Origin of the sequence: Pseudomonas sp. P39-UII1, from assembly GCF_039672635.1 — a bacterium.
GTDB lineage: Bacteria > Pseudomonadota > Gammaproteobacteria > Pseudomonadales > Pseudomonadaceae > Aquipseudomonas.
Window position 1 is genome coordinate 1 of the sequence record NZ_JBDFPP010000035.1, and the last position, 40,461, is coordinate 40,461.

Annotated in this window: 35 protein-coding genes and 2 pseudogenes; 10 read left to right on the forward strand and 27 right to left on the reverse strand. The window is 64.1% G+C overall.

Translation table 11 applies throughout. The features are described 5' to 3' along the window. The first annotated feature begins 377 nt into the window (after positions 1-377). On the forward strand, positions 378-1,100 hold the full coding sequence (locus tag ABEH27_RS24575; RefSeq protein WP_346616056.1) for a tellurite resistance TerB family protein: 723 nt from the start codon (positions 378-380) through the stop codon (positions 1,098-1,100). 27 nt (positions 1,101-1,127) lie between these two features. On the opposite strand, the gene ABEH27_RS24580 is transcribed toward ABEH27_RS24575, so the two are convergent. Next, positions 1,128-1,436, reverse strand: a complete 309-nt coding sequence (locus ABEH27_RS24580) for a chorismate mutase (RefSeq protein WP_346616057.1) — start codon at positions 1,434-1,436, stop codon at positions 1,128-1,130. 126 nt (positions 1,437-1,562) lie between these two features. After that, positions 1,563-2,111, reverse strand: coding sequence for a YdeI/OmpD-associated family protein (locus ABEH27_RS24585; protein WP_346616058.1), 549 nt, complete (start codon positions 2,109-2,111; stop codon positions 1,563-1,565). 435 nt (positions 2,112-2,546) lie between these two features. Here ABEH27_RS24585 and ABEH27_RS24590 point away from each other — a divergent pair, with 435 nt between their 5' ends. Then, complete coding sequence (locus ABEH27_RS24590; protein ID WP_346616059.1) at positions 2,547-3,467, forward strand: NAD-dependent epimerase/dehydratase family protein; 921 nt, start codon at positions 2,547-2,549, stop codon at positions 3,465-3,467. Between the two features lie 65 nt (positions 3,468-3,532). Here the strand turns inward: ABEH27_RS24590 and ABEH27_RS24595 are convergent, their stop codons facing one another. After that, the gene (locus ABEH27_RS24595; protein ID WP_346616060.1) at positions 3,533-3,781 is read right to left on the reverse strand and encodes a CsbD family protein; all 249 of its coding nucleotides are present in this window, start codon (positions 3,779-3,781) and stop codon (positions 3,533-3,535) included. 185 nt (positions 3,782-3,966) lie between these two features. Here ABEH27_RS24595 and ABEH27_RS24600 point away from each other — a divergent pair, with 185 nt between their 5' ends. Beyond that, a complete protein-coding gene (locus ABEH27_RS24600; protein WP_346616061.1) occupies positions 3,967-4,662 on the forward strand; it encodes a GntR family transcriptional regulator in 696 nt (231 codons plus the stop codon). Between the two features lie 59 nt (positions 4,663-4,721). Here ABEH27_RS24600 and ABEH27_RS24605 read toward each other — a convergent pair whose 3' ends face one another. From ABEH27_RS24605 to ABEH27_RS24675, 15 genes are all read right to left on the reverse strand, one after another. Beyond that, positions 4,722-4,940: a YceK/YidQ family lipoprotein gene (locus tag ABEH27_RS24605; protein ID WP_346616062.1), complete on the reverse strand. Its 219-nt coding sequence runs from the start codon at positions 4,938-4,940 to the stop codon at positions 4,722-4,724. 108 nt (positions 4,941-5,048) lie between these two features. Further along, a complete protein-coding gene (locus ABEH27_RS24610) occupies positions 5,049-7,520 on the reverse strand; it encodes an alpha/beta fold hydrolase (RefSeq protein WP_346616063.1) in 2,472 nt (823 codons plus the stop codon). 9 nt (positions 7,521-7,529) lie between these two features. Next, positions 7,530-8,972 (reverse strand): TIGR01777 family oxidoreductase, encoded by a 1,443-nt coding sequence (locus tag ABEH27_RS24615; protein ID WP_346616064.1) that lies wholly within the window; start codon positions 8,970-8,972, stop codon positions 7,530-7,532. Next, positions 8,965-9,450: a cell division protein gene (locus ABEH27_RS24620; protein WP_346616065.1), complete on the reverse strand. Its 486-nt coding sequence runs from the start codon at positions 9,448-9,450 to the stop codon at positions 8,965-8,967. The genes ABEH27_RS24615 and ABEH27_RS24620 overlap by 8 nt, the downstream gene beginning before the upstream one ends. A 51-nt stretch (positions 9,451-9,501) precedes the next feature. Further along, the gene (gene gspD / locus ABEH27_RS24625) at positions 9,502-11,736 is read right to left on the reverse strand and encodes a type II secretion system secretin GspD (protein WP_346616066.1); all 2,235 of its coding nucleotides are present in this window, start codon (positions 11,734-11,736) and stop codon (positions 9,502-9,504) included. Then, the gene (locus ABEH27_RS24630; protein WP_346616067.1) at positions 11,733-12,245 is read right to left on the reverse strand and encodes a hypothetical protein; all 513 of its coding nucleotides are present in this window, start codon (positions 12,243-12,245) and stop codon (positions 11,733-11,735) included. Before ABEH27_RS24630 ends, gspD begins: the two co-directional genes overlap by 4 nt. After that, the gene (gspM, locus tag ABEH27_RS24635) at positions 12,242-12,853 is read right to left on the reverse strand and encodes a type II secretion system protein GspM (protein WP_346616068.1); all 612 of its coding nucleotides are present in this window, start codon (positions 12,851-12,853) and stop codon (positions 12,242-12,244) included. The genes ABEH27_RS24630 and gspM overlap by 4 nt, the downstream gene beginning before the upstream one ends. Beyond that, on the reverse strand, positions 12,837-13,874 hold the full coding sequence (locus ABEH27_RS24640; protein WP_346616069.1) for a type II secretion system protein GspL: 1,038 nt from the start codon (positions 13,872-13,874) through the stop codon (positions 12,837-12,839). The genes gspM and ABEH27_RS24640 overlap by 17 nt, the downstream gene beginning before the upstream one ends. After that, positions 13,871-14,584: a type II secretion system minor pseudopilin GspK gene (locus tag ABEH27_RS24645; protein ID WP_346616070.1), complete on the reverse strand. Its 714-nt coding sequence runs from the start codon at positions 14,582-14,584 to the stop codon at positions 13,871-13,873. The genes ABEH27_RS24640 and ABEH27_RS24645 overlap by 4 nt, the downstream gene beginning before the upstream one ends. Further along, complete coding sequence (locus tag ABEH27_RS24650) at positions 14,581-15,186, reverse strand: prepilin-type N-terminal cleavage/methylation domain-containing protein (RefSeq protein WP_346616071.1); 606 nt, start codon at positions 15,184-15,186, stop codon at positions 14,581-14,583. Before ABEH27_RS24650 ends, ABEH27_RS24645 begins: the two co-directional genes overlap by 4 nt. Continuing rightward, positions 15,183-15,545 carry a type II secretion system protein gene (locus tag ABEH27_RS24655; RefSeq protein ID WP_346616072.1) on the reverse strand — a complete coding sequence of 121 codons (363 nt, stop codon included), beginning with the start codon at positions 15,543-15,545 and terminating at the stop codon, positions 15,183-15,185. Before ABEH27_RS24655 ends, ABEH27_RS24650 begins: the two co-directional genes overlap by 4 nt. Beyond that, positions 15,542-15,982, reverse strand: coding sequence for a GspH/FimT family pseudopilin (locus tag ABEH27_RS24660; protein ID WP_346616073.1), 441 nt, complete (start codon positions 15,980-15,982; stop codon positions 15,542-15,544). The genes ABEH27_RS24655 and ABEH27_RS24660 overlap by 4 nt, the downstream gene beginning before the upstream one ends. Before the next feature lie 2 nt (positions 15,983-15,984). Beyond that, on the reverse strand, positions 15,985-16,407 hold the full coding sequence (gene gspG / locus ABEH27_RS24665) for a type II secretion system major pseudopilin GspG (protein ID WP_346616074.1): 423 nt from the start codon (positions 16,405-16,407) through the stop codon (positions 15,985-15,987). Between the two features lie 10 nt (positions 16,408-16,417). Further along, on the reverse strand, positions 16,418-17,617 hold the full coding sequence (locus ABEH27_RS24670; RefSeq protein WP_346616075.1) for a type II secretion system F family protein: 1,200 nt from the start codon (positions 17,615-17,617) through the stop codon (positions 16,418-16,420). Position 17,618: 1 nt separating this feature from the next. Beyond that, positions 17,619-19,307, reverse strand: coding sequence for an ATPase, T2SS/T4P/T4SS family (locus tag ABEH27_RS24675; protein ID WP_346616076.1), 1,689 nt, complete (start codon positions 19,305-19,307; stop codon positions 17,619-17,621). Between the two features lie 481 nt (positions 19,308-19,788). Here ABEH27_RS24675 and ABEH27_RS24680 point away from each other — a divergent pair, with 481 nt between their 5' ends. Then, positions 19,789-20,031, forward strand: a complete 243-nt coding sequence (locus ABEH27_RS24680; RefSeq protein ID WP_346616077.1) for a hypothetical protein — start codon at positions 19,789-19,791, stop codon at positions 20,029-20,031. A 75-nt stretch (positions 20,032-20,106) separates the two neighbouring features. Next, complete coding sequence (locus ABEH27_RS24685) at positions 20,107-22,761, forward strand: glycoside hydrolase family 3 C-terminal domain-containing protein (RefSeq protein ID WP_346616089.1); 2,655 nt, start codon at positions 20,107-20,109, stop codon at positions 22,759-22,761. An 8-nt stretch (positions 22,762-22,769) separates the two neighbouring features. Here the strand turns inward: ABEH27_RS24685 and ABEH27_RS24690 are convergent, their stop codons facing one another. Together ABEH27_RS24690 and ABEH27_RS24695 are read right to left on the reverse strand one after the other, a co-directional pair. After that, a complete protein-coding gene (locus ABEH27_RS24690; RefSeq protein ID WP_346616078.1) occupies positions 22,770-23,414 on the reverse strand; it encodes a TetR/AcrR family transcriptional regulator in 645 nt (214 codons plus the stop codon). A 60-nt stretch (positions 23,415-23,474) separates the two neighbouring features. After that, on the reverse strand, positions 23,475-24,821 hold the full coding sequence (locus ABEH27_RS24695) for an MATE family efflux transporter (RefSeq protein WP_346616079.1): 1,347 nt from the start codon (positions 24,819-24,821) through the stop codon (positions 23,475-23,477). Between the two features lie 371 nt (positions 24,822-25,192). On the opposite strand from ABEH27_RS24695, the pseudogene ABEH27_RS24700 reads away from it, so the two are divergent. Beyond that, positions 25,193-25,321: pseudogene (locus ABEH27_RS24700) on the forward strand (DUF6021 family protein); the annotation flags it as partial. Positions 25,322-25,603: 282 nt separating this feature from the next. Here the strand turns inward: ABEH27_RS24700 and ABEH27_RS24705 are convergent. From ABEH27_RS24705 to ABEH27_RS24715, 3 genes are all read right to left on the reverse strand, one after another. Further along, on the reverse strand, positions 25,604-27,457 hold the full coding sequence (locus ABEH27_RS24705) for an ABC transporter ATP-binding protein (RefSeq protein WP_346616080.1): 1,854 nt from the start codon (positions 27,455-27,457) through the stop codon (positions 25,604-25,606). A 139-nt stretch (positions 27,458-27,596) separates the two neighbouring features. Next, positions 27,597-28,772 (reverse strand): M20 aminoacylase family protein, encoded by a 1,176-nt coding sequence (locus ABEH27_RS24710; RefSeq protein WP_346616081.1) that lies wholly within the window; start codon positions 28,770-28,772, stop codon positions 27,597-27,599. A 3-nt stretch (positions 28,773-28,775) separates the two neighbouring features. Beyond that, positions 28,776-30,095 carry an MFS transporter gene (locus ABEH27_RS24715; RefSeq protein ID WP_346616082.1) on the reverse strand — a complete coding sequence of 440 codons (1,320 nt, stop codon included), beginning with the start codon at positions 30,093-30,095 and terminating at the stop codon, positions 28,776-28,778. Positions 30,096-30,514: 419 nt separating this feature from the next. Between ABEH27_RS24715 and ABEH27_RS24720 the strand changes: the two genes are divergently transcribed. After that, entirely contained in the window at positions 30,515-31,609 is a 1,095-nt protein-coding gene (locus tag ABEH27_RS24720; RefSeq protein ID WP_346616090.1) for a porin, read from the forward strand. On the opposite strand, the gene ABEH27_RS24725 is transcribed toward ABEH27_RS24720, so the two are convergent. Together ABEH27_RS24725 and ABEH27_RS24730 are read right to left on the reverse strand one after the other, a co-directional pair. Beyond that, the gene (locus tag ABEH27_RS24725; RefSeq protein WP_346616083.1) at positions 31,606-32,505 is read right to left on the reverse strand and encodes a LysR family transcriptional regulator; all 900 of its coding nucleotides are present in this window, start codon (positions 32,503-32,505) and stop codon (positions 31,606-31,608) included. The two genes, ABEH27_RS24720 and ABEH27_RS24725, sit on opposite strands and share 4 nt — an antisense overlap. Before the next feature lie 75 nt (positions 32,506-32,580). Continuing rightward, positions 32,581-33,072: a DUF1543 domain-containing protein gene (locus ABEH27_RS24730; RefSeq protein WP_346616084.1), complete on the reverse strand. Its 492-nt coding sequence runs from the start codon at positions 33,070-33,072 to the stop codon at positions 32,581-32,583. A gap of 532 nt (positions 33,073-33,604) precedes the next feature. On the opposite strand from ABEH27_RS24730, the gene ABEH27_RS24735 reads away from it, so the two are divergent. Beyond that, a complete protein-coding gene (locus ABEH27_RS24735) occupies positions 33,605-35,020 on the forward strand; it encodes an FAD-binding oxidoreductase (protein ID WP_346616085.1) in 1,416 nt (471 codons plus the stop codon). Between the two features lie 79 nt (positions 35,021-35,099). Then, a complete protein-coding gene (locus ABEH27_RS24740; protein ID WP_346616086.1) occupies positions 35,100-35,597 on the forward strand; it encodes a RidA family protein in 498 nt (165 codons plus the stop codon). Between the two features lie 36 nt (positions 35,598-35,633). On the opposite strand, the gene ABEH27_RS24745 is transcribed toward ABEH27_RS24740, so the two are convergent. Continuing rightward, a complete protein-coding gene (locus ABEH27_RS24745; RefSeq protein WP_346616087.1) occupies positions 35,634-37,295 on the reverse strand; it encodes an NAD(P)H dependent flavin oxidoreductase family protein in 1,662 nt (553 codons plus the stop codon). A gap of 89 nt (positions 37,296-37,384) precedes the next feature. Between ABEH27_RS24745 and ABEH27_RS24750 the strand changes: the two are divergent. Continuing rightward, a pseudogene (locus ABEH27_RS24750) lies at positions 37,385-38,857 on the forward strand (PLP-dependent aminotransferase family protein); the annotation flags it as partial. 9 nt (positions 38,858-38,866) lie between these two features. Here ABEH27_RS24750 and ABEH27_RS24755 read toward each other — a convergent pair. After that, the gene (locus ABEH27_RS24755) at positions 38,867-40,093 is read right to left on the reverse strand and encodes an MFS transporter (RefSeq protein ID WP_346616088.1); all 1,227 of its coding nucleotides are present in this window, start codon (positions 40,091-40,093) and stop codon (positions 38,867-38,869) included. Positions 40,094-40,461 lie beyond the last annotated feature (368 nt).

Here is a 40,461-nt window from a genome sequence, read left to right on the forward strand (position 1 = left end):
CTAGGAGCGGCTCCGCTTCAAGACCTTCCCTCGATGATCAGTCGAGAACTTTCGCCTCTTGGGAGGCGAAAGTCGAGATACAAGGAGCGGCTTCAGCCGCGAACACCGGCGAAGCCGGTGCCATCCAACGCGGCGCCTGCTACAGGGTATTCGTCGCGCTCGCGGGCTTGACATAACTCGCAGCCCAGCTTACCGACCGCTCAAGTTAGCGTTTGTTCTGTGAGAGCCGCGCCTGCCGGCGATGGGCTGCGAAGCGGCCAGGGCCTGCAGAAGTCCGCCCACCTACCGGCTTACGTCGGCCAAACGGTCATGGCGGATTACCTTGACGGGACTATCGTTGCTTGTCGGGGCAAACACTACCGACCGAGGGCGGTGCCATGAACACTAGCGATCTGCTTGAACAGTTGCTTCGAGCCGGGCAGGGCGCGCAAGCGCAGCAACGGAGCGGTGGCCCATCATCGCAAGGCGGGTTGGGCGGCGGGTTGGGCGGCTTGCTGGGCGGTTTGCTTGGCGGCGGTGGTGCAACGGGTGGCGGTGGTGGCCTTGGTGGTTTACTGGGCGGCATTCTGGGGGGCGGCCGCAGCGCTGACGGCTATGCCCAGGGGCGCACTGCGGGGGGCGTCAATTACGCGGCTTTGGCATCGTTGGGCATGATGGCGTTCCAGGCCTATCAAAACTGGCAGCGCAGCCAGGCGGCAGCGCCGCAACCGGCCATGCGTACCGTCGACCAGCTGTCCGGCGCCGAGGCCGAGGGCCACAGCCATGCCATCTTGCGCGCGCTGATTGCGGCCGCCAAGGCTGACGGTCGCATCGACGCCCAGGAAGAGCAATTGATCTACAGCGAAATCAAACGCCACACCGACGACCCGCAACTGCAGCAATGGCTGGATGACGAGGTCAGCAAACCACTCGATGCTGCCGAAGTGGCACAGTCGGCCCGGGACCCGGCAATGGCGGCAGAAATGTACCTGGCCAGCGTGATGCTGGTGGATGACCAGCAGGCCGCAGAGCGGGCTTACCTTGACGAGCTGGCCAGCGCCCTGCAAATCGACCCGACCTTGCAGGTGCACCTGGAACAGCAGGCCAAGGGTGCAGCCTGAGCGGGCCCGATGAGCCGCGCTTTGTCATCAGGATGCAGAGTGCTCGCTGGCTAGCTGCGCATGGGTGCTCAGCTCTTCAGCGATGAAGGCCGAGATCATCGCCCGGTAGACTTGCTCCACCACCTGGGCCGAGGCACCGGTTTCATCCGCCATTTGACGAACCTTGCTGATGACTTGCTCGACCCGCGCAGGTGCACGCACATCATCGGTGGTTTTCTTGAAGCCCGCCGCTTGCGTCACGAGCCTTCCGCGTTTGGCGAGAAGAGAAACGATGCTGCGGTCGATCTCATCGATGCGTTGGCGGACTTCGTCCAGGGAGTTGCAACGTACATCCATTATCTGACTTCCTTTTCATGTGCTTTTGAGGGCGGATCAGGCCTGGATTGTAGCCCTCAGTGAATGCCGCTCTCGTTGAGCAATTTGCACGCCTTCCCAGGCATATCCAACGAAAACCATCACTCGCTATTGCACCTCTGGCGCACGGAAGGCCTTGCTGTAGTAGCCAGACGGATCGAAACAGCACACATGCTTCTTGCCGGATGCAAGCATGTCGCATGCATTGGCAATGCGTTTTGCGCGCGTCGCGGGCTGTTTGGCTGAGGTCATCCAGTGTATCCAGTCCACTCGCGCGAGGGTTGTCGTACTGTTCCAGACCTCCCGCGCTTCAGGGGCGTTTGCCAATGCGTTCTCCAAATCCGCTGGAACCTCGGGTTCGGGCTCCTTCTTCACAGGGGCCAACTCCAGCGCAACGGTGTCGCCAATGGCCGCGTTGGCGGCTTGGAGTAACGCAGGACTGATCTGCAGCCAATGGCTCAACTGACCATCCGGCTCAAGGGTTGCCTTGAAAGGCTGCCCATTGATTGTCCCATCAACGGTTGTTCTTCCGCGTCTTGGAAGTTGTGCACTCACGGCCTTTGGCAACACCACGAATGCCCATGCCGCATCAGTTTCAGGTTTTGCCGGACGAAGCAGCTTTGCTTCGAATCGGGATTTCACATTGGTTGTTGTCATTTCGAGGCCTCCAGTCCCGGCGCCAGGTTCAGCCGCCAGATGAGGATGCTGGCGGAGCCGCGCACGCTGTATTAAAGGTCGAAACCTGCGCTTGCCAATCGGGCCTCATCGCCGGCAAGCCGGCTCCCACAGGTACCCCGCAGTGCCGTGGGTTATCTTGTACCTGTGGGCGCTGGCTTGCCAGCGAAGAGGCCCGGTCAAGCGACGGAGATTCCCGCGATACAATGACCCACAGACAACAAAACAACCGTCGGCAGAACCACTGCCAGGATGCCCATGAGCACCCCTTGCGGCATTCACCACGCTTATAAACCGAGATTTGCGCCTGAAGAAGCCCTGGCAATGCTTGACCTTGAACCTTACTTCAACCCTAAGGTATGAACACTGGCGCCGCCTGAGGCAATCCGGCCCGCCGTCCAGTTTCGAGGAAATCGCATGCAAACCATCTTGGGCGCCACCGGGCAAATTGCCGTGGAACTGGCGCGTGAACTGAACCGTTCTTTCACCCAGGAGCTGCGGCTGGTCAGCCGCCGTCCACGCAAGGTCAACGACGCCGACAGCCTCATGCCCGCCGACCTGCTCGATGCGGCGCAGGCCGCCAAGGCCGTGGAGGGCAGCAGCATCGTCTACTTCACGGCGGGCCTGCCGCCAGACACCCAGCTGTGGGAAACGCAGTTCCCGGTGATGCTGAAGAACGCCCTGGACGCAACGCGTGCGGCAGGGGCCAAATTCGTCTACTTCGACAATACCTACATGTACCCGCAGGACGACCGCCTGCTGACCGAAGCGACCGAGTTCGCGCCAGTCGGCCGCAAGGGCAGGGTACGTGCAGCCATGGCGACCATGGTGCTGGAGGAAATGGCCCGGGGCGAGATCCCTGTGCTCATCGGACGTGCCCCTGAGTTTTACGGCCCGGACAAAACCCAAAGCATCACCAATAGCCTGGTCATCGACAAGCTCAAAGCTGGCAAGACACCGCGGGTACCGGTGCGCGATGACACGCTGCGCACGCTCATCTGGACGCCCGATGCCAGCCGTGCGCTGGCGGCGCTGGGCAACGCGCCGGATGCGTTCGGGCAAACGTGGCATTTGCCCTGCGACGACGACCGCCTCACTTACCGGCAATTCGTGGCCCTGGCCGCCGAGGTGGGCGGTCGCAAGGCGGATTATCGGGTGCTCGGCAAGTGGCTACTGACGGCTGCCAGCCTGGTATCGCCACAGGTCCGTGAGCTGCGGGAGCTTCTGCCGCGCTACGCGCAGGACAACCTGTTCGATTCTTCCAAGTTCAAGCAGCGCTTCGCGGCCTTTGAAGTGACGCGTTATCGCCAGGGGCTTGAGCACCTCCTGGCTGGCTGACCACGATCGGCATAGCGGCCCGAAGGGCGCAGCAGGGGGCCTTCTGCGCCATTCAAGCCTGATGATCAGCGGCGCAGCAGGCGGGATACAACCAGCGTGATGGCTGCACCAATCGCCAGGGCCGTGATCGGCTTTTCTCTGACAAAAGTGGAGACGTTGTTCAGGGCATCACCATAGCTTTTGGTGAGCTGGCCGGCTGCCTGGCGCCCGTCGCCCTCGGCCTCTAGGGCCGGGTCCTCGATAAAGCGGCCTACCGCACTCTGCGCTTTACCTGCGATTTTCTCTGCAACACCTTCAACCTGTTCGCGCTTCATAGTGATCCTTCCAAATGAGTGTCAGTGGGCTTGTTGCACAGGGTTAGGGAGTTGAGGAATCTGATTAGTTCAATGCGCATTGCATCAGCTTGCCTCGGCCACCAGCGCTGAGCCGCGCCGATTGCCGCGCCGCATGGGCCGGCGGATAATGCCGGCCGAATGCGTTTCAGGGTTTTGGGGTTGCAATGAAAGACAAGCCGGTCAGCAGCAAGCAGCAGGAAGTCCAGCGTATCGCCGAAGTGCTCGCCAAGGCCATCGCCCAGCATCGGCTGCGACCCGGTGTGCGGCTGGTCGAGGCGCATATCGTCGAGATCATGCAAGCCAACCGCAACCACGTGCAGGCAGCGCTGCAGCGCCTGGCCATGCAGCGTATCGTCGACATCGAGCCCAACCGCGGCGCCACCGTGGCCCAGCCCAGCGCCCGTGAAGCGCGCGAAATCTTCGCCGCCCGCCGTGCGGTGGAGCGGGCGATCGTCGAGGCCATCACCCCGGCGCGTATCGCCGAGCATCAGGCGCGCATCGAACAGCACATACACGACGAACGTGCCGCGACCGCCAGCACCGACCGCCGCGCGATCGTGCGGGAGCTCTGCGAGTTTCACCTGCTGCTGGGGGAGGTGAGCGGCAACCAGGTGCTGGCCGGCATCCTCGACAACCTGATGGTGCGCAGCTCGTTGATCGTCGCCCTCTACCAGCGGGGCGACAGCCCGCCCTGCGCGTCGCACGAGCACCAGGCGATCATCGATGCGTTGCGCGCCGGTGATACCCAGGCCGCCGTGGGCCAGATGATCGAGCACCTGGACGAACTCGAGGGGCAGTTGGCCATCGAGGAGGTAGACGCTGCAGACGTCAACCTGCATCAGGCGCTGTCAGGGCTTTGACCTGCGAGCAAATCCCGGACGTGTTGCTTGGGATGATCCGGGCCTGGTGCAAGGGGCTGCTACATCACGTGGAGCGAGCCCCCGAGATCGCATTCCTTGTCATCGCCACCCATGCCCTGGGGTAGAAATGCGGTGAGGTCATAGGGCAGTAGCACGGTATCCAGTGCGAAAGAAAACGGCACATCCACCAGCGCGATCCAGGCCCCGCTGTTCTCGGTGGCGAAGTTCCAACCGAAGCGCGTGCCCGGGTAGACGCAACGCTGCCCATCCAAATGCATGAACGTGCTCCAGCAGCCGCTCAGCGTGAGTGGCAACACCAGACCCAGTTGGGTCAGCAATATTTTTCGAACAGGTAGCATAAGGGTTGTCTTACAGTCCTTTGTCGGTCAGGAGGCCCGTGGTGTGGCGAGGCCCGTGCCATGTGCCGCTACCAAGCGCAGTTCACCGTCATGCAAAAGTACCTCGCACCCCAGCCACTCGCTGCCCACCTGCGGGAGTACCGCGGACGGCTTGCGCAGTTCGCGCAGCAAGGTGGAACCATGGGACAGGCGCCCACCCATGCGCGCGATGACGGCGCGGGCGGCTTGATACTCAGCATGGCGGCCGGGGTCCAGGCTGTCTTCGAGGAGGATGTCCTGGCCCAGAATGCCTTGCACCTGGCCGGGGTAGATCATGAAGCCTGTGGCCTGTTCGCTGCCCTGGCTACCGTCCTGCCAAAAGCTGCCATCGCGGCTGCGCACCTGCGGGTGAGGGCCGAACCAGTGCGCCCGCTGTGCTTCGGGCATGGCATGGTGCAGGCGGAGGAAAACCCGCATCAGGTTGTCCCGGTACCATTCGCGTACCTGCAGGTAATAGCCGCGCAGGCCGGGCAGGCCGAGCCTGTGTGCCAGCGTGATGGAGGCCGGCCACGCCGGTAGCGGCTGCAGCGGCAGGTCGGTCAGGGCAGGGCGCGGGGTGCCGGGGTCCGTCTCCCAGGGCAGGCGGTGTGGGCTGTTCTGCAGGTTGTCGTAGGCGGTAGCCGGCCTGCCCAGCAGCGCGCCGCCACTGCTGGCCAGCGCCGTGGCGATGCACAGGTTGCCTTGCACTACGAAGACGTAGAAGCGACTGAACCAGTCGGCCAATTGTTGGCCATCGGCACCGTCGGCGCGCAGTTGCGCCAGCTCCTGGTCGAAACGTTGCAGCCCGGGTGCCAGGTTTTGCAGGTGAGCACGGGCACTGCACTGCATGCGCCACAGCCGTGGCAGTGACCGCAGCAGACGCAGCGGGCGCCACGGCAGGGCCGGGGTTGCGCCACCGACTTCACCCGCATAGTTGGCGGCCGAGATGCCCCAGTCGGATAAACGCGCGAGGAACAAGTCGTTATTGATGTACGAGGCACCGCCGAAAACGGCAGTGAAAGGCTCGTTGTCTTGCAGCACACGGCTGTCCCAGCGCGCCATGATCGCCGGGATGCTGGCGGCGGCGCGGCGCTGGCCGTACTCGACGAAGCGGCTGGGCTGTGGCGGCAGAATTTCTGCGATGTTGGCCGAGGTCAGGTGGCGACGCCAGCCATGCTCGCTGATCGGCCGGTATTGCAGCAGCCACAGCTGCTGGCCGTCCCACGCCCATTCGACATCGCCCGGCACGTAGTGGAATGCCTTGAGCACACCCTGCAAGAAGCGCCACAGTGCGGTTGCTGTCAAACCCTGCAGGGCTTGGAACTCACCGCTGCGCCAGGCAGGGCCGAGGCGCGAAAGCGTGGCCCGCTGTGGCGTCGCCTGGCCGTCGGCGAGGGCTTCCAGATGGCCTTCCAGCCATTCCACCTCCACGGCCAAGTGGCGAACGAAAGCGATGCCGGAAACCTGCGGGGTGATGAAGCGCTGCACCACCACTTCCTCAACCCCCTCGCTGCGTAATTGCCTGACGCGTGCCGCGACCTGGTCGCTGGGTACACGCAAGTAAGTGGTGCTAAGGCCTGCGTTGGCGGCATCGGCCTGGTCTTCGCCATAGCTGGATGAACGCACGGCCCATAACGCGTTGGGGGCCGAAGCCAGGAGTCGGGGCAGGCGCGGGTCGGCGCTGTCAGCCAAGGTCAAGGCCTTGGGCACCGGCTGCCCGGCAAGCTCGGCCAGGCGCAGGCGGCCACCTTTGGTGTGGGCGACGAAGCCTTCAGGGCCGGACTCCAGCCAGGCGGCGAACGTGGCCGGTGCGTCGATCCACGGGTAGTGCCCCCAGCCAGCCTGCAAACTGATGCGCAGGTCGGCGCGGGCGAGTATCGCCGACCACGCTGCAGCCTGCGCGATACCCAGCACCTGGTCCTGGTCGCCCCATACCAGCTCGACCGGGTCGGTTATCCATTCCAGCAGCGGCAACGCGGTGTCGGCACGCAGCTGGTCCCAGTAGGGCACAAAGGCCCTGCAACGGCGGTAGCCTTCGCCCATGCGGCGGTACTGCGCAGGTGTCCAGCGCTGCACGGAGAACTTGTGGGCGAACCAGTGCGGCTTATGGCTGAGCAGCCAATGGATGCCTTTGCGCAGGGGCAGCGGCGACATCAGCGCCGGCAGGCGACGTTGCCACAGGAATGCGCCGACCGGTGCCAGCAGTACGCTGCGGCTGAAATGCCCCGGGCGACGCTGCAGTGCATGCAGCACGATCAACGCGTTGACGCCAACCGCCAGGATTGCCTGGCCAGGGCGGGTAAGGCGCAGCAGCGCTTGCGCATAGTCGGCCAGGTCTGCGCAGGGCGGTTCTGGATTGTCACCGAACCCCGGCAACTCCAAGGCTTGAACCTGGTAGTGCTGAAAGTGCGGGATGGCATCCTCCCACCAGTCGGCGGCGCTACCATTGCCCGCCAGCAGGTACAACAAGGGCTTGCTCATGATCGCTCCTCAGGCCAGGTCACGCAGCGCGCTATCGAGCGTCGGGTAGTTGAAGCGGTAGCCCGACTGCTCAAGGCGAGCCGGCAACACGCGCTGGCCATCGAAGAACAGTTCGGCCATTTCGCCGGCCAGGGCACGCACCGGCGCTGCCGGAACATGCAGCCAGACGGGGCGCTTGAGCAGCTTGCCAGCGGTGGCAGCAAACTCGGCCTGGCTGACGGGCTCGGGTGCGACCATGTTGTAGGTGCCTTGCATCGAGGGGTCAGCCATCGCACGCGCCATGACCTGCAGCACATCGTCACGGTGCACCCAGCTGATGATCTGCTGGCCATCCCCCATGCGCCCGCCCATGCCCAGGCGCAACGGCATCAGCAAGGGCGTCAAGGCCCCCCCAGGGCCGAATACCACGCCCAGGCGCAGGACTACCTGGCGAGTACCGAACTGGTTGGCAGGGCTGGCCGCCGCTTCCCAGCGTGCGCACAGCTCAGCCATGAACCCGGCACCTTTGTCGGACGTTTCGTCCAGGCGCTGGCTGCTTTCGCGCACGCCGTAATAGCCAATGGCAGAGGCTTGAATCCACAGCGCCGGCTTGTGCCTGGCCTGTTGCATCCAGCGCAGCAACGCCTCGGTGGTGCCCACTCGGCTGGCCAGTAGCTGAGCCTGGCGGCGGGCGGTCCAGCGTGGCCCGGCGACCGGCGCCCCGGCCAGGTTGATGACCACATCAAAACGCTCGTCGTGGCCGAGCTTGTCGAGGCTGCGCAAGCAGCGGGCGCGGCCGTCGAACAGATAAGCAGCGCGCAGTGGGTCGCGGGCGAGGACACTGACGGTATGCCCCGCATCAAGCAATTGGTTGACCAGGGTCTCTCCGATAAAACCGGTACCACCGGTCACCAGCACCTGCTGGTAGGCACCGCCTGCAAAAGGGTTGGCCGGCAACCCTCTGCGTTGCATGCGCAGAGTGGCCAGTGCATCGCGGACACCCGAAGCCGTCACGCCAACGGCGAACAGCGTCAGCAACCAGCCGCGCCAGCCGAGGTCGAGTGCAGCCAGGCCAGTGGGCAGGCTGGACCACTGCAGCAGTTGCAAGCCGTACAGGGCGAAGAAGGCCCCTGCGTTGATGGCCAGCACGGTGTGCATGATGCGCTCGATGGCCGGCAGCTTGCGGCTGCGGTCCTCGACCACGAAGTCCCACAGGGTCAGGCCTATTTCCAGGGTGAACACGACGGCCACGATAACCGCCCAGACCCCCTGGAAGGCCACATGGGCGATGCCGAGAAACAGCACACCGTAGCAGCAGGAGCGCACCGCGTGGATGGCCAGCTCCAGGCGTGCACTGTGGCGTCGGGGCAAAGCAACGGTCAGTTCATGGTGGTAAAGCGTGTCGAGGGCACCGAGCACCCCTTGTATCAGCAGCAGGTTGATGGCCCAGGTCAGGATCGGCAAATCAGCCACGTTCAAGTCCTTTCAAAGTGGTGGTGGGGCGGTCATGGCGGTAAAGCCACAGCAAAGGGGGCAGCAGGGCGAGCAACGCCAGGGCATCGATGGCCAGGTGCGACCACATCCCGGCCTGCAGCGACACCAGCACGTCCTGGGGCGCCCATAGCACGATGCCGAACGCCAGCCACGCCCAGGCGCTGTGGCTGCGCAGGCGGTTGCCCAGGTGAATGAGACCGAGCATGTACAGTGAGTAGCTTTGCAGGGTGGCGCCAAACAGGGCGAGCCACCAGACCTGCTGGTGGCGGGCCGCTGCCGGGGCGGCCTGGCCCCAGAACGCCTGCTCGATACTCAGTTGATAGGTGCCAAGCAGCGCGGTATTGCCGGCCCAGGTCAGGCCCAGGCCTACCAGCAAGTGCACCAGCGCGGCCGCTTGCAGCCAGCGCACCAGTGCACGGCGCACACGGGCCTTGTGTGTAGATGAGGGGGGTAGCATTCCTTGTCCTGTCGGCTTCCATGGCGCCGGCCAGTTTACCCCAAGCCTGCCTCAGTGAGCGCCTGCCGATTGCAGCTTGAGCAGTTGCATCTGCTGACGGTAATCAGCCGTCACCTGCCGCGACTGTTCGGGGTTGTTCACCACCTTGGGCGTGATCAGTACGATCAACTCGGTGCGGTCACGGCTTTTAGAGGTGCTGCCGAACAGCCAGCCCAGGCCGGGAATGCTCGAAAGGCCGGGCACGCGAGTATCGGACTGGCCGTTGTCCTGCTTGATCAGGCCGCCGAGCAGCACGGTCTGGCCGCTCTGCACGGCCACCTGGGTCGAGACGGCGCGGCTGGAAATACGCGGGTTGGGCTGGGTGGTGGTGACGGCGCTGTCGTCGGCGTCGCTGACCTGCTGCTGGATGTCCATGTACACCAGGCCACCGGGGTTGATCCGCGGCACCACGTCAAGGATCACGCCGGTCTGCACGTACTCGACGCTGCTCAGGGTGGTGTCGGAGGTGCTGGTGTTGACGGTGGTCTGGCTGATCGGGATGTTGTCGCCGACCTGGATCTGCGCCTGCTGGTTGTTCAGCACCACCAGTGACGGTGCCGAGAGCACCTGGGTCAGGCCGCGGGTTTCCAGGGCGCGCAAGGCGACCTGCAGGTTGTTGCTGACAAAGGAGTAGAACATCGAGCTGCTGCCCAGTGCGACGCCACCGGCACCCAGTGCGCCTTGGCTGCCGCTTTCGTTGGCGACGGTGGTGCTGGACGAGTTGCCGGCCAGGCGGCCCAGGTACCACTGCACGCCGAGGTCGAGGTCGCCGGTGAGCTTCACTTCAAGAATGCGCGTCTCGATCTGTACTTGCAGCGGCGGGCTGTCCAGGCGCTTGATCGCTGACTCGATCTCTTTCCATTGGGCCGGACGGGTCCGTACCAGCAGCTGGTTGCTGCTTTTCTGCGCGGTGATGCGTACCGATTCCTCAAGGCTCTTGGCCGAGGCGTCGCCGGGCTCCACGCTGCTGGTGTCGGTTGGTTCAGCGTCATCGTACGCGTCGCCCGAGGAGTCTTCGCTGTTGTTCTCCTGGGTGCCCATGCCGCCCAGGCCTTGCGAGGACTGGCCAGCGGTACCGTTGAGCGAAGTCAGGCTGGTGGTTTTCAGCCCTGGCGCAACCTTCGCTGCCTTGTCGTCGGCGATCTGCCCCGAGCCGTAGATCTGGCGCAGGTAACGCGCCAGGTCGGCGGCTTTCATGTTGCGCACGTCGTACACGAACAGCTGCGGTTCGTTGCCGCCACCCTCGTCGATGGTCCTGATCCAGTCGCCGACTTCCTGCAGGTATTCCGGTTGTGCGGAGATGGCGACGATCGAGTTGGTGCGCTCGTTGGGCATGAACCTGACCATGTCCGACAACGGCATGCCGCTGTCGGGGCCGAACAGCTTCTGCAGCTGCGGCATGAGTTCCGCTACCGAGGCGCGTTGCAAGCCATAAACGCCGATCGACATGCCTTTGAGCCAGTCGACGTCGAAGGTGTCGATGGTGTCCTGATAGTTCGCCAGTTCATCCGGGGTGCCTGCCAGGCTGATCACGTTGCGTGCAGGGTCCACCAGCAGGAAGGCGTTCTCGCGCACGAACGGTTTGAGCAGTTTCTGCATTTCGCTGGCGCCGATGTAGCGCAGCGGGTAGAGCCTGGCGGCCAAACCGCTGGCCGGCTGGGCGACCGTGGTTTCGGGCACCAGCTTGCCGGCGACGGCCTTGTCTGCAGGCAGGATCACGTAGCGGTCACCCTGGCGGATCATGGCGTTGTCGGTCCACGACAGCAGCGTTTCCAGGATCGCCAGCGCCTGCTGTTTGGTCACCGGCTTGGAGGTAGAGAAGCTCACGCTGCCTTTGACGCCTTGGCTGATGCTGTAGTTTTCGTGCAGCAGGTCGCCCATGACGCTGTTGATCACCGCCTCGATGGGCTGGTCGGTGAAGTTGAAGACGATGTCGCCTTGTTCGGCCTGGGCCTTTGATGCTGCGGGGGAGGCGGGCCGGATGAACCGCTGGTTGCCCTTGATGATCTGCCGGCCAGGCGCCGTGCGCGGGGTGGCTGCGGCAGGTGCGTCGGCGCTGCCTGCGGCGGGCATTTCGGCGCTGGCAGCGGGGGCAGGGTCGCCGGCGCCGTTCAAGGCTTGCTGCATCAGCGCCGGGTCGGTTTGCATGTCGCGCGGCGAGGTGGCGCATCCGGCCAAGGCAACAGCGACGCTCAGGCCGAGCAACGGGGTGAGCAGAGGGTTACGAGAAGCAAGTGGCATGGTCATGGGGTTTCAATACGCGGAAGGGTAATGGCGGAGGCCTTGGACGGCGGCGGCAGGCGCAGCACGGGCATGCTCAGGGTCTGGTTTTGCCCGGCACGGGTGAAGGTGGCGGTCAGCGGAGTCAGCTGGGTCAGGGCCCAGCCGCTGGCCAGCGTTGTGCCCAGTGCGACCTTGCTGGCGGGCTTGTTGCCTTCGCGCAGGAAGGCCCAGCGGGCCTGCCCGTCGAGCACCACGCCGGTCAGGGTCAGGTTGGCCAGCGCGGCGCTGTGCTGGCCTGGCTTGTGGGGGTCGGGCTGGCGGTCGACACTGAAGATGGGCTGGGCCCATGTGGCGGCGCGCGCCGGCTGCGCCAGTTCAGCCAGCGCTGCCGGCGGCAGCCGGGCAGGTAGGGGTGCAGGCGGGTGCGCGGGCAGCCATTGGGGAGGGTTGGGGGCAAGCAGCAGCCAGGCACTGGCCAGCAGTGCACCCAGGTTGATGGTCAGCAGCACCAGGGTTGATCTGCGCAGCTTCATGAGGCGCTGCCCTCTGCCGTTGGGGCGCGCAGGTAACCGCGTATCAGCAGGTGCACCTCCAGGCGCCCAGCGGGGCCTTTGGCCGGCGCCGCGGAGCTGCGACGGATGCTCAGTTGGTCGATGAACAGGCTCGGCTGGCCGTACTCCAGCGCATGCAGCAGGGCGGCCAGTGGCTCGATGGCGCAGGTCAGCGTCAGGCTCACGTTTACCGGGCGATAAGGCTCGGCTTGTTCCTGCTCGGCCGGGGCGATGGGCATGCGCTGAGTGATGTCGCAACCCGGCCCACGTTGCGCCTGGGCCTTGACCTGGTCGACCGCGTGCTGCATCAGGTCGGCGGCGACGGCGTTGGGGTCGTCGCCCGGCAGCAGGCTGTTGCGCTGGGCGGGGTCATTCTGGCTGCGCTTGAGTTGCGCCTGCAGGCCAGGCTGCTCGAGCATCAGGCTGGCGTAGCGGCGTTGCTGTTCGCGCAGGGCCTGGGCTTGTGCATCCAGGCTGCGCAATGGGCCGAGCCACAGGCACTCGAATAGTACGTACCACGATACCCACACCAGCAGGCCAAGCAGGCCGAGCGCAGCAATCTTGCGTTCACGGTTAGTGAGCGGGCGCATTCGCCACCTCCTGTCTGAGCTGCGCGGTGATGGAAAAGCGCTCGCGGCCGGTGGCCTTGTCCGCCTGGATGACGCCCTGGAACTGCGCATGCTCAAGCGTTGTGCAAGCCTTTACCTGGGCCAGCAAGGCGCTGGCGTGTGCGCTCTGGCCGGTGAACGTGACATGCGTACCATCGCGTACTTCCAGTTGCTCCACCCAGGTGTCACTGCCCAGGCAGGCAGTCAGGTCGGCCAGCAGCGCGGTGAGCGTTGGGCGTTGCGCCTTGAGGCTGGTCAGGTAGGTTGAGGCGCCCAGGGTACTGTCGAGGGTTTGGCGCAACTGCTGCACCTGCTGGGTGGCCTGCCGCTGTACGGCAACCTCGCGCTGCATGGCCTCGACTTCGCCCTGGCGGCGGTCGAGCCATGCCGCTGCCAACAAGACCGTGCAGGCGCAGCAGCCGAGCCAGAGCCAGCGATTGAGCCTGCCGCGGCGGGCGAGCGCGCCGGCACTGCCGGTGGGCAGCAGGTCGATTGACAGGCGTTCGCCATGCGGGCCGAGGGCATCGATGCCGGTCAGTTGCACGCCCTGTTCGCCACAGGCCGCGAGCATGTCATCCAAGGCACTGCGGGCGATGGCCACCAGCTCGACCTGGGCCAGTGGTGCCCGGCGATGCACCACGCGGGCGACAAAATGCACCTGTTCGGCGGTGTATGGGGTGTACCGATCAATCTCGTAGGCCAGTACCTGCAGGAGGTTGCCGGTGGCCGCCAGCGGCAAGTCGATGCGCTGCGCCAGCACCTGCGACGCATCCAGCAGCAGCACCGCAGGGCCCTGTTCGCAGTGTGCGGGCAACGGCCACGGCAGTACCCGGGGCGTATTGCCAGTGGCCAGGCGTGAAGCCAGCGCAGGCGGCAGCATGCCCTGCAACTCGGCCAGCCAGGCAGCCAGCCAGCGCGAGGCAAGGCTGGCTTGCCAGCGTGCCTGGTACACCTGCCACTGGCTGCGCCACTGCGCCGCACAACGGGCGGCTACGCGGATCAATCCTGCCACCGCAACACCCGGTACGGCTTGCCGCCGGCATAGCCGGGCAGCAGCACGAAGGTGGCCTTGAGGCGTGAAGCAAAGCCGCTGGGCAGGGTGGCGGTGCTGGTGACGGTCAGAATCTGCCCGGCATCCAGCGCTGGCCCACGGTAGCGCGGCAGGCCGAGTGCTTTTGCCAGGGCCGGTGCGGCCAGGCTCGGGTCGGGTTGGGCAGTGCCCGACCAGACGGTGATGAAGGGCAGGGCGCGGTCATAGAGGGCATACGACATGCCGGGCAGTTCGCGAAATTCTTCAAGCATTCGCAGGGGTACCTTGTTGCGCCTCTTCCTTAAAGCCTGAGTGATGGTTCTGTAGCGTTCGTCGCTGGCACCACTGGCGCGCAGCAATTGTTCCACTGAGGTGGCCGGTGCTGCGTTGAGGTCCAGCTTGCCGCGCTCGCTGACCACGCTCAGGTGCAGCGTGCTGTCGGCGAACCGCAGGGCGTGGTCGCTACCGTCGGCGAGCCAGCGCGCAGGCCCATCGGCGAGCAGGTTGGCCACGGCCAGATTGAAACCTGCCTGGGCGGCGAACGCGGCCTGGGTCTGGTTGCCTTGCCAGCGCGCCTGGCGCTGCTGCAACTGCACCGAAACCGCCAACCCGCCCAGCAGCACGCTCAGCAAACCGACCACCCAGAGCACCAGCAGCAGGGCCGCGCCGCGCTGCCGGCTCATGGCCGACCACCGTCGCCGGACAGGTCGAGCAGCAGGTTGACCTGCAGCAGCGGCCACGCCTGGCTGCCCTGCAGCTGCACCGCCACCCGTACGGCCTGCGGCAAGCGCTCTGGCCAGGGCCACTGCGGTTGCCAGCCGGTGAGCTTGCCCAGCGGCGAGTAGCCGCGGTAGCTCAGCTGCAGCCCCTTGACCCCATCGAGCAAGCGTTGCGGTTCGCCCCAGGCCTGTAGCCGTTGGCCCTGAAGCCTGGCCAGCTGGACCTCCAGGCGCCCGTCACGCAGCCCTAGGCGCTGGCGGTAAATACCGCCGCCCACCGAGCTGGGCAGGGTGGCAAAAAACACCACGCTGTCGTCTTTGCCCTCGAACGTCGTGGTGTGGGCGCCGTTGCCGGTGGCTGCAGCCAATGGCAGTACCTGGCTCAGCGACTGGCGCACAAAGCGTTGCGTGGCGCGCAGTTCGTCGAGCCTGGCGCTGGCGCCCTCGGCCTTGGCCACGGCGCGGTTGGCCGCCACCAGTGCGCCGCCGACCAGCCCGAGCAGCAACCCCAGCAGGCTGATCACCACCAGCACTTCAAGCAGGGTAAAACCGGCCTGGCGCTTCATTTATGGGCCCCGGCTACGCGAGCGCGCAGGGTGCTGTAGTGCGACGTGCGCCCGTTATCGCTCAGGGTGAGGTCCAGTTGGTAGAGCGCCAGGCGCGATGTGGCTGCCGGTACCTGATTAACGTCGAGCACCCATTCGATGCCCTGCCAGCTGCCGCGTTGCTGGCCCACCGCGAGCTCACCGAGGTCGAAGTCGTCCATCAGCGAACGCGCCGCCGCGTTGTGTCGATCGCTGTTCTGCACCTGCACCAGCGCGCGGCTGCTCTGGGCGAATGCACCCAGCAGGATGGACGACGCCACCACCAGCAGGGTGATGGCCGCGAGCATTTCCAGCAGGGTGAAACCGCGTTGCCGAGTCATGGCAGTGCCCGCAACTGCACGCTGCCGGTCAGCCAGCTCACATCGATACGCCAACGCGCCTGGCCACGGCTGACCAGAATGTTGCCGCCACTGGCTGCTCCGTCGGGGTAAAAGTCGAACGCCGCGCCCAGGCCGCGAGCGGTCTGCAGGCGCACGGTAAAGTCTTCAGGCCAGCCCTCTGGCTTGCGACCGGGTGCCTGCACCTGCCGGCGCTGCAGGTCGAACCGCGCCCTTACTGGGTGCCCGCTGGCAATGGCTTGCACCCGGGCGCTGCGCAGGGCCGAAACCATGTGCGCCAGCGCGCTGCGCTCGCTGGCCGCGTGCATGCCCCGGCCAATGCCCAGCGCCAGGATCGATGTGGCAACGCCGACCAGCACGATCACGATAAGCACTTCGAACAAGGTAAACCCGTGTTCGCGGGGCGGGCGGGCTGTCACGGTTACTCCCAGTTGCCCAGGTCGGCCTTGTAGCCTTCACCACCCGATGCGCCATCCTGGCCCAGGAAGATCAGGTCGAAACTGCCGTGGCTGCCGGGGTAGTGGTAGGCGAATGGGTGGCCGAACGGGTCGAGCAGGTCCGAAGGTTTGGCATACGGCCCAGCCCAGCGGCTGGCGGTGGCAGGCTTGTTCAGCAACTGTTCCAGGTTGGCCGGTGGCGCGCCGACATCCAGGGCATAGCTTTCGATCTTCATGCTCAGGCTGGCCAGTTGCGCTTTGCCGGCGCCGTACTTGCCCTTGTCGACGTTGCCACCGACCTGACGCACGACGATGGTCGCGACGATACCCAGCAGTACGATCACGGCGAGCATTTCGAGCAGGGTGAAACCCGCTTGACGGGCGTTGGGGCGTTGCTTGGAGCGCATGGGCAGGTTCCTAGATATTGCTGGTCAGGCTCATCAGCGGCAGCATGATGGCGAGCATGATTGCCGCCACCATCACCGCCATGACGATGGTCAGGGTCGGCACCAGCGCCGCCAGCAGGCGGTCGATGGTGCGTTTGGCTTCAAGGTCGTAGACATCGGCGACTTTCAGCAGCATGGCGCCGAGGGTGCCGGACTGTTCGCCGACTTCGATCATCTGCAGGGCAAGTTCCGGCAGCAGGGCGTCCGCCGTCAGCGCCAGGGTCAGGCTGCTGCCTTGCCTGACCTGCTCGGTGGTTACGGCGACGTGCTCACGCAGGGCATGGTTGGCGCTGACTTCGCGGCCGATGGCCAGCGCGCCGAGCAGGCTGACGCTGTTGCTCAGCAGCGTGCCCAGGGTGCGCGCCAGGCGCGCGGTTTCGAGGCGCTGCAGCAGCGCGCCGAACACACGGTTGCGCCATAGGCGCCGGTCCTGCGTGATGCGCCGCTGCGGGTTGCGGCGTGCGGCCAGGCCAAGCCATATGGCGCCGAGCAATGTCAGCAGGCTGGCCAGGCCCCAGGCATTGACGAATTCGCCCAGCGCCAGCACGGCGCGGGTCACCCATGGGATGGGCACGCCCAGGTCCTGGAAGATGGGGACGAACTGCGGCACCACATAGGCCAGCAGCAGCGCCAGCGAACCGACCACCCCGATGACCAGAAATGCCGGGTAGATCAGCGCGTTGATCACTTCGCCGCGCAGCTTGTGGCTTTGCTCCAGGTAGCCATTGAGCTGCCCGAGGGTCACGTCCAGCACGCCGCCGGCCTCACCGGCCCGCACCAGGCTGGTATAGAACGGCGAGAAACTGCCGGGGTGTTCTTCGAGGGCCTCGGACAGCGGCACGCCTGCTTTTACCTGGTCGCGCACCCGTTCCAGCACCGCCCGCGCAGCGGGCCTGCGGACGTTCTTAACGACGGTGCCGAGCGCTTTGTCCAGCGGCTGGCCCGCGCTGATCAAGGTGGTGAGTTGTTGCGTGAGGGTGATCAGTTCGACCGGTTTGAACACGCTGCGCGCCTTGCCCGGGCGCAGCAGGCGGCTGCCTGGCTTGAGGCTCAGAATCAGCAGACCGCGGCGCTGCAACTGCTGCGCGGCACTGGCGCGGTCGCCGGCATCCACCTCGCCATGCTGCTTGCGGCCTTCGCTGTCGAGTGCGCTGTAGGAAAAAATCGGCACCTCAATCACCCCCCGTGACGCGCAGCACTTCTTCGAGCGAGGTGATGCCCGCCAAGGCTTGGCGCAGGCCATCCTGGTAAAGCGTTACCAAGCCGTTCTGGCGCGCATGGGCCTCCAGGGTGGCGGCATCGGTCTGGCGCATGAGCATGCCGCGCAGGCCTTCGTCCATGACCAGCAGCTCGGTGATCGCACTGCGGCCGTGGTAGCCACCGCCGGGTGCCTGTTCGTCGGGGCGGTACAGCATGATCGGCCGCTGCTGCGTATAGCGCGCCAATTGATGGCGCTCGATCAGCTCGGCCGGGGCCTCGAACGCAATACGCGTGGCCGGGTCGAGCCGGCGTACCAGGCGCTGGGCCAGAATACCCTGCAGGGTGGAGGCGAGCAGGTAGCCTTCGACGCCCATGTCCAGCAAGCGGGTAATGCTGGCCGCGGCGCTGTTGGTGTGCAGCGTCGACAGCACCAGGTGGCCGGTCAGCGATGACTGGATGGCGATGCGGCAGGTTTCGAGATCGCGCATCTCGCCGATCATGATCACGTCCGGGTCCTGGCGCACGATCGACCGCAGCGCTGTGGCGAAGCCCAGGCCGATGGCGGGTTTGACCTGGATCTGGTTGATGCCGGTGAGCTGGTATTCGACCGGGTCTTCGACTGTGATGATCTTGCGCTCGGCGGTGTTCAGGCCTGCCAGCGCGGTATACAGGGTGGTGGTCTTGCCCGAACCGGTCGGCCCGGTGACCAGGAAGATGCCATGCGGGCGGGCCAGCAGTTGCTCGACCCGGTGCAGCGTTGGCCCATGGATGCCCAGGCTTGCGAAGTCGAAGCTGACGGTTTGCCGGTCCAGCAAACGCATCACCACCGACTCGCCGAAACTGGTCGGTACCGTCGAAACCCGCAAGTCCAGCTCGCGGCCCTGGATGCGCAGCATGATCCGCCCATCCTGTGGCAGCCGGCGCTCGGCGATATCCAGCCGGGCCATGATCTTCAAGCGCGAGATGACCGCCGCCGCGTAGCCGGCGGGCGGGGCTTCGCCTTCGACCAGTACGCCGTCGATGCGGTAACGCACTTTCAGCTGTGTCTCGAACGGTTCCACGTGGATGTCCGAAGCGCGGCGGTCCACCGCGTGCTGCAGCATCAGGTTGACCAGGCGGATGACCGGCGCCTCGGAGGCCATGTCCTTGAGTTGCTCGATATCGCCTTCGTCGACGCTGTCGTCGTCCAGCGTCTGGATCAGTGCGCCCATCGCCGAGCGACCTTCGCCATAGGCCTGTTCGATCAGTGCCGTGACCTCATCAAGGGTGGCGACCACCAGCTCGATGGGCTTTGCGGCCTGATAACCGAGTGCGTGCAGGGCGTACGCCGAAAGTGGCACCGCCGCAGCGACCCGCAGGTGGCGGGCGCTTTCGCCCAGGGCAATCACACCATGGTGGCGGGCGAAGCGCTCTGTGGCCACGGGTGGGGCTTCGACGCTTTCCCCGTTGAGCCGTGGGGCGCTCAGCAACTCGGCATAGGCGGTAGCCATTTGCTGTTCTTTTACTGCCCCCAGGCGCAGCAACGTGCGCAACTTGTCATGTTCGCCAATACCCTGAGCTGCGCCCAGCCGAGTGACACGGTGCATATCGGCAGGTTGCAATGCGCCAGCATCGAGCAGCCACTCACATATGGCGTCAGCAGTAGGGATAATTGATTTCATAATGATGGCTTAGTTCAAGTGCTGGCTATATAGCGGCACTTTACTAGTTTCAGGACTGGAGGTGGCCGGGAGAATACTGCGGAAATTTATCCCGTGCAACAGAGTAAAATTTGGCAAATTCCTTATAGCGCAAATGGCTATTCGCACGGGCTTCGATAGCTTATCAGCTTAGTAAACCTAATAGCAACTAGGTTTAGTGGAGGGTGAATTGTTGCAGTAATAGTAATAAAAAAGCAATAAAAAATAGGTGTCATTGGTTATTGCTTAATGCCAATTGCGCAAAGTGGCGCTTATTGTGTTGGTGTTGTGCTGTTGAATATTGTTTTTAACACCCGATATCCACGTTTTTTCCATTAATTTCTTCACGCTGGCCAGCCTGTTCTCATCACGGCTTGAACTTTTTATTTAAGTGCCCAGACTTACGCGCCGGCTCACCCTGTTCGGTCCGCCAATTCCTGTATTCCTTTTCGAGAACTATTCGATGAATAGACTATTGCTGTCATTCGCGTGTTCGGCACTGCTCGCCTCGCCGCTGTCTGCACTTGCAGATTCAACGGCCACCTCGACTGACTCAGCGGCTTATCAAGCACGCGAACAACTGGAAAGCCAGCGTGAACAACTTTCAGGTGTCGGCGGTGTTGCCCAGCGCAGCCCTGAGGCCAATGCGTTCGTCGATGCGCCGGTAGACACCGACGATGCGCCGGCGCTGGTCAGCCAGCCCTGATCCGATCGCAACCCAGTTCCCATTCCGTTCTCAAGGTCCCTATCCGTGAAACATTTCAAACAGGCCCTGAGCCTGATGGCGCTTGGCGTCATGCAGGCATCGGGTGTACTCGCTGGCGCGCCAGCCACTGGCAACGAGGTGGAAGCCCGCGTCAGCTCCATCCTCGACAACATGAACCAGGCCGAGAAGATCAACTTCACCCGGGTAAACGACGGCCACATGATCCCGTCGTTGCTCAAGTGGGGCATCAAAGGCACGGTGGCCTACGACTCGTCCATGGGCGTGCACGTCAACAACGCCACGTTCGGCGCCCAATACCCCTCGCAGTCGGCACTGGCAGCCACCTGGAGCATCAACCGCGCCAAAGAGTTCGGCCTGGCCATTGCCTATGAGACGCGTATTTCTGGCGGGCAGCAGATGCTCTCGCCGGGGGTCAACCTGTACCGCACCCCTTACAACGGGCGTTCGGCCGAGTACGTCAGTGGCGAGGATCCGTTCCTCGGCGCCGTGTTGGCGCCGGCCATCGTCAACGGCATCCAGGCTCAAGGTATTCAGGCCAGTGGCAAGCATTACCTGGCCAATGAACAGGAAGCCAACCGCCAGGCGGTCAACGTGGTGGCCGATGAGCGCACCCTGCGTGAGCTGTACCTGCCGGGCTTCGAGTCGATGGTCAAGAACGCCAATGTGGCCTCGATCATGTGCGGGTTCAACAAGGTCAATGGCGACTACGCCTGCGAAAACCACCACCTGATCACCGAGGTGCTCAAAGGCGAGTGGGGCTACCAAGGCACCGTGATCAGCGACTTCAATGCCATTCACGACGCGTTCAAGGGCGCGTGGGCCGGTACCGACCTGGACATGCCGTCCGGCCTGCAGTTCACCGAGGCCAACCTGCTGCCCTACCTGTGGAGCGGCCAGCTGACCCAGAACGTCATCGACGACAAGGTCAAGCGCAACCTGCGGGCGGTGGTCAGCTACGACTTCCAGGAACACCTCAACACTGCGCAGACGCTTGAGCACACCGAGTACGGCCAGCGCGCCTCGCTGAACGCCGCGCGTGAAGGCATCGTGCTGTTGCGCAACGCCGACACGGCTGCCGGCAAACCGTTGCTGCCACTGGCGCGCACGGCCAAGGTCGCGGTGATCGGCGACTGGGCCAACCAGGCACCTGCCTCGCCGTTCGGTACCGCCAACTCGCCACCTGACAGCTACGTGACCGAGCTGAGCGGGCTGCAGCAACTGGCCTCCAACAGTGCCAACGTCACCTACCTGTCGGCACTGAGCCTGAACCCGAAGGCCGCAGTCTGGTACCAGCCTGGCTCGGACAAAGGCAGCGTGAGCAATACCGGGGTCAAAGCCGAGTACTTCAGCAACACCAGCCTCAGCGGCGACCCTGTGCTGACCCGGGTTGAACCTGGCGTGAACCTGAACTGGACCACCAGCACCAACGAGACCAACACCGGTACCACCGCCGTGTCCGGTTTCAGCCCGACTGCCGGCGCGTTCTCGGCGCGTTTCACGGCCACCATCAAACCGACCGTTTCCGGTGCCCATGTATTCAAGGTGCGTGCCGACGGCCCTTACAAACTCTGGGTCGATGGCAAGCTGGTGGTTGAAAGCGACGGCGTGCCGTACTCCTCGGACGTGGTCAACGCGTTGACGACCTCGGGCAAGAGCGCTGCGCTGGTGGCAGGCAAGTCCTACACCGTCAAGCTGGAGTACCGCCGCGTACAGGGTAACTTCACCCCGGCACTGGGCGGCCTGGCTGGCGTGCAGATGAGCTGGGCTTCGCTGCGGCCACCGAAGGACATCGCCAACTACGATGCCGTGGTGATCGCTGCAGGCACCAACTATGAAAACGAAGGCGAGGGCTCCGACCACGGTTATGCGCTGCCGGACCAGCAGGCAGAGCTGATCAGCTTCGTCACCAAGGCCAACCCCAACACCATCGTCGTCACCCATGGCGGTGGCGTGGCCGATATGCAGCCGTGGGCCAAGAAGGTCGGCGCCGCGTTGCACGCGTGGTTCCCAGGGCAGCAGGGTGGCCAGGCACTGGCCGAGATCCTTTATGGCAAGGTCAACCCGTCGGGCAAGCTGCCGGTGACCATCGACAAGAAGATCGAAGACAACCCAAGCTACGCCTCCTACCCGGACCCTGCGGCCTACCGGGGTGACAACGCACTGACCGAGATCAACTACAGCGAAGGGCTGTACATGGGCTACCGTGGCTACGACAAGCGCCACGCCAAACCGCTGTACCCGTTTGGCTTCGGCTTGTCGTACACCACCTTCGGCTACTCGGACCTCAAGCTCTCGACCAACGTCATGACCCCAGGCAACACCGTCGACGTCACGTTCACCTTGACCAACACCGGGGACAAGGCGGGCTTCGAGGTCGCTCAGCTGTACATTCAGCCGATCGACCCACACGTCGACCGCCCGAAGAAAGAGCTCAAGGGCTTTACCAAGGTGTACCTGGAGCCCGGCCAAAGCAAGACCGTGAGCCTGCCGATCGACTCGCGTTCGCTGGCGTACTTCGTGCAAAACACTGACAGCTGGGACGTCGATGCTGGCAAGTTCAAGGTCTGGGTCGGCCCGGATTCGGAAAACCTGACGTTGCAGCGCACCCTGGTAACCCTGATGCCGCAACACCTGACCACCCGTGACAGCAACCCCCTACCGGCACCGCTGCAAACGGCCGTGCAGGTCAGCGCCAGCCAGGCTTACTGACGGGCGCTCTACGCCTTGATGTAACAGGCAAGGCGTGACAGGTAGGCGTCGAACACCGCTTCGACGTCTACCTGGTCCGGGGCGCGTAGCCACTGGATCTGCAGGCCGTCCATGACGGCGAAGATTTCTGTCGCCAACAGCTTTACATCAATTTCCCCACGAATCTCACCCTGTTCGGCCAGCGCCGACAGGTGCGCCTGTGCGTGCGCATGGGTGAGGGCGAATTTCTCCTTGTACCACGGCCACGCCGGGTGCTGATCGGACAGGCTTTCGACGCTGATCATCATCGACGCCTGGCATTCGGGCAGGTTGTGCACACTCAGATGCATGCTCAAGCGCACGAACGCCAGGAAGTTATCCAGCGTGGGCGCCATCTCCAGTTCGGCGAACTGCTCGGTGACCCGGCGATCACGGCGGTCGAGCAAGGCCTGCAGCAACGCTACCTTGTTGGGGAAGTGATGCAACAGCCCGACCGTGGTAATGCCGGCGATCTCGGCAACATCGCGCATCGACGCCGCCGCATACCCGTCCTTGGCGAATACCACCGTGGCCGCATCCAGCAGGGCAGCGCGGCGCATTTCGCCCTTGGGCGCGCGGCGACGTTTGGTGGTAGGTGTGCTGGACGCTTCGGTATCGTGATCCTGACCTGACATAAACCAACTTCAAGCTGTGGTGAGTGGCGTGCCGGCTACGTTGCGCCGGCGAGAGGGTGATTATGGCAAAACTTGCAGCGTTGGTGCGGGCTGCCGGTTGACCCACAGGGCCGTGGCGATCGAGGCCAGGGCCACCAAGGCATTGCCGACCCACAGGCCGAGCATGACCCCGCTGGCCCCCAGCAGCGCTGCCCCCGCAGCCACGAAGGGCAGCGTACCAAGGGTTGCGCGCAGCCAGGCGTAAAAGGCGACCCAGCCGACCTGGCCACGGCAGATGAACACCGAGATGGCGATGAAGTCCAGGCCCAGGATGACCCACAGCCCCGGGCCGTAGCGGCACAGGTCGTGGATCAGCGCCTGGCCAGGCCCGGACAAGCCGAAAGCATGGCTTAACCACGGGCTGGCAATCAACAGCACTGCCCAGGCCGCCAGGCCGTACATCACCACCAGCTTGGCGGCACTGTAAAGCGCGGCCCGGGAACGGGCGCTGCGGTGCGCCCCTAGGTTTTGCGCAAGGATCGGCACCAGTGCGCCGGGCAAGGCGAAGTACACGCAGTAAGTGATCTGCAGCACCCGGTCCATCACCGCCATGCCAGCCATCGCCGACACGCCGAACAGCGCCAGCTGGGCCATGGTGTAGGTCAAGGCAACCGGCATCGCCAGGTTGGCGACGGTAAACGGCAAGGCGATGCGCGCCATGCGTGCGCCGTGCAACCACAACAGCCGCATGCGCACCCGCGCCATCAGGCCCACGTGGCGCTTGACCTGGTGCAGGCCCAGCAAACAGCCGAGCATGCCCGCCACCAGGCACGACACCCCGGCGCCAAACAGCTTGAGGTCGAAGCCAAAGATCAACACCGGGTCGACGATTGCCAGGCACCCTGCGCTGCTGAGCACCACCGCCATGGCACGCCCGCTGTAGCCATGTGCCCTCAGCGCCTGCGCGGCTGCCTGGGTCAGCACCATCAGCACCGAAGCGACCAGCGTCATGGCGATGAATTGCCTGGCAAGCGGGGAGGAGGGTGCATGGGCGCCCAGCAGGCTGGCGAAGAAGTCCAGGCAGTACCACTGCAGTGCTGACACGCAGGCCGAGAGCAGCCCGGCGAGGACCAGCATGTGCGTGGTCAGGGCAGGCAGCGCGGCGCGTGAACCCTGGCCGACCCTGCGTGAAATCAGCGTGCCTGCGGCGACGACGATGCCCGCGACCAGGCTTGAATTGAAGAAGGCCAGTGTCTTGGCAATGCCGACGGCGGCAACCAGGGTTTCGTCATGCAGCATCGCGACGTAGCTGAGCGTCAGGATGTCGGTGAGAAACAGGGCGAGCAGGCTGAGCCCGCTGGTGAATGCCATCACCCGGACGTGATGGTCCAGGGACCCCTGGGTGAAGGTGGCTGCAGGCTTGATCATCGGTGTACCGCGGTGGTTTTTGCGTGGGCGCGGTGCCGAGAGGGCGTGGGCGCAGCGTAGTTTAAATGAAAACTGCGGCGGGTTCATGGCCGCGCAGCGGCGCGTGCCGGTGGTAAGTCGGCCGCTATCGCCTTGCCATCCATCCACCCGCCGCATGCGCGTGTGAACTTTGCCGGTGCCCAGGCTTCCTCTGCTAGAGCGGCCGGTTCATAGGGCCGATATCGGCTGACCACGCAAAAGGGCTTGGAGAAATCATGAAACCAGAAGACAAAGTGCCATCGAACACGGGTGAACAAGAGCGTGACAACGATGCGCATCGGCCGGACGGTTCGGCCGGCACGTCGCACGACTCCACTGCGCAGAAAACCGCCCGCGGCAAGGGGCCGCATTCGTCTGAACATGCGAGCACCGCAGATGACCCGGGGTTCGACCCGGATTCGCCTGACCTGGACGACCCGCAGGTCGATCCACAGGGGCCGGCCAAGGCGCCCAGGGACTGAAAAGCTCTCATGAGAAGGTCTTGCCTGCGATCGGCTGCTGTAGGAGCTGGCTTGCCTGCGATCGGCTGCGCAGCAGTCGTAAATGCTGTATCCGCATTCCGTCTGGCACTGCGCAGATACCGATTTTACGACTGCTGCGCAGCCGATCGCAGGCAAGCCAGCTCCTACACAGCAGCCGGGGCGCCGGACCGATCGCGAGGGGCCGTTAAGAGGCCCCAATATAGGCGATGCATAACTCGAAAGAACATCATGAAAGGGTAGCTGTAGCCCTGAGGTGACGGGTCACTCCATCGCCTCGGCCACCCCTTGATCTTCACCCAGAAACCCACCGCTCTGGTGCTGCCACAGCCGGGCATAGGTGCCGTTCCTGGCGAGCAATTCGCTATGCGTCCCTTGCTCGACGATGCGCCCCTCATCCATGACGATCAGCCGGTCCATCGCTGCGATCGTCGACAGCCGATGGGCGATGGCGATCACGGTCTTGCCTTGCATCATTTCATTCAGGCTTTCCTGAATGGCGACTTCGACCTCCGAGTCCAGCGCGCTGGTGGCTTCGTCCAGCAGCAGGATCGGGGCGTTCTTGAGCATCACCCGGGCAATGGCGATGCGTTGCCGTTGGCCCCCGGACAGCTTGATGCCGCGTTCACCCACCAGGGTGTCATAGCCGCTGTGGCCTTGGCGGTCGCTGAGCTGGTTGATGAACCCGTCGGCCTGGGCATTGGCCGCAGCGCGGTGGATTTGCGCCTCGGTGGCATCCGGGCGGCCGTAGGCGATGTTGTCGCGGATGGAGCGGTGCAGCAGCGACGTATCCTGGGTGACCATGCCGATGGCGCTGCGCAGGCTGTCCTGGGTGACCTTGGCGATGTTCTGGCCATCGATGCGAATTTCGCCGCTGTCGACATCGTAAAAGCGCAGCAGCAGGTTGATCAGGGTCGATTTACCGGCACCCGAACGGCCCACCAGGCCGACCTTTTCGCCGGCACGGATGTTCAGGGTCAGGCCATCGAGCACCTGGCGTTCGCCGTTGTAGTTGAAGCTGACATTGTCGAAGGCTACTGCGCCGCCGCGGGTTTCCAGCACGCCGGCGTTCGGCGCATCCTGCACCTTGGGGCCACGGGTCAGGGTGTCCATGCCGTCCTGCAGGGTGCCGATGTTTTCGAACAGCGACGTCATCTGCCACATGATCCAGTGCGACATGCCGTTGATACGCAGGGCCATGGCGGTGATCGCCGCCACCGCACCGGTGCCGACTTCGCCCTGGTGCCACAGCCACAGGGCATAGCCGCCTGCGCCCATGATCAAGCCGACCACCAGCGCCTGGTTGACGATCTCGAACTGGCTCACCAGACGCATCTGGCGAAAGCCGGTCTGCTTGAAATCTTCCATGGCCGCGCGCGCGAAGTGCGCTTCGCGCTTGGAGTGGGAGAACAGCTTGACCGTGGTGATGTTGGTATAGGCGTCCGAAACCCGGCCGGTCATCGACGAGCGCGCATGGGCCTGCTCCTGGCCCACCTTGCCCAGGCGCGGCACGAAGTACAGCATGGCCAGCCCGAACAAGGCGACCCAGGCAATGAATGGCAGCATCAGCTTCAGGTCGAAACCGCCAGCCAGGGCGATGATCGCAATGAAATACACGCCAATGCCTGGTGCGATCTCGATGACGGTGAACAACACCTCGCGTACCGCGAGCGCGGTTTGCATCACCTTGGTGGTGACCCGGCCGGAAAATTCGTCAGAGAAGAACGACAGGCTTTGCCGCAGCATCAGGCGGTGGAAGTCCCAGCGCAGGCGCAGCGGCAGGTTGATCGCCAGCACCTGGTGCTGGACCATCGTGCGCAGCGCCACCAGCCCGATGCTGGTCAGCAGTACGATGCCGATGCCCCACAACACCCGGCTTTCCTGGCCATCGGCAGCGCCGCCGGCTTGCCAGGCAGAGAGCAGGTCGACCACCTGGCCCAGGAACGAAAACAGCCAGGCTTCGTAAATCGAAACGCCGGCGCTGAGCAGCGCAAGCGCCAGGATGTAGCCGCGCGCGCCCCGGGTGCAGGCCCACAGAAAGCGCAGCAGGCCGACAGGGGGTGGGGGCGCCTCATCGGGCGGGAAAGGGTCGAGCCGTTGTTCAAAGGCGCGAAGCATGCTGGTCTCCGAATGCAAGGGTGAGGTCGGCCCAGCTGGCCGACCGTACTGATTCACCTGGGGTTAGGCCACGGCAGGAGGATAGCCGTTCCATCCCGCGTCAGGTGAGCATTCAAAGCGCCAAGCCTGCAGCCACGGCTCAAACCAGATAATCACTCACCAGCTTGACCCAGCAATCCGCCCCCAGACCAATCAGGTCGTCATTGAAATCGTAATGAGGGTTGTGCACCGAGCACCCATGAAACTCACCCTCGCCGTTACCCAGCATGAAATAGCACCCCGGCACTTCGGCCAGCATCCAGGCAAAATCTTCCGTGCCCATGACCTTTGGGCCGCGGCTGTGCAGGTGCCCGGCCGCGAACAATGGCGCCAGGCTTTGGCGCACCTGCTCTGTCGCTGCGCGATGGTTGATCAGGGCAGGGGCCAGTTGGGTGATGCTCAAGGCAATGCTCACACCGAACGCCTGCTCATGGCCGCTGACGATCTCGGCCAGCCGCTGGTTGATCTTCTGTTGGGTCTGCGGGGTGTCGGTGCGCACGCTGATCAGCATGCTGGCTTCATCCGGGATGATGTTGTACACGCTGCCGGCCTGCAGCATGCCGATGCTGACCACGGCGTATTCTTCAGGGCCAAGGTTGCGCGACTTGATGGTCTGGATGGCATTGATCAGGCTGGCCACCACCGGCAGCGGGTCCACCGCCAGTTCCGGCATGGCGCCATGGCCACCCTTGCCGGTGATGTGCAGCTGCACCCGTTCGGAGGAAGCCATGGTGGGCCCGGCTTGCACCACCGCAGTGCCCACGGGCGCGCCAGGCATGTTGTGCAAGGCAAAGATCGCATCGCACGGGAAGCGCTGGAACAGGCCGTCGTCGATCATCGCCTTGGCCCCGCACAGGCCTTCTTCGTCCGGTTGGAAGATCAGGTTCAGGGTGCCGTTGAACGCGCACGTCGCCAAGCGAGACGCCGCTGCAAGCAAGATCGCCGTGTGGCCATCGTGGCCGCAGGCATGCATGCGGCCGGGTATCTGGCTGGCATGGGCGAAGGCGTTTTTTTCTTGCATGGGCAGTGCGTCCATGTCGGCGCGCAGGCCGATACGACGCGCGCCGTGGCCCTTCTGCAATACGCCGACCAGGCCATGGCCGCCCACCCCGCGGTGCACCTGATAGCCCCATTGCTGCAGCTTGGCAGCCACCAGTTCAGCGGTGTTCGGGGTGTCGCCGCCAAGCTCCGGTGCCGCATGAATCTGGCGGCGCAGGGCCCTGAACGCAAGCAGTTCGGTGTCGCTCAAGGCATTGTGGTGTTGTCGAGTGTCCATGGTTCAGGCCCTTCCGGTGTTTTCAGGGAACAGTTTCAGGCAGACCAGGCTGATCGCCCCGCCGGCCAGCAGGTAAAAGGCGGGTGCCAGCGGGTCGTCGAGGGCCGATGTCAGCCAGGTGGCGATCAGCGGCGAGAAGCCTCCGAACAGGGTGACGCCGAAGCTGTAGCTGACCGACGTACCCAACGCGCGCTGTGGCTTGGCGAACCCCTCCATGATCATCGCGAAGAACGCCCCCGAGCCCACGCACCCTGGCAGTACCAGCAGCGCCACGATCAGCATGGCGGCGTACAGGTCTGTGGTGTGCGACAGCAGCCAGAAGGCAGGCCATGCACTGATGACAGGCAACGCAACGGTCCACACCAGCAGTTTCTTGCGCAGGCGATGGCGGTCGGCGTAGCGCCCGGCAATCGGGCTGATGACCGCCAGGCAGGCGGCTGCGACACAGGCGATGGCCATCGCGCTGCGCTGCGGGTAGTGCAGCGTGGTGATCAGGTACGAAGGCATATAGAAGATGAACAGGTACATGCCGATGGTGGCGCTGGCCATCAACCCGGTTGCCAGCACGGTGTTGCGCAGGTCGATCACACTGCGCCAGTCAGGCTTGGCAAGGGCAGGGCCAGGCTTGCGGGAGGCTGGCTGCTCGAGGGTTTCGGGCATGCAGCGGCGGATGTACAAGCCCACCGGGCCGATCAGCAGGCCGATCAGGAACGGCACGCGCCAGCCCCAATCCTCGAGGTCCGGGGTGCTCAGGATGCTGCTCAGCAACAGGCCGATGCCAGCCCCCACCAGGGCCGCGTAGCCCTGGCTGGCGGCTTGCCAGCTGACGCTCGCGCAGCGGCTGCGTGGGGTGGTGGATTCCATCAGCAGTACCGATGCCGTGCCGATTTCACCGCCGGCGGAAAACCCTTGGGTGAGGCGCCCGATCACCAGCATCACGGTGCCGTAGACGCCGGCTTGCTGGTAGGTGGGTGCAAAGGCGATCAGCGCGGTGCCCAGGGTCATGAGCAGGATGGTCAGGGTCAGGGCCGCCTTGCGGCCTTTTCGGTCGGCCAGCCGGCCTATCACCATGGCCCCCACCGGGCGCATCAGGAAGCCCACGCCGAACGCGGTCAGCGACATCAACAACGAGGCGACCGGCGATTGCGCCGGGAAGAAGTTCTTCGCGATCACCACGGCAAAAAAGCTGTAGATGGTGAAATCGTACATCTCGAGGGCGTTGCCTAACGCGCACGCCACAGTGGCGCGCCGGGAGCCGACGGCAGGTTGCTCGACGGCTATCGCGTCATTCGCCAGTCGGGTGTCCGAGTGCAGGGTAGTCATGGGCTCTCTCCGAGTCATTCGTGTTGTGAACGAACTATCGGGTAACCCGGGCCGTGAATCACTTGCGCTTTTTGCAAGCACATTACCGTTGGTTAATAAGGTCCACGCTTGCAGGCCGCCAGCGCACCAAGTGCGTGCGCCAACGGCGCATCTGCTCATTCCATGCACACATTGCTGGCCCTTGCTGGGCGGCAAATTGGGCAACACACCGTGAGCGGGCGGTTGTCTGCGGCGTTTTCAGCAGGCGCCTGACGTGTTTTTCCCCGATTTACAAGCAGCCAATTAACAAAAAGGCATAGCCCTATCAAATTGGCGATTTCCGGGCGTTTTTATTTTCGTGGAGGCTGCGAACCCGTACCCACTTCCACGGAGAGTCTGCAATGGGGGCGTTCGCTGCGCGTACTGGATCACTGGCCGCCATGCTCGTCGGGCTCGGGCTGCCGCTGGCAAGCGAGGCTGAGGGCTTCCCCGCGATTGGGCGGGTGGCATCAGGCTTTGGTTACTACAACGTGGACAAGGGTTACGACGACACATTCAAGCTGTATGGCACGCTCGATGCCTTCGTGAACTACCAGGATTCTGGCCATTACTCGGGCTACAAGCTTGCCGGTGGCGGTGCCTGGACCAACAAGCTGGGGCTGTACATGCGCAAGGCACTCGGCCCGGACACGGTGCTCGAAGTGGACGTGGAGGAGGGCTTCAACGTCAACGGCCAAGCGTTTTCGCAGCACTGGAAACAGATCGGCGGGTTGCGCCTGGCAGTGGTCGCATTGCGTTCGCGCGACTACGGCAAACTGGAGTTCGGCAAGACCTACGGCATGGGAACACCCACTTACGCCGACCCTTTCCTGGCCACCTACGGTTCGCCCTACACCTACCTGACGAGCCCACCCGCGGGCAACGGCGCGTTTTACCTGGACATGCGGCCCAAGCATACCCTGGCCTACACCACCCCCAAGTTTGCAGGTTTCAGCGTGGGCAGCGCGGTGAGCTTCGGCTTCAACGACACAGCCAGCTCAGGCAAGACGGTGCGTGGCAAGGGTGTGAGCGTGCAATACGGCAATGCCCGGTGGATTCTGCTGGGGTCGTTCAATGATTACCTCAGCGACCCTTGGGGCGCTGACAACCGCCAGACCCACAACTACTTCAAGAGCGCTTCGGTGTTCCATGACTTCGGCCCGGTGGCGGGCAGCCTGACCTGGCAGCGCCAGGACGTGGCCAACCGCGCCACGCCCAGCATGCAGGCATGGACCGTTGGCTTGAGTGCGCCGGTGGGCAAGGCCGATGTGGCGCGGCTGGCGCTGGTCAAGCGCGATATCGAGTTCGGCGACAAGGACGCCTACGGGATGATGCTCGGCTATGACCACTTCCTGCGCCCGCAGTGGGCCATCTACGGGCGGCTGGCACTGATCGCCAACCGCCCCGGCTCCGCCATCAGCTATGCCGGCATCCCGCTCGAACAGGTGGGCGACGACCCGCAGAACGTCGCCATCGGCATGTATTACCACTTCTAGCGCTGCAGCCGGGTTCGCAGGCTGTGGAACAGTTCTTTGGCCGGCGAGGTCAGTGCGTGCCGATCGACACAGACCAGGTAGATGGGGTATTCGGGGATGATTTCCTCGACGGCGACCCGGGTCAGCTTCGCAGCCTGCCCCGCAGTGAGGGTATTGGCTGCGGCAAAATCACTGAGGGTCATGAACGCATTGGCGTTTTCCATCAAGCCCAATGCCAGCAGCAATGATGAGCATTCGATGACGTTCTGCGGTGGGTTGACATCATTGACCTCGAACATCTGATAGAACTGCGAGGAACGGTCGGCGACCGCATCCAGGCTGATCCAGTTGGCGTACTGCAACTGGCGCAACGAGCGTGAATGGCGCAGCGGGTGGGTAGGGCTGCAGAACACATTGCCCTCGATACGCTGCACGGCCTCCGAGTCGAGGTTCAGCCGTTGGGTGTTCTGTTGTGACGTCAGGGCAAAGTCCAGCGAGCCATCGCGCAGCCGTTGCACGATCTGGCTTGGGCGCTGCTCGGTGAGCTTCAGTTGCACGCGCGGGTTTTTCGCCTGGAAGTCACTGACGCACTGCCCAAAGCCTGGCAGCACCGCCGTCAGCGAGGTGACGCCGACGGCCACTTCACCGACCGCGGTGTCATGGATGTTGTCGGCCTCGATTTGCAGGCGGCGCATGCTTTCGACCGCCATCTGCGCGTGGCGCAGGATGCGCCGGCCTTCATCGGTCAGCGACATGCCCTTGTAGGTGCGCTGCATCAGCGTCAGCCCCAGTTCACGCTCAAGCTCCTTGATCGAGCGGCTCAGCGCCGGTTGAGTGACATGCAGCCGCTGCGACGCTTCATTGATGCTGCCACATTGATCGACCGCTACCAGCGCTTTGATTTGATGAAATTTCACGCGACCCGACTCGTTATTGTTGGTTGACCAGGGGCCTGCAAGATACCCGCCAGCGAGCGGGCTGTGCCATACGCGCTAAATCAGGATGTAGTCACTGCGTTGCACGATCCCCTGATGGTCACCTTCGACCAGTTGCACGTAGCGCCCGGCCACGAGGTCGATCGGCAGGCAATCGTCGACATCCAGCACCGCGTCGGTATGCGGTTTCAACCAGCCCGCGGCCATTCGCTGCTTGCCCAGTCGTTTGGCGGCGGCCTTGTCGGTGGCAGCCACCAGCAGGTAGCGGTGGGCCTCGCCGAACACCTGGCGCTCGTACCCACCCAGGTTCAGGAAGAACAGGCGCATGGCCCCGGGTTGCGGCGCGGCCTGGGTGAATTCGATGCGATAACCGTCCACCCCATGCACCTCCAGCCAGGAGTCGATGTGCAGCCCGCCCGGGCTGCCGAACCAGGCGTTGCGCAATTGCGCGTAGGTGTGTTCCAGCGCGTCGGCCTGGGCGAATACCACATCGTGGACCTCGATGCTGGCGCGGGGGTGGCGCCCGCCAAGCATGACAACGTAGAGCATGGGTAATCCTTGGGTTGGGTGGGGCTACCGGGAGCCTGGCTTGGTTCTCGCGGTGATGCATAAACCGAGCGCCGCGCGGGCGGCGCATCGCGAAGCGCTTGGCTTGGGATCTTCAGTGCCCTTGAGATCGAGCGCCGCCCGCGCGGCGCTTCGCGGGGCAAGCCCGCTCCCACATTTGTTGCAACGTGCCATGGCCTGTGAGGCCATAGTAGCCAGCCTTGTTGGCACGACGCGATTTTTTGGTTGGCGCGGCCGACGCCCCACCTGTCTTCAGCCATGCGCCAAGACGAACAACCATGGCCTGACTGGAACGGCACGTTGCAACAAATGTGGGAGCGGGCTTGCCCCGCGAAGCGCCGCGCGGGCGGCGCTCGATCTCATAGGCGCTGAACATACCCTGGCGAGCACCTGTGCAAAAGTTACGAAATGCCTGAACTAAGTATTTGCCCCCAGCGATTCTTTCCACCCAGGCCCGTCACCAGAATGGCCGCCTCTGAATCAGCTAGAACGCATGCAAGGAAAGGGAAGTGTCATGGGAATGACCAGGCGGAAGTTTTTGATTGGTGGCGGCGTGGTGGCTGCTGCAGGGGCGGCGGGGGTACTGACGCCGTTGCTGACGCGCGAGGGCAGGCTGATACCGGGCACACCCAGGTTTGGTTTTGTGCAAGGCACCGAAGGTGCGCTCCCCAAGCAGGCAGACGTTGTCGTTGTCGGCGCAGGTATCCTGGGGCTGATGACAGCGATCAACTTGGTCGAGCGTGGCCTCTCGGTCGTTGTCGTTGAAAAAGGTGAAATTGCCGGCGAGCAGTCTTGCAGGTTCTATGGCCAGGTCATGACCTACAAGATGCCGGATGCGACTTTCCAGTTGCACCATCTTGCCAAGCAACGATGGCGCGAAATGAATGCCCGAGTGGGCGCCGATACCAGTTACCGCACCCAAGGCCGGGTGGAAGTACCCTTTGACGAAGAGGACCTGGAAGGCGTCAGAAAGTGGATCGACCTGAAAACCCGTGAAGTGGGTGCGGATATTCCCTTCAAGACGCGCATCATTCAGGGCAGTGAACTTCAGCAGCGTCTGCGCGGCGCTTCATCCAGCTGGAGCGTTGCCGGCTTCGAGGAAGACTCCGGCAGCCTGGATGCCGAGCGCGCCTCCTATGTAATGGCCGACTATGCCAAGAAGATGGGCGTGCGGATCTACACCCACTGCGCCGCAAGGGGCCTGGAAACCCAGGCAGGCGCGATCTCCGATGTGGTGACCGAGAAAGGCGCCATCCGCACGGCGCGTGTGGTCGTGGCCGGCGGTGCGTGGTCCAGGTTGTTCATGCAGAACCTGGGCGTGGATGTGCCTACCTTGCCCGCTTACCAGTCCCAGCAGATCATCAGCGCGGCGCCCCATGCACCGGGCGGTAACGTTGCGCTGCCGGGCAACATCTACTTCCGCGAACAGGCCGATGGCACCTACGCCACCTCGCCCCGCGTGGTCGTGGCCCCGGTGGTCAAAGAATCCTTGATGTATGGCTACAAGTACCTGCCGCTGTTGGCGATTCCCGACTTCCCGGTGCACATCGCGCTGAACAGGCAACTGATCGACTCGTTCATGCAGCCCACACACTGGAAGCTGGATGAAGTCTCGCCCTTCGAGAAAAACCGGCTGATGACGGCGGCTCCGGATATTCCGGAGCTGGATGCCTCATTGGCAAAACTCAAGGTCGAGTTCCCTGCCTTCGGCGAGGCCAAGTTGATCGACCAATGGAGCGGTGCCATGGCGATCGCCCCCGATGAGAACCCGATCATTTCGCCGGTAAACGAGTACCCGGGCCTGGTCCTCAATACCGCTACCGGTTGGGGCATGACAGAAAGCCCGGTGTCGTCCGAACTCACCGCAGACCTGCTGCTGGGCAGTGCGCCGGTGCTAGACCCGAAGCCTTTCAGCCTGTATCGCTTCTAAGCCCACTTAACAATGGATTGACCCTGTGCACGCTTCGAAAATGTGTGCACACCCCCTAGGCAGTTTTCAGGAGAAACGTATGAAAGTCGCAGTTGAGACCGTCGCCGCATTGGCCCTGACCCTGGCTGGCGCCGGTGCCGTCCACGCACAGGACGTTGTGCGCCACGGTGCAGGCAGCTTCCCGATTTCCTCGGCGGTGGAGGTGCCCGCCGGTAAAACGATGGTCTACCTCAGCGGTTCGGTGCCGTCGGCCATTCACCCTGGTGCACCCAAGGATTCGCTGGAATCCTTTGGCGATACCAAGGCCCAAACCATCAATGTGCTTGAAAACATCCAGCAACAGCTGAAGGACCTTGGCCTGGGGCTCAAGGATGTGGTGAAGATGCAAGTCTTCCTGGTCGGCGGCCCGGAGAACGGCGGCAAGATGGACTTCGACGGCTTCATGGCGGGTTATACGCAGTTCTTCGGGCCTGCCGCCAAGCAGCCGATCCTGCCTGCGCGTTCCGCGTTCCAGATCGCCGGCCTGGCGCACCCAGCCTGGCGAGTCGAGATCGAAGTGACCGCCGTGCGTCCCTGAGTGGGCGTCGCTGTTGGGTGCTGACAGCGTGCCGGGCTAGGCCCCGACCAGGATGTCCTCGAAAAACGCCCCGACCGGTTCTGTGGGGTGGCACAGCTGAACCTCCAGCACCCAGACCATTTCGCTCGGTATGATTTCCAGTTCGGCCAGTTTCTCCTGGCCGAACAGGGCGTGCGGGAAGTCGGTGACGCGATGCCCGGCCAGGTTGCGCTCGAGCTGCCAGCCTTTGCCCAGGGCGCTGCGCTCGGCCACATCGTACAGCTGGCGGCCAGTCAACCCGGTGCGCCAGGCTTGGCGCGTTTCTTCGAACACTTCGTGCAGCGCCTTGACGCAGGCGTGATGCAGGGGGTGCTCGCCGAAGACGAAGGTATCGCCGTAATCGCCTTCATAGCCATCCCACACCGGGCCGAGGTCGACCACCGCAATATCGCTGGCGCGCAGCCTGCGCTGCGGGTCGATGCCTTGGCGCGGTGTGCGCACGGTGTCGTCACCGAAGCGGATGTAGGTCGGGTGCCAGGTGTGCGACGCCCCCATTGCCTTTAACGTCTTATCGGCCATCTTCAGGGCCTGGGCGGTGGTCATGCCGACTTTCAACTGGCTGGCGATTGCGGCCAGGGCCCGTACCGTCTGTTCGCGGGCTGCGAGCATGCCGTCCAGTGAATAGCGCGGGCCGACTTTTTCCAGCACGGGGTCGAAGGCATTGGCCACCGCAGTGGCCGGCGCCACTGCGCCGCTGGGCACGAAGGCCTCGGCGACAAACCGATGCGCCGGCACACCGGCTGCCAGGCACTGTTCGCGAGCCTGGCTGATCATCGCAGCATTACCGCAGGCATAGACCTGGCTGGCGGCCCAGTCGTGGGCATGGGCCAGTGCTTGCTGCTGTACGCGGGCGTGCGCCGACAATACCCGGTGCCAGCGAAAACGCGGGTAGCGCTGGCTGGCCTGGTCAAGAAACTCACTGTCGTAGAGGTCGCTCAGCGATGCGCCGCCCCAATACAGGGTGACCTCAACCTGGCGCGCCAAGGCCGTCAGCAGCAACGGCTTGATGCCGGCATAGCCGGTGCCGGTGGCGAACAGCACCACGGGGCGCTGATCGTCGTGCTGCCAGGTGCAGGCACCCACCGGCCCTTCGAGCATCAGCGCATCGCCCGCTTGCAGCGCCGGCAGAATGCCTTCGGAAAACAGCCCACCGCTGACCTTGCGAATATGAAACACCAGCCGCCCCTGGTCCTGCGTGGGCAGGTTGGCGATGGAGAAACAGCGGCTGTCGCCATTGCCGAGGCGCAACCTCACGTACTGGCCGGGCCGTACATCGACGGGCTGCGCGGGTCGCAGCACGAGTTCGACGATATCCGTACTCAGGTCGCGTTTGCTCGACACCGTCGCCTCGATTTCAAGGGTCGGTGTATCCACCGACCAGCCGGGGATCTCCAGGCGCATGTCACTGCAGGCATGGCTCTGGCACAGCAGCATCTCGTTGCTGGCAAGCGGGTAGGAGGGCGCCGGAGTATCGCCTGTGCACTGCTTGGCGCGGTACTCGCCCGAAACCACTGTGACCTTGCACGAGCCGCAGGCGCCGCGGCGGCACGAGAAGGGCACCGACAGGCCGCTGGCGAGCATGGCGTCCAGCAGCAGTTCATCGGCGGCTTCGAACGACTTGTCTGAGGGCGACAACTGGATGACGTGGCGATTGGGCATACACACCTCGGGCTGAAATCGTGGGCAGGAGAGGTGTGATTGTTGCGATAGACTAGGACCATAAGAACCTCCAGTTCTGGATAATTCACATGGTCCAGCTTCGCAAGTGGCGGCCGCTGCTCAAACTCGATGGGGCACAGCCGCAGGCTTCCTACAGAAAGATCGTCGAAGGCCTGGTAAGCGCCATCACCGAAGGGCGCCTGCGCCCCGGCACGTTGCTGCCTGGCACGCGGGAAATGGCCCAGTTGCTCAACGTCAACCGCAAGACAGTGATACTTGCCTACGAAGAGGCTGTCACCAAAGGCTGGTTGGAGAGCGTGCAGCGCCGGGGCACGTTCGTCAGCCATCAGCTTTCGATCGAGGCGGTGCCGGCCCGTGGTGCGCCGCCGGCGTTTGCCTTGCCGCTGCACGAGGCGCCGGCCGTGGCCTATTTCACGCCGGGCGAACAGGCCAGCGCGCTGCAGCACCAGCCGGGTGCGCTGTTTTTCGACAACGGTGCCTGTGACCATCGCCTGCTGCCACAGGCCGTGCTTCATCGCTATTACCGCAAGGCCTTGCGCCACAGTTTTACTACCAATACCGTGCGCCACGGCTGCGAGAGCAGCAGCCAGTACCTGCGCAGCGCGCTGGCGGACATGTTGCGCCATAACCGCAGCCTCAACGTTGGGGCCGAGCACATCTGCCTCACCCAAGGGGTGCAGATGTCGCTGTACCTGGCGGCCAGCGCGTTGCTCAAGCCCGGTGATGTGGTGCTGGTGGAACGCCTGAGCTATCCGCCGGCGTGGGAGATTTTCCGCAAGCTCGGCGCGCGGCTGGTGACCGTCGAGCTGGACGAGGAGGGCTGCCGGGTCGACCAGATCGATGCACTGTGCCAGCTGCACGACGTGCGCATGATGTACCTCACCCCCCACCACCAGTTCCCGACCACGGTCAGCCTGCATGCTGCACGCAGGCAGCAGTTGCTGGAGCTGGCGCGGCTGCACGACTTTTGCGTGATCGAGGAAGACTACGACCATGAATACCACTTTGCCGGCCGGCCGTATCTGCCCCTGGCCAGTGACCGGCTGCAGCGCCATGTGATCTACATCGGTTCGCTGTCCAAGTCGCTGGGCAGTACCTTCCGCTGCAGCTTCATCGTTGCGCCGCCGAACGTGATCGAGGTGTTGGAGCGTACCGCGGTGCTGACCCTGGGGCAGGGCGATGCGGTGATGCAGCGGATGCTCGCGGACCTGATCAATGACGGCGAGCTGAAAAAGCACCTGCGCCGGGTGTCTGGCGAGTATCGTAGCCGTCGGCAAACCCTGCTGAGCTGCCTGCACGAGGCCTTTGGCGATCAGATCTCGGTGCAGGAGCCGGAAGGCGGGCTGGCGCTGTGGGTGAAGTTTGCCGCGTCTATCGACGTCGAGCAGTTGGCCGCCAACGCACTGGCGCTTGGCCTGGTGGTGCGCGGCGGCCGGCAGTTCTCACCCGATGGGCACCCGGAGAATGCCTTGCGCCTGGGCTTCGCCTCGCTGGATACCGGCGAAATTCACCATGCCATCCAGCGCCTGGCCCAGGCGGCCACAGGCCTGTCAGCCGGGTTGGGCTGCCAGGCTGTTGCTGACGTTACGCCCCAGCACCAGCACCGTGACAAAGCCGCAGCCCACCAAGGCCGTGGCCAGGCTCAACAGCACCGGGCTGCCCAGCTGGTCGACGATCTGCCCGCCGAAGAACGAGCCTAAGGCAATGATCACCTGGAACATGGCGACGAACAGCGGCATGCCGCGCTCGACGTCCTTGGGCGCCACCACGAACATCCAGATGCTGGCGCACGCCGGGAAGGCGCCGAAGGCAAAGCCCCACAGCGCGATCAACATCACAGCGCCGGTCATGCCCGTGGCGAAGTAGGGGAACAGGGCAGTGCTGGTGGCGATCAGCAGTGCCACCAGCAACAGGGTGTGACGCACACTTTTGTTGGCGGCGAAACCGGCGAACACATTCCCCATGACCCCGGCCACGCCATAGAGCAGCAGCAGCGAACTGATGGTCTGCCCATCGAAGCCGGCGTTCTGTTTGAAGAAGGGGGCGACGTAGGTATACGCGGCAAAGTGCGCCAGGCCGATCAGCAACACGGCGATCAAGCCAACCCGGGCTTGCGGGTTGATGAACAGCGCCGGCAGGTCACTGATGCGAATGGCCTTGTCGGGGTTGAGCCGCGGCAGCAGCAGAACCTGCGCCAGCAATACCGGCACGCCCAGCAGCGCGGTAGCCAGGAAAGTCATGCGCCAGCCCATCAAGCCACTCAACCAGGTGCCCACAGGCACGCCCAGCACGGTGGCCAGCGTCACCCCGACCATGATGATCGAGGTAGCCTGCGCAACGCCCACACCTTTGGGCGCCAGGCGGCCGCTGAGGGCGATCGCAGTGGCCCAGAAGCCGCCGATGCTGATGCCCAGCAGCACGCGCCCGAACAGCAGCAGGTTGAAATCGCTGGCGTAGGCCACCACCGCGTTGGCGATGATCATGATCAGCGTCAGGCTGATCAGCAGGTAGCGACGGTCCAGGGCGCCGATGCCCACCGACAGCAACGGGGCGGCGAGGGCAGCCATGATGCCGGGCAGGGTGACCATCAGGCCGGCGTGGCCGGCGCTGATGCCCAGGTCGCTGGCGACATCGTTGAGCACCCCCACCGGGAGAAACTCACTGGTCACCAGGGCGAAGGCGCCCACCGCGACCGAAAGAATCGCCAGCCACTGCTGCTTGACGCTTTGTTGATTGTGTTCGGGTGGGCCGTCATGGGCCTGGTTGGGGCTTGGCATGGGGTTGGGTTCCAAGGGGAAGGCGCCTGCGGTAGGCGGGGGAAGGGGGAAAATTGAAGGGGATTATACGAGGAGGATTCGGCGGGCAAACAAGCAGGACGCTTGATAGTAATCATCAGCGGGATCGATGAGACGTGCTGGGTAGAGCCTTGGCCAGGGATCGGCTGGGCATTTTCATCGTGATTGAGACCGAGCGCCGCTCGCGGGGCGATTGGCTTGGGATCTTCAGCGCTCTTGAGATCGAGCGCCGCCCGCGCGGCGCTTCGCGGGGCAAGCCCGCTTGTATGGTAGGACTTGAAGGGAGGAGGAGGGACATAGCTCGCTTCTGACTGTTCGCAGCAGTACAGACCGTGGGAGAAATCACCCCT

Excerpts from the sequence above, each read along its gene's own strand:
- ABEH27_RS24575 (WP_346616056.1), top strand. The coding sequence starts at position 378 with ATGAACACTAGCGATCTGCTTGAACAGTTGCTTCGAGCCGGGCAGGGC.
- ABEH27_RS24580 (WP_346616057.1), bottom strand. The coding sequence starts at position 1,436 with ATGGATGTACGTTGCAACTCCCTGGACGAAGTCCGCCAACGCATCGAT.
- ABEH27_RS24585 (WP_346616058.1), bottom strand. The coding sequence starts at position 2,111 with ATGACAACAACCAATGTGAAATCCCGATTCGAAGCAAAGCTGCTTCGT.
- ABEH27_RS24590 (WP_346616059.1), top strand. The coding sequence starts at position 2,547 with ATGCAAACCATCTTGGGCGCCACCGGGCAAATTGCCGTGGAACTGGCG.
- ABEH27_RS24595 (WP_346616060.1), bottom strand. The coding sequence starts at position 3,781 with ATGAAGCGCGAACAGGTTGAAGGTGTTGCAGAGAAAATCGCAGGTAAA.
- ABEH27_RS24600 (WP_346616061.1), top strand. The coding sequence starts at position 3,967 with ATGAAAGACAAGCCGGTCAGCAGCAAGCAGCAGGAAGTCCAGCGTATC.
- ABEH27_RS24605 (WP_346616062.1), bottom strand. The coding sequence starts at position 4,940 with ATGCATTTGGATGGGCAGCGTTGCGTCTACCCGGGCACGCGCTTCGGT.
- ABEH27_RS24610 (WP_346616063.1), bottom strand. The coding sequence starts at position 7,520 with ATGAGCAAGCCCTTGTTGTACCTGCTGGCGGGCAATGGTAGCGCCGCC.
- ABEH27_RS24620 (WP_346616065.1), bottom strand. The coding sequence starts at position 9,450 with ATGCTACCCCCCTCATCTACACACAAGGCCCGTGTGCGCCGTGCACTG.
- gspD (WP_346616066.1), bottom strand. The coding sequence starts at position 11,736 with ATGACCATGCCACTTGCTTCTCGTAACCCTCTGCTCACCCCGTTGCTC.
- ABEH27_RS24630 (WP_346616067.1), bottom strand. The coding sequence starts at position 12,245 with ATGAAGCTGCGCAGATCAACCCTGGTGCTGCTGACCATCAACCTGGGT.
- gspM (WP_346616068.1), bottom strand. The coding sequence starts at position 12,853 with ATGCGCCCGCTCACTAACCGTGAACGCAAGATTGCTGCGCTCGGCCTG.
- ABEH27_RS24645 (WP_346616070.1), bottom strand. The coding sequence starts at position 14,584 with ATGAGCCGGCAGCGCGGCGCGGCCCTGCTGCTGGTGCTCTGGGTGGTC.
- ABEH27_RS24650 (WP_346616071.1), bottom strand. The coding sequence starts at position 15,186 with ATGAAGCGCCAGGCCGGTTTTACCCTGCTTGAAGTGCTGGTGGTGATC.
- ABEH27_RS24655 (WP_346616072.1), bottom strand. The coding sequence starts at position 15,545 with ATGACTCGGCAACGCGGTTTCACCCTGCTGGAAATGCTCGCGGCCATC.
- gspG (WP_346616074.1), bottom strand. The coding sequence starts at position 16,407 with ATGCGCTCCAAGCAACGCCCCAACGCCCGTCAAGCGGGTTTCACCCTG.
- ABEH27_RS24675 (WP_346616076.1), bottom strand. The coding sequence starts at position 19,307 with ATGAAATCAATTATCCCTACTGCTGACGCCATATGTGAGTGGCTGCTC.
- ABEH27_RS24680 (WP_346616077.1), top strand. The coding sequence starts at position 19,789 with ATGAATAGACTATTGCTGTCATTCGCGTGTTCGGCACTGCTCGCCTCG.
- ABEH27_RS24685 (WP_346616089.1), top strand. The coding sequence starts at position 20,107 with ATGGCGCTTGGCGTCATGCAGGCATCGGGTGTACTCGCTGGCGCGCCA.
- ABEH27_RS24690 (WP_346616078.1), bottom strand. The coding sequence starts at position 23,414 with ATGTCAGGTCAGGATCACGATACCGAAGCGTCCAGCACACCTACCACC.
- ABEH27_RS24695 (WP_346616079.1), bottom strand. The coding sequence starts at position 24,821 with ATGATCAAGCCTGCAGCCACCTTCACCCAGGGGTCCCTGGACCATCAC.
- ABEH27_RS24705 (WP_346616080.1), bottom strand. The coding sequence starts at position 27,457 with ATGCTTCGCGCCTTTGAACAACGGCTCGACCCTTTCCCGCCCGATGAG.
- ABEH27_RS24710 (WP_346616081.1), bottom strand. The coding sequence starts at position 28,772 with ATGGACACTCGACAACACCACAATGCCTTGAGCGACACCGAACTGCTT.
- ABEH27_RS24715 (WP_346616082.1), bottom strand. The coding sequence starts at position 30,095 with ATGACTACCCTGCACTCGGACACCCGACTGGCGAATGACGCGATAGCC.
- ABEH27_RS24720 (WP_346616090.1), top strand. The coding sequence starts at position 30,515 with ATGCTCGTCGGGCTCGGGCTGCCGCTGGCAAGCGAGGCTGAGGGCTTC.
- ABEH27_RS24730 (WP_346616084.1), bottom strand. The coding sequence starts at position 33,072 with ATGCTCTACGTTGTCATGCTTGGCGGGCGCCACCCCCGCGCCAGCATC.
- ABEH27_RS24735 (WP_346616085.1), top strand. The coding sequence starts at position 33,605 with ATGGGAATGACCAGGCGGAAGTTTTTGATTGGTGGCGGCGTGGTGGCT.
- ABEH27_RS24740 (WP_346616086.1), top strand. The coding sequence starts at position 35,100 with ATGAAAGTCGCAGTTGAGACCGTCGCCGCATTGGCCCTGACCCTGGCT.
- ABEH27_RS24745 (WP_346616087.1), bottom strand. The coding sequence starts at position 37,295 with ATGCCCAATCGCCACGTCATCCAGTTGTCGCCCTCAGACAAGTCGTTC.
- ABEH27_RS24755 (WP_346616088.1), bottom strand. The coding sequence starts at position 40,093 with ATGCCAAGCCCCAACCAGGCCCATGACGGCCCACCCGAACACAATCAA.